This is a genomic window from Bacillus sp. 103mf, from assembly GCF_900116295.1.
Classification (GTDB): domain Bacteria; phylum Bacillota; class Bacilli; order Bacillales; family Bacillaceae_G; genus Bacillus_A; species Bacillus_A bruguierae.
This window is the reverse complement of the sequence record NZ_FPAF01000001.1, coordinates 1-57,671: the sequence shown is the minus strand read 5'-3', so window position 1 is coordinate 57,671 and position 57,671 is coordinate 1. Positions and strand designations below refer to the sequence as shown.

67 protein-coding genes and 1 pseudogene are annotated in these 57,671 nt (G+C 35.2%); 60 read left to right on the top strand and 8 right to left on the bottom strand.

The genetic code is table 11. From position 1 onward, the window contains the following. Nucleotides 1-305 precede the first annotated feature (305 nt). The 11 genes from BM350_RS00345 (at nt 306) to tlp (ending at nt 7,851) form a co-directional block, all read left to right on the top strand. Nucleotides 306-866, top strand: coding sequence for a hypothetical protein (locus tag BM350_RS00345; protein ID WP_090913325.1), 561 nt, complete (start codon nt 306-308; stop codon nt 864-866). A 126-nt stretch (nt 867-992) separates the two neighbouring features. Beyond that, nucleotides 993-1,346 (top strand): SH3 domain-containing protein, encoded by a 354-nt coding sequence (locus tag BM350_RS00340; RefSeq protein ID WP_090913327.1) that lies wholly within the window; start codon nt 993-995, stop codon nt 1,344-1,346. Nucleotides 1,347-1,586: 240 nt separating this feature from the next. Then, nucleotides 1,587-2,258 carry an HAD family hydrolase gene (locus BM350_RS00335; protein ID WP_090913329.1) on the top strand — a complete coding sequence of 224 codons (672 nt, stop codon included), beginning with the start codon at nt 1,587-1,589 and terminating at the stop codon, nt 2,256-2,258. Nucleotides 2,259-2,343: 85 nt separating this feature from the next. After that, nucleotides 2,344-2,853 (top strand): GNAT family N-acetyltransferase, encoded by a 510-nt coding sequence (locus BM350_RS00330; RefSeq protein WP_139207599.1) that lies wholly within the window; start codon nt 2,344-2,346, stop codon nt 2,851-2,853. 207 nt (nt 2,854-3,060) lie between these two features. Continuing rightward, entirely contained in the window at nt 3,061-4,434 is a 1,374-nt protein-coding gene (gene murF, locus BM350_RS00325; protein ID WP_090913331.1) for a UDP-N-acetylmuramoyl-tripeptide--D-alanyl-D-alanine ligase, read from the top strand. Between the two features lie 147 nt (nt 4,435-4,581). Next, nucleotides 4,582-5,010, top strand: a complete 429-nt coding sequence (locus tag BM350_RS00320; RefSeq protein ID WP_170857623.1) for a YkvA family protein — start codon at nt 4,582-4,584, stop codon at nt 5,008-5,010. A 328-nt stretch (nt 5,011-5,338) separates the two neighbouring features. Next, nucleotides 5,339-5,914, top strand: coding sequence for a peroxiredoxin family protein (locus BM350_RS00315; protein ID WP_090913333.1), 576 nt, complete (start codon nt 5,339-5,341; stop codon nt 5,912-5,914). 293 nt (nt 5,915-6,207) lie between these two features. After that, entirely contained in the window at nt 6,208-7,089 is an 882-nt protein-coding gene (locus tag BM350_RS00310; protein ID WP_090913334.1) for a 3'-5' exonuclease, read from the top strand. 108 nt (nt 7,090-7,197) lie between these two features. Beyond that, entirely contained in the window at nt 7,198-7,341 is a 144-nt protein-coding gene (locus BM350_RS00305; protein ID WP_090913336.1) for an FbpB family small basic protein, read from the top strand. A gap of 42 nt (nt 7,342-7,383) precedes the next feature. Then, entirely contained in the window at nt 7,384-7,518 is a 135-nt protein-coding gene (locus BM350_RS00300; protein WP_020061953.1) for an acid-soluble spore protein N, read from the top strand. 105 nt (nt 7,519-7,623) lie between these two features. Then, nucleotides 7,624-7,851, top strand: coding sequence for a small acid-soluble spore protein Tlp (tlp, locus tag BM350_RS00295; protein ID WP_090913338.1), 228 nt, complete (start codon nt 7,624-7,626; stop codon nt 7,849-7,851). A gap of 17 nt (nt 7,852-7,868) precedes the next feature. On the opposite strand, the gene BM350_RS00290 is transcribed toward tlp, so the two are convergent. Next, a complete protein-coding gene (locus tag BM350_RS00290) occupies nt 7,869-9,158 on the bottom strand; it encodes a glycoside hydrolase family 18 protein (protein WP_090913340.1) in 1,290 nt (429 codons plus the stop codon). Between the two features lie 109 nt (nt 9,159-9,267). Here BM350_RS00290 and BM350_RS00285 point away from each other — a divergent pair, with 109 nt between their 5' ends. Next, nucleotides 9,268-9,687 carry an acyl-CoA thioesterase gene (locus BM350_RS00285; RefSeq protein WP_090913342.1) on the top strand — a complete coding sequence of 140 codons (420 nt, stop codon included), beginning with the start codon at nt 9,268-9,270 and terminating at the stop codon, nt 9,685-9,687. 24 nt (nt 9,688-9,711) lie between these two features. Here BM350_RS00285 and BM350_RS00280 read toward each other — a convergent pair whose 3' ends face one another. Next, nucleotides 9,712-10,002: a HesB/YadR/YfhF family protein gene (locus BM350_RS00280; RefSeq protein ID WP_090913344.1), complete on the bottom strand. Its 291-nt coding sequence runs from the start codon at nt 10,000-10,002 to the stop codon at nt 9,712-9,714. A gap of 108 nt (nt 10,003-10,110) precedes the next feature. Further along, the gene (plsY, locus tag BM350_RS00275; RefSeq protein ID WP_090913346.1) at nt 10,111-10,704 is read right to left on the bottom strand and encodes a glycerol-3-phosphate 1-O-acyltransferase PlsY; all 594 of its coding nucleotides are present in this window, start codon (nt 10,702-10,704) and stop codon (nt 10,111-10,113) included. Between the two features lie 264 nt (nt 10,705-10,968). On the opposite strand from plsY, the gene BM350_RS00270 reads away from it, so the two are divergent. From BM350_RS00270 to BM350_RS00195, 14 genes and pseudogenes are all read left to right on the top strand, one after another. Then, nucleotides 10,969-12,825, top strand: a complete 1,857-nt coding sequence (locus tag BM350_RS00270; protein ID WP_090913701.1) for an anaerobic ribonucleoside triphosphate reductase — start codon at nt 10,969-10,971, stop codon at nt 12,823-12,825. Continuing rightward, a complete protein-coding gene (gene nrdG, locus BM350_RS00265; protein WP_090913349.1) occupies nt 12,822-13,274 on the top strand; it encodes an anaerobic ribonucleoside-triphosphate reductase activating protein in 453 nt (150 codons plus the stop codon). The genes BM350_RS00270 and nrdG overlap by 4 nt, the downstream gene beginning before the upstream one ends. Before the next feature lie 15 nt (nt 13,275-13,289). After that, nucleotides 13,290-13,967, top strand: coding sequence for a response regulator transcription factor (locus BM350_RS00260; RefSeq protein WP_090913351.1), 678 nt, complete (start codon nt 13,290-13,292; stop codon nt 13,965-13,967). Between the two features lie 177 nt (nt 13,968-14,144). Further along, entirely contained in the window at nt 14,145-15,353 is a 1,209-nt protein-coding gene (locus BM350_RS00255) for a S1C family serine protease (protein ID WP_090913353.1), read from the top strand. Nucleotides 15,354-15,425: 72 nt separating this feature from the next. Further along, nucleotides 15,426-15,839 carry a CoA-binding protein gene (locus BM350_RS00250; protein ID WP_090913355.1) on the top strand — a complete coding sequence of 138 codons (414 nt, stop codon included), beginning with the start codon at nt 15,426-15,428 and terminating at the stop codon, nt 15,837-15,839. A 526-nt stretch (nt 15,840-16,365) separates the two neighbouring features. Further along, nucleotides 16,366-18,330 carry a DNA topoisomerase IV subunit B gene (gene parE / locus BM350_RS00240; protein WP_090913359.1) on the top strand — a complete coding sequence of 655 codons (1,965 nt, stop codon included), beginning with the start codon at nt 16,366-16,368 and terminating at the stop codon, nt 18,328-18,330. 1 nt (nt 18,331) lies between these two features. Then, on the top strand, nt 18,332-20,755 hold the full coding sequence (gene parC, locus BM350_RS00235) for a DNA topoisomerase IV subunit A (RefSeq protein WP_090913360.1): 2,424 nt from the start codon (nt 18,332-18,334) through the stop codon (nt 20,753-20,755). Between the two features lie 139 nt (nt 20,756-20,894). Then, the gene (locus BM350_RS00230; RefSeq protein ID WP_090913362.1) at nt 20,895-22,103 is read left to right on the top strand and encodes a branched-chain amino acid ABC transporter substrate-binding protein; all 1,209 of its coding nucleotides are present in this window, start codon (nt 20,895-20,897) and stop codon (nt 22,101-22,103) included. Between the two features lie 66 nt (nt 22,104-22,169). Beyond that, a complete protein-coding gene (locus BM350_RS00225; RefSeq protein ID WP_090913363.1) occupies nt 22,170-23,156 on the top strand; it encodes a branched-chain amino acid ABC transporter permease in 987 nt (328 codons plus the stop codon). A 9-nt stretch (nt 23,157-23,165) separates the two neighbouring features. Beyond that, nucleotides 23,166-24,449: a branched-chain amino acid ABC transporter permease gene (locus tag BM350_RS00220; RefSeq protein WP_090913365.1), complete on the top strand. Its 1,284-nt coding sequence runs from the start codon at nt 23,166-23,168 to the stop codon at nt 24,447-24,449. A gap of 10 nt (nt 24,450-24,459) precedes the next feature. Beyond that, nucleotides 24,460-25,236, top strand: a complete 777-nt coding sequence (locus tag BM350_RS00215) for an ABC transporter ATP-binding protein (protein WP_090913368.1) — start codon at nt 24,460-24,462, stop codon at nt 25,234-25,236. Between the two features lie 63 nt (nt 25,237-25,299). Further along, complete coding sequence (locus tag BM350_RS00210; RefSeq protein ID WP_090913370.1) at nt 25,300-26,001, top strand: ABC transporter ATP-binding protein; 702 nt, start codon at nt 25,300-25,302, stop codon at nt 25,999-26,001. A 141-nt stretch (nt 26,002-26,142) separates the two neighbouring features. After that, the gene (locus BM350_RS00205; RefSeq protein ID WP_090913372.1) at nt 26,143-27,171 is read left to right on the top strand and encodes an oxidoreductase; all 1,029 of its coding nucleotides are present in this window, start codon (nt 26,143-26,145) and stop codon (nt 27,169-27,171) included. Between the two features lie 388 nt (nt 27,172-27,559). Beyond that, a pseudogene (locus BM350_RS00195) lies at nt 27,560-28,249 on the top strand (branched-chain amino acid ABC transporter substrate-binding protein); the annotation flags it as partial. A 36-nt stretch (nt 28,250-28,285) separates the two neighbouring features. On the opposite strand, the gene BM350_RS00190 reads toward BM350_RS00195, so the two are convergent. Genes BM350_RS00190 through BM350_RS00175 form a run of 4 tightly spaced genes read right to left on the bottom strand, consistent with a single transcriptional unit; the run spans nt 28,286 to nt 30,738 of the window. Beyond that, nucleotides 28,286-29,704, bottom strand: coding sequence for a recombinase family protein (locus BM350_RS00190; protein ID WP_090913376.1), 1,419 nt, complete (start codon nt 29,702-29,704; stop codon nt 28,286-28,288). Between the two features lie 3 nt (nt 29,705-29,707). After that, nucleotides 29,708-29,863, bottom strand: a complete 156-nt coding sequence (locus tag BM350_RS26650; protein WP_090913378.1) for a hypothetical protein — start codon at nt 29,861-29,863, stop codon at nt 29,708-29,710. 16 nt (nt 29,864-29,879) lie between these two features. After that, nucleotides 29,880-30,308: an ImmA/IrrE family metallo-endopeptidase gene (locus tag BM350_RS00180; protein ID WP_090913379.1), complete on the bottom strand. Its 429-nt coding sequence runs from the start codon at nt 30,306-30,308 to the stop codon at nt 29,880-29,882. 22 nt (nt 30,309-30,330) lie between these two features. Next, complete coding sequence (locus tag BM350_RS00175; protein ID WP_090913381.1) at nt 30,331-30,738, bottom strand: helix-turn-helix domain-containing protein; 408 nt, start codon at nt 30,736-30,738, stop codon at nt 30,331-30,333. 271 nt (nt 30,739-31,009) lie between these two features. Between BM350_RS00175 and BM350_RS00170 the strand changes: the two genes are divergently transcribed. The 16 genes from BM350_RS00170 (at nt 31,010) to BM350_RS27310 (ending at nt 40,271) form a co-directional block, all read left to right on the top strand. After that, nucleotides 31,010-31,195 (top strand): helix-turn-helix domain-containing protein, encoded by a 186-nt coding sequence (locus BM350_RS00170; RefSeq protein ID WP_090913383.1) that lies wholly within the window; start codon nt 31,010-31,012, stop codon nt 31,193-31,195. Nucleotides 31,196-31,226: 31 nt separating this feature from the next. Then, entirely contained in the window at nt 31,227-31,937 is a 711-nt protein-coding gene (locus BM350_RS00165; protein ID WP_090913385.1) for a Rha family transcriptional regulator, read from the top strand. 134 nt (nt 31,938-32,071) lie between these two features. Beyond that, the gene (locus BM350_RS26645) at nt 32,072-32,233 is read left to right on the top strand and encodes a hypothetical protein (protein WP_090913388.1); all 162 of its coding nucleotides are present in this window, start codon (nt 32,072-32,074) and stop codon (nt 32,231-32,233) included. Next, the gene (locus BM350_RS00155; RefSeq protein WP_139207606.1) at nt 32,223-32,540 is read left to right on the top strand and encodes a hypothetical protein; all 318 of its coding nucleotides are present in this window, start codon (nt 32,223-32,225) and stop codon (nt 32,538-32,540) included. The genes BM350_RS26645 and BM350_RS00155 overlap by 11 nt, the downstream gene beginning before the upstream one ends. Before the next feature lie 72 nt (nt 32,541-32,612). After that, nucleotides 32,613-32,777, top strand: coding sequence for a hypothetical protein (locus tag BM350_RS26640; RefSeq protein WP_170857622.1), 165 nt, complete (start codon nt 32,613-32,615; stop codon nt 32,775-32,777). A 14-nt stretch (nt 32,778-32,791) separates the two neighbouring features. After that, the gene (locus BM350_RS00150; RefSeq protein ID WP_090913391.1) at nt 32,792-33,274 is read left to right on the top strand and encodes a siphovirus Gp157 family protein; all 483 of its coding nucleotides are present in this window, start codon (nt 32,792-32,794) and stop codon (nt 33,272-33,274) included. Continuing rightward, nucleotides 33,271-33,942 carry a Sak single strand annealing protein gene (locus BM350_RS00145; protein WP_090913392.1) on the top strand — a complete coding sequence of 224 codons (672 nt, stop codon included), beginning with the start codon at nt 33,271-33,273 and terminating at the stop codon, nt 33,940-33,942. The genes BM350_RS00150 and BM350_RS00145 overlap by 4 nt, the downstream gene beginning before the upstream one ends. 17 nt (nt 33,943-33,959) lie before the next feature. Next, a complete protein-coding gene (locus BM350_RS00140; protein WP_090913393.1) occupies nt 33,960-34,847 on the top strand; it encodes a conserved phage C-terminal domain-containing protein in 888 nt (295 codons plus the stop codon). Then, nucleotides 34,747-35,649: an ATP-binding protein gene (locus BM350_RS00135; RefSeq protein ID WP_244547940.1), complete on the top strand. Its 903-nt coding sequence runs from the start codon at nt 34,747-34,749 to the stop codon at nt 35,647-35,649. Before BM350_RS00140 ends, BM350_RS00135 begins: the two co-directional genes overlap by 101 nt. Nucleotides 35,650-35,659: 10 nt before the next feature. Continuing rightward, a complete protein-coding gene (locus BM350_RS26635; protein ID WP_090913397.1) occupies nt 35,660-35,833 on the top strand; it encodes a hypothetical protein in 174 nt (57 codons plus the stop codon). A gap of 33 nt (nt 35,834-35,866) precedes the next feature. Further along, entirely contained in the window at nt 35,867-36,331 is a 465-nt protein-coding gene (locus BM350_RS00125) for a hypothetical protein (RefSeq protein WP_090913399.1), read from the top strand. Between the two features lie 26 nt (nt 36,332-36,357). Next, the gene (locus BM350_RS00120; protein WP_090913402.1) at nt 36,358-36,558 is read left to right on the top strand and encodes an XtrA/YqaO family protein; all 201 of its coding nucleotides are present in this window, start codon (nt 36,358-36,360) and stop codon (nt 36,556-36,558) included. Further along, nucleotides 36,555-37,166, top strand: a complete 612-nt coding sequence (locus tag BM350_RS00115) for a hypothetical protein (RefSeq protein ID WP_090913404.1) — start codon at nt 36,555-36,557, stop codon at nt 37,164-37,166. The genes BM350_RS00120 and BM350_RS00115 overlap by 4 nt, the downstream gene beginning before the upstream one ends. A 217-nt stretch (nt 37,167-37,383) precedes the next feature. Then, complete coding sequence (locus tag BM350_RS00110; RefSeq protein WP_090913406.1) at nt 37,384-37,881, top strand: ArpU family phage packaging/lysis transcriptional regulator; 498 nt, start codon at nt 37,384-37,386, stop codon at nt 37,879-37,881. Between the two features lie 325 nt (nt 37,882-38,206). Then, nucleotides 38,207-39,049, top strand: a complete 843-nt coding sequence (locus BM350_RS00105; RefSeq protein WP_090913408.1) for a hypothetical protein — start codon at nt 38,207-38,209, stop codon at nt 39,047-39,049. Nucleotides 39,050-39,803: 754 nt separating this feature from the next. After that, the gene (locus BM350_RS27310) at nt 39,804-40,271 is read left to right on the top strand and encodes a hypothetical protein (protein WP_244547919.1); all 468 of its coding nucleotides are present in this window, start codon (nt 39,804-39,806) and stop codon (nt 40,269-40,271) included. A 59-nt stretch (nt 40,272-40,330) separates the two neighbouring features. Here BM350_RS27310 and BM350_RS27305 read toward each other — a convergent pair whose 3' ends face one another. Further along, a complete protein-coding gene (locus tag BM350_RS27305) occupies nt 40,331-40,510 on the bottom strand; it encodes a DUF8096 family protein (RefSeq protein ID WP_090913410.1) in 180 nt (59 codons plus the stop codon). 233 nt (nt 40,511-40,743) lie between these two features. Here BM350_RS27305 and BM350_RS00090 point away from each other — a divergent pair, with 233 nt between their 5' ends. From BM350_RS00090 to BM350_RS00005, 18 genes are all read left to right on the top strand, one after another. After that, nucleotides 40,744-41,040 (top strand): HNH endonuclease, encoded by a 297-nt coding sequence (locus BM350_RS00090; RefSeq protein ID WP_090913412.1) that lies wholly within the window; start codon nt 40,744-40,746, stop codon nt 41,038-41,040. Nucleotide 41,041: 1 nt separating this feature from the next. Further along, nucleotides 41,042-41,398: a hypothetical protein gene (locus BM350_RS27205; protein ID WP_175483367.1), complete on the top strand. Its 357-nt coding sequence runs from the start codon at nt 41,042-41,044 to the stop codon at nt 41,396-41,398. An 85-nt stretch (nt 41,399-41,483) separates the two neighbouring features. Continuing rightward, nucleotides 41,484-41,846 (top strand): hypothetical protein, encoded by a 363-nt coding sequence (locus BM350_RS00080; RefSeq protein WP_090913414.1) that lies wholly within the window; start codon nt 41,484-41,486, stop codon nt 41,844-41,846. Further along, nucleotides 41,843-43,543 (top strand): terminase large subunit, encoded by a 1,701-nt coding sequence (locus BM350_RS00075; RefSeq protein ID WP_090913416.1) that lies wholly within the window; start codon nt 41,843-41,845, stop codon nt 43,541-43,543. The genes BM350_RS00080 and BM350_RS00075 overlap by 4 nt, the downstream gene beginning before the upstream one ends. Nucleotides 43,544-43,558: 15 nt before the next feature. Continuing rightward, nucleotides 43,559-44,773 (top strand): phage portal protein, encoded by a 1,215-nt coding sequence (locus BM350_RS00070; RefSeq protein WP_090913418.1) that lies wholly within the window; start codon nt 43,559-43,561, stop codon nt 44,771-44,773. Then, nucleotides 44,739-45,305, top strand: a complete 567-nt coding sequence (locus BM350_RS00065; RefSeq protein WP_090913420.1) for an HK97 family phage prohead protease — start codon at nt 44,739-44,741, stop codon at nt 45,303-45,305. The genes BM350_RS00070 and BM350_RS00065 overlap by 35 nt, the downstream gene beginning before the upstream one ends. Nucleotides 45,306-45,317: 12 nt before the next feature. Beyond that, a complete protein-coding gene (locus BM350_RS00060; RefSeq protein ID WP_090913422.1) occupies nt 45,318-46,493 on the top strand; it encodes a phage major capsid protein in 1,176 nt (391 codons plus the stop codon). Between the two features lie 14 nt (nt 46,494-46,507). Continuing rightward, nucleotides 46,508-46,765: a hypothetical protein gene (locus BM350_RS00055; RefSeq protein WP_090913424.1), complete on the top strand. Its 258-nt coding sequence runs from the start codon at nt 46,508-46,510 to the stop codon at nt 46,763-46,765. After that, nucleotides 46,762-47,034 carry a head-tail connector protein gene (locus BM350_RS00050; RefSeq protein WP_090913425.1) on the top strand — a complete coding sequence of 91 codons (273 nt, stop codon included), beginning with the start codon at nt 46,762-46,764 and terminating at the stop codon, nt 47,032-47,034. Before BM350_RS00055 ends, BM350_RS00050 begins: the two co-directional genes overlap by 4 nt. Then, the gene (locus BM350_RS00045) at nt 47,031-47,336 is read left to right on the top strand and encodes a phage head closure protein (RefSeq protein ID WP_090913427.1); all 306 of its coding nucleotides are present in this window, start codon (nt 47,031-47,033) and stop codon (nt 47,334-47,336) included. The genes BM350_RS00050 and BM350_RS00045 overlap by 4 nt, the downstream gene beginning before the upstream one ends. Then, a complete protein-coding gene (locus BM350_RS00040; protein ID WP_090913429.1) occupies nt 47,323-47,679 on the top strand; it encodes an HK97 gp10 family phage protein in 357 nt (118 codons plus the stop codon). Before BM350_RS00045 ends, BM350_RS00040 begins: the two co-directional genes overlap by 14 nt. Beyond that, complete coding sequence (locus BM350_RS00035) at nt 47,676-48,005, top strand: hypothetical protein (RefSeq protein WP_090913431.1); 330 nt, start codon at nt 47,676-47,678, stop codon at nt 48,003-48,005. Before BM350_RS00040 ends, BM350_RS00035 begins: the two co-directional genes overlap by 4 nt. Beyond that, entirely contained in the window at nt 48,006-48,581 is a 576-nt protein-coding gene (locus BM350_RS00030) for a major tail protein (protein ID WP_090913432.1), read from the top strand. Between the two features lie 5 nt (nt 48,582-48,586). Beyond that, nucleotides 48,587-48,931: a hypothetical protein gene (locus tag BM350_RS00025; protein WP_090913434.1), complete on the top strand. Its 345-nt coding sequence runs from the start codon at nt 48,587-48,589 to the stop codon at nt 48,929-48,931. Between the two features lie 257 nt (nt 48,932-49,188). Further along, the gene (locus BM350_RS00020) at nt 49,189-52,023 is read left to right on the top strand and encodes a replication protein (protein ID WP_090913436.1); all 2,835 of its coding nucleotides are present in this window, start codon (nt 49,189-49,191) and stop codon (nt 52,021-52,023) included. Nucleotides 52,024-52,028: 5 nt separating this feature from the next. Next, nucleotides 52,029-52,856, top strand: coding sequence for a phage tail domain-containing protein (locus BM350_RS00015; protein ID WP_170857621.1), 828 nt, complete (start codon nt 52,029-52,031; stop codon nt 52,854-52,856). An 11-nt stretch (nt 52,857-52,867) separates the two neighbouring features. Beyond that, nucleotides 52,868-54,832 (top strand): pyocin knob domain-containing protein, encoded by a 1,965-nt coding sequence (locus BM350_RS00010; RefSeq protein ID WP_090913440.1) that lies wholly within the window; start codon nt 52,868-52,870, stop codon nt 54,830-54,832. A gap of 1 nt (nt 54,833) precedes the next feature. Next, a partial coding sequence (locus BM350_RS00005; protein ID WP_170857620.1) for a prophage endopeptidase tail family protein occupies nt 54,834-57,671 on the top strand: 2,838 nt, incomplete at its 3' end.

The window sequence follows — 57,671 nt, the reverse complement described above, 5'->3', positions numbered from 1 at the left end:
GATTTGTTTAGTATAAAAAATGAAACAAATATAAAATTACAAGGAGACAATTTTATGGGAAATAATAAAAATGTAATACTCGCTTTGATTGTTTTTGCTTTAGGTTTAGCATTTTTTGTTGGTGGCATGGTTCATTCATTATGGGGATTATTTTGAATACTTAAATGCTTACATTGTCGGTTTGAAACAAAGATGCATCGTTTTAAAGAAAGTCGTATCGTTTATAAAAAAGATGAACTGAAATAACTTATCTGAGTGGCGAAGGGATTTCAGTTCATCTTTTTTATATCAAAGGAGGGAATCGTATGTATATTTTGATTGGGATTGGAATTTTAATTGTCGTTCTTATCTTTTTATTAGCAGAAAAAATTACTCCAAATTCAGCGATGACGGTAAGTTTTCAAGGGAAACAATTTAAAAAGTTTCTTTTAGGATTAACAGCAATTGGTGTTCTTTGTACTGCTTACGGTATATATCATAAAATGACATATAAACTTCCCTATATGGATATTACGGTAAGTAATGATAAATATACTGTCTTTGGAAACATTGGGGAGTTAGGTTATTATTCCGATGAATTGATTAAAAAAGGAAAAGAAACGCACATGTATATAACACTTTGGGAAGAGATTCGTCAAACGGATGCTCGAATGATTATCGCTTATCCATCTGGAAAAGTGGAAGTTTGGGAGCCGCAAATGTCTTTGCTTACGGATACAATGAAACAAAATGTGAATAAGCAGTTTAAAATTAAAGAAATTTATGAGATGTCTTCTTACACGTTTAAAGAATCGGGAAATGTAAAAGTAACCTTAAAAAATGGAGTGGATACAATTGGGAGCATGTTAGTGAAAGTGCAAGAATGATTTTTGAAGTGTGTACATTTTGCTTTTTATACAAAAGGATTCACTAGACTTTTTGTCGAATTTACAGGGAATAGGTGAATTTATAGGATTACTAATAAAGTGTAGATAAGAAAGAAGGGATTCGTAGTGAATTATGTAGTTATAAAAAGTCATAGGACGAATTATCCGAATCCTATTAGCTTAGTTCAGGGACAGTCATTTATTATTGGGGAAAAATATAAAGGGCCGGAGCATTGGGATAATTGGTACTTTTGTACAACAGTAGATAAAAACAGTTCAGGTTGGGTTCCAGCGCAACTTATCCAATGGAAAGGAACAGAAGGTATTGCGAAGGAAGATTATACTGCAAAAGAGTTGAATGTTGATGAAGGTGAACAGCTAGTGGGGTTAAAAGAACTTAACGGATGGATTTGGTGTCAAAGAGTTCTTATTCTTGAAGAAGGATGGGTACCAAAAGAAAATGTGAAGCTTACCATATAAATATATTTTAATTTTCCGACATATAAGTCGCTGCTATGTAGAATACAGCATGACCTGCACTTGCTTGCTCCCTTTGTTTAAACCTCGCATGTGGAAGGAAAAGGCCCTGGCCGCTTCTATGCACGACCAGATGCTCTCGTCCTCTCCTAAAAAGAAAGGGGTTTTTCTGTTTGTATTTATATAGTAGGAAAGTATATAACTTCAAATAAACGCAAAAATTTTGATAGAAGGGGAAAATATATGATTAAAGCTATTATTTTCGATTTAGATGGAACGCTATTAGACAGAGATCATTCTCTTAAACTCTTTATTAGAGACCAATATAAAAGGTATATCAATGAATTTAAGCATATACCCGAAGAGCAATATGTAACTAGGTTCATTGAATTAGATAATAAGGGTTATGTTTGGAAGGATAAAGTATATGAGCAATTGCTTAGAGAATATGCTATTTCCAATTTAACTTGGGGGCAATTATTAGAGGATTATATAAACAACTTTCAACATCACTGTACACCTTTTCCTCATATGGAATACGTTTTACAAGAGCTTAAAAATAGCGGGCTATTATTAGGCATGATTACAAATGGATTTACTGAATTTCAATTACTGAATATTCGTGCTCTTGGGATTGAGAAGTATATGGATACTATATTAGTGTCCGAGCAAGAGGGGATAAAAAAGCCAGAAGCTGAAATCTTCTTAAGAGCTTTAGAAAGATTAGGTGTTAGTCCTGAAGAAAGTGTATACATAGGCGATCATCCAGAGAATGATGTAATAGGAGCTAGGAATGTGGGGATGCATGCAATATGGAAGAAGGATACATTTTGGGGACAGCCTTTTATGGATGAACATGTTATTGAGGATTTAGAAGAATTGTTGGATGTAGTGAATATAGTTCAAAAAGTTTAAGTGCAGAAGAGGTTGCTAAATTCATTCAAGAAAAGTTTCAATTATAAATTAGTATTGCTAATGTACTACATACAAGGGGTGTTTTATGTTGTATATAAGAGAGGCAACAGAAAGTGATGCAGCGGAAATTTTATGTATTCGAAAGAGCATTATTTCTCAAAATGAGTTTTTTATTCCTACAAACGAAGAATTTCATGTTGATGTTGAAACGCAGAGAGAGAAAACAATTACAAATAGTCAGCAGGGCGGTGTAACATTTGTTGCAGAAGACGGTGAACGGATTGTTGGGTTTTTAGTGTTTACAAGAAACTCAATGAAGCGCTTAAATCATACTGGCTTATTTGGAATGGGGATTTTAGAAGACTATCGTAATCAAGGTGTAGGAACAAAATTGCTTTTACAATTAATAGACTGGTCAAAAACACAAGAAGGCATAGAAAAAATTTGTTTAGGTGTTTTCTCAACAAACGAAAGAGCGATAAAAGTATATGAAAAAATCGGTTTTAAAGAAGAAGGTCGGGAGAGAGGACAGATTAAATTTGAGGATGGACGGTATGCAGATAATGTTCTGATGGCATTGCATATACAGCAATAACTCAAAGATATAATTTTGAAATATATGATTTTATGTATTATTTACGATTCAGACAGCTATGATTCTAAAGTTTGTTGTTTCATTAAAAAATATTTCAGACTGAGCATCTTTAATCTAATTAGATTTCTTTATTCTTATTTGTTTAATTTAATGAAATAAATGAGTAGACGAGATAGTAGGAATAATTATAAATGGAGAGTGACTATTTTGATTCAAAGAAGATTGCTCGAAATAGAACAAATGGTAATCGGAGAAGGTTTACAGACGAAGTATCATAGTCATCTTATTGCAGGTGTTTCTATTAATTCAAAAGTGATAAGCCCTGGCAATTTATTTATCCCAATTGTTAGGTTAAAGAACGGTCATGATTATGTGGAAGAGGCTATACAGCAAGGTGCTGTTGCTTCTCTGTGGGAGAAATCTCAGCCAAACCCGCCTAAAGGTATTCCATTAATTTTTGTAGATGATACGTTGATAGCTTTGCAACACTTAGCACGTTCTTACAGAAATCAACTGTCTGTCAATGTAATTGGTGTTACAGGAAGTAACGGAAAGACAACAACAAAAGATTTAATTAACTCTGTACTCAGCACAACTTACAAGGTTCATAAAACAAAAGGAAATTTGAATAGTCAAATTGGTTTACCGTTAACAATCCTAGAGATTGAAGAGGATTGCGAAATAGCAGTATTAGAAATGGGGATGAGTGAACACGGGCAAATTCAACGTTTATCAGAAATTGCTGAGCCAAATGTAGCTGTCATCACAATGATTGGACAATCGCACATATTAACATTGGGTTCAAGGGAAGCAATAGCAGATGCAAAGCTAGAAATAGTAATGAACTTAAAGGAACAAAGTTTACTTATTTACAATGGGGATGAACCTCTCTTAAATGAAAAAGTTCAAACATTGCCTAACACTAATCAAATTAAATGTATCAAATTTGGTGAATCTTCTTTAAATGATGCATATCCTGTGTCCATTAAAGAACATTCAGAAGGGATCGATTTTACATTAAACGATGAATCAACTTATTTTATACCTCTCCATGGAAAACATAATGTTTACAACGCTATAATTGCTATAAAAGTTGGTCAACACTTCAATTTAAATCAACAGAGAATGAAGCAAGGATTAAAACAAGTAGAAATAACAGAAATGCGATTTGAAATGTTAAAAGCAAAATCAGGAATTACGATTATTAATGATGCGTGGAATGCTAGTCCTTCTTCCGTTAAAGCAGCAATCGAAACATTTGAACAACTCGTAGGATACAAACAGAAAATTATTGTGTTAGGCGACATGTTGGAGTTAGGGCAAGAAGAAGAAAAGTATCACCGGAACATTGGTCAAATATTAAATCCAAATATAATAGATTACATTTTCACAATTGGAGAACGTGCCAAAATGATTGCACAAGAAGCAAAACTTAAATATAAAAAAGGTAAAGTGAAAGCATTTCTTACAAAAGACGAAGCTATTATAGAAATTCTGTCTGTATGTAATCCAGGTGATGTAGTCTTGGTAAAAGGTTCGAGAGGAATGGCATTAGAAGAAGTAGTCCAAAAATTAATATAACCATACAAGGTAATCATTTAACTCCACTGGCACAAGTTAGGAGAACAAAAAGTGTTTTCACATAAGGAAACACTTTTTCAGTCTACAACAATTTTTTAATAGTTTAATATTGAATATAAAATTACAAGAAAATGAAGGGGATCTGTTTTGAGTCAAAATAAACGGATACAAACGGAAAAAGGTTTATCAATTATACAGAAAATAAAAAAATGGGCTAGGGATTTAAAGAAACAACTTCTTGTGCTGTATTTAGCATATCGAGATGAAAGGGTCCCTTGGTATGCTAAGTTATTTACAATGCTTGTTGTTACTTATGCTTTCAGTCCTATTGACCTAATTCCAGATTTCATTCCAATCTTAGGGTATCTTGACGATCTTATTCTTGTTCCTTTAGGTGTTTACTTGGCGTTAAAGCTTATCCCTAAAGAAGTATTAGAGGATTGTAAAAGGGAAATGGAAAAGAAATTGCTTATAAATAAACCTAAGAATTGGATAACAGCATTTTTTATCATTTGTATTTGGCTAATTGTTTTTATATGGATTGGAAAACTTGCTTTATCATATATGAGTCATTAACGGGTTATGTTCACTTTAAAAATGGTGGGAATTAAAAATACCATTTAATGTGTAATTCCGTGTATGAAAGATGTCATTCATTAATGTGTATGACATTGTTTTAGAAATAAGTATTCGTATGTACTGAAAAGTGGTATTTGATTGAGCTGAACTAGAAAACATCTATTTTCTCTTATTGTGAGGGGTGTATGTAATCTTAATTTTTTCTATTATATACTTTCTTTTCTATAGAGAATATTTCCATCTTTCTCCGTATAAGCTAAAATAAAGTAAAACTTTCATTTTTGAGAATCTAGGAGACAAAGATAAAACATAAGGAATGGTGTATATGTGGCGGAAAATAGCAATTGTTGTTGTGTTATTAGGTTTAGCTGGTTATGCAATATATGAGCAGTTTGGGAAAGAGAAAGTAGAAGTAGCAGATAATCAAAAGCAAAGTACAGAGGATGAAAAAGAAGTAATTGCGCAAAATGGCATTGAAATTGGAAAAATAGCACCTGATTTTGAATTGTCCAAGCTTGACGGTACTAAGGTAAAGCTCTCTGATTTAAAGGGTAAGAAGGTTATTGTGAACTTTTGGGCAACATGGTGCGGTCCATGTCAGCAAGAAATGCCAGATATGCAGGAGTTTTATAGTAAATATCAGAAGGATGTAGAAATATTAGCGGTAAATTATACAGTGTCAGAGGGAACTGAAGGGAAAGAGAAGGTTCGAAAATTTGCAGAAGCGAAAGGGATTACCTTCCCGGTTCTTCTTGATACAGATATAAAGGTAACAACTACTTATAAAGTTATTACAATTCCAACGTCATATTTTGTTGATACAAAAGGTGTTATCCAGGATAAATTTATTGGACCGATGACGGTGAAGGAAATGGAGAAAAGAGTTGCGAATTTAAAGTAAAAGATGAGAGTAGGAATGGGATGTGTACCATTCCTATTTTCTATTTAAAAGCTATATATAAGGGAGTTAAAAAATGACATAAAAGCTCCTTTCTTTTTAGATGGGCGAGAGCATCTGGCTGTGTATAGAAGCGGTCAGGGCCTTTTTCTACCACACGCAAGGTTTAAAACAAAAGGAGTAAGTCAGTAGCGGTCATATTGTATTCTGCATAGCAGCGACTTAGATGGAGAAAAATATATAATTGAGTTTCTTATATTAAGTTATAATATAAATAAAAAGCTGAGGAGAAGGTTATGGAAACATTTACAGGAGATTATGTTGTAATTGATTTTGAAACAACTGGGTTCAATCCTTATCAAGATAGCATTATTCAAATGGCTGCGATTCGATATCGAAATCATATATGTACAGATCAATTTGTTTCGTATGTGAACCCAGAGAAAATGATTCCAAGTCGCATTACGATGTTGACGGGGATTCGAAATTTTGATGTTGCAGCTGCGCCGACAATTGATATTGTATTACCAGAGTTCGTTTCATTTCTTAGAGAAGACACAATTATTGCTCATAATGCTTCTTTTGATATGAGATTTTTAAAGAGTAATATGGAACGATTAAGACTTGGTACACCGAAAAATGTCGTGCTTGATACACTTAGTTTAGCAAAACGATATATAAAACATACACCAAACCATAAATTGGAAACTCTCAAGCGATTGTTACAAATTGAGGTAGCCTCTCATAATGCATTAGATGACTGTTTCACTTGTGCAGCTGTATATCAAAAGTGTGTAGAGATAAAGGTTGGAGAAGAAAAAAAGAAAGGTATAACAAAGGAAGAAGAAAGAGCATATGAGATTGTAAAAGAAATATTGGAAAAGCATAATAAAGATACAACAGCCATTCGTTCCGCCAGTGTTGGGAATTATTTGGACATTAAAGCAATGCATTCATTTGTAAGAATTAAGCTAAAGGGCAGAAAAAAATATGTATTAACAAATAAAGGACAAGATGAAATAGCAACATTGTATCCGAACGTTATATGTGAAGCTGCTACGAAAAGTGAATGGGGTCTTACAAGAATGAGGATTGATGGACCTGAAGATATAGTTGCTTTTGAAGGTATGATTCTTGAAGCGTATGAGGAAGTAAATCAAATATTGCAGCATTCTTAAAGTGAAGTTAGTTGAATTGTATGTCCGGAAAATAAAATTTTCTCACAAATCTGATTAGAGTGTTTTTTTGCTGTTCATACTAGTAATACGAAAGAGAGGGTGAACAGTATGAGAAGAACTCGGCGAAAATCGTTTGAAGAGCTTGTGAAAGAAAATAAACGGCAACTACTTAATGATCGGGATGCGATTGAACGGATTGAAGAAAAATTAGAAAAACGATATGAAATACGTATTTTTAAACAGGCTGAATAATTCTTGCAACTAGAATGATACTAGTTGTAAGGAGGCGATATGATGGGTAATCCAAAGAAAAAACCACAAGATTTTGCACCAAATCAGATTGGGATGCAATCAAGAACAGCAGGCGGTAATAAAGGAAAGCAAATGCAAGATAAATCAGGGAAACAACCGATTGTTGATAACGGTTAGAAAGAGGGAGAATGGAATCATTCTCCTTCTTTTTTTACATACATAATTACATGCGTTTTTTACAAACTAATGTCGTATGTATTTTTAATAAAGGAGGAAGACAGGATGCCCGAACAATATAAAGCAAATCCGGATGATCGTAGTGATAACGTTGAGAAATTGCAAGAGGCGGTATATAACACAATTGAAAATATGAACGAAGCAAGGGAAGCTGCGGAGTTTTCAAATGAGAAAGACCGTGCTGCAATTGAAGCGAAAAATGAGCGCCGTATGGAAAGTATCGAAGGAATGCGAAAAGAGATTAAAGAGGAAGCTGCATATCGCAATCAGTAAGAGAAGGCTGACAATTGTCAGCCTTTTTTTGTAATAGAAAAGTTTTCAGTAAGGAGACGCCAATTTTGCGGGAAAGGTAAGCCGATTTTCCAATAACTGATACCGCGAATTCCTTGTTCCTTTATTAAATTAAACTTACTTTGAACAGACCTAGCATCTTCAAACCATACTTCATGTTTTACTCCATTTGCATCGTAATAATTGAAATGAGGAGCTTGAGAAGTGAAATCGTATTGAATTGGGACATTGTGTTTTCGGGCAAGCGCAACGGCAGCAATAGAACTAACTGCTTTTGCAGGAGGATTCCCTTGTTTAAACGGAACAATCCAATCAAATCCGTATAAGTTTTGCCCCATCATAATTTTCCGCGGCGGCATTTGTGATTTTGCATATTGAATGACTTGTTTTACAGGACCAATTGGAGATACTGCAAGAGGCGGTCCACCTTGCCATCCCCAGTCGTATGTCATAATGACAACGAAATCAACAATTTCACCTTGTGCTTTATAATCATGAGCTGCAGCTGGACCTTTTTGAGTTGAACTTGTTTTTGGAACGACAGTTGTACTAAGTGTATATCCTTTTGGTAGACGTGTTTTTACTTTGCGTAAAAATTGATTATATGCTTCGCGGTCTGCCGGTGCAAAGTTCTCGAAATCGAAGTGGACATCACGCATTCCGTATTTTTGAGCGGTTTGTAAAATGTTTGTAATAAACGTATTTTGAATGGTTTCATTGCGTAAAATAATGCTTGCTAATTCAGAGCTAAAACTTCCATTTTCAAGATTTGTAATAACAAGCATTGGAATCGTCTGCCCTTGTTTTGCAATTGAGACGATTTCAGATGTTTGGGTAGGTTCTTTCAGTGTTCCATCACGTTTTGCTTCAAAGCTAAAGTAGGCCAAATAGGTTAAATATGAATTGATCGCTTTGGTGGAAGCAATTAAGCTTTCTTTAATTGGAATTGTAGATGGTTGTAAATAGGCAATGGATTCAATAATTTTTTTTGTTCCTTTTGGTACATATAGTTGCTGTCCGACTTGGAGTGCGGATTTTAATGATAAATGATTTACTTTTGCTAGGCTGGCAAGAGGTACGTTGTAGGTTAAGGCTATTTTATATAAGCTATCGCCAGGTTGTACATAGTAGGTATTTCCCTGTGTATTCACAATTAATGCTTGCCCGACGACGAGTGTTTCAGCTGGATTTAACCCATTGTCTTTCACAATTGTTTCAGCTGTTGTTCCGTACTGCTTAGCTAATTTATACACGTTATCGCCGCTTCGTACAGTTATGATTTGTAGCATATGCTCACTCCTTTAAGGAAAAAGATCCGCCGCTTCTATTTTATTTTCAGATTCTCTGTATTATGATTAAAGGTGTAGAAAGAAATGCAAGCGAGAAGGAGTTAAAATGATGTTTATAGCAGAACAGGAGATTGAGATCCGTTATGCAGAGACAGATCAAATGGGTGTCGTGTACCACGCAAATTATTTAGTATGGTTAGAACTTGGCCGTACGAAATTAATTCAAGATTTAGGGTTTTCGTATGTTGAAATGGAGAATGATGGGATTATATCTCCTGTACTTGATTTGCAAATTACATACCGAAAAGCAATGCGTTACGGAGAAAAGGCTATTGTGAAAACATGGGTGGAGTCTGTGAGCCCACTACGTGTTGTATATGGCTATGAAATTTATAATGGAAACGGTGAGCGTTGTATTACAGCATTTACAACAAATATTTGTGCCAAAAAAGAGGGCTTTCGTCCGGTGTCATTTAAAAAATTGTACCCAGAATGGTATGAGGCATACGAGAAAATTAAAAAGCAATAAAAAACGTGGCGTAGGCCACGTTTTTTATTTTACATAATGAAATTGCGGGAACTCGTCATCAGCGTTAAATGTAACAGACAAATCATGCCCATCAAAGAACCATTCATCATCGCCTTCAATAAAGAAAGTAATACCATCTTCTTGAAATTGTACAACAGGAGTAGCTGGATCATCTTTACGAATTCCTAATGAAAGACCTTTTTGAACAGTACTACATCCACCATATTGTACGAAAAAGCGAAGAGTATCGCCTGTTTGTAAACCAAGCTCGTTTTTATACCAGTTTAGTGCTTCTTTTGATACTGAAATGTTCATTTAGTATTCCTCCAACATAATCGCTTTTTCTTTTAGTATAAAAAATAACGCAAAAAGACGCCATTTATATGCTTTGCGTTTCCTTTTTGCGTTATGTGGGTCACAATCTTATTTTTGTTTTTTTGTTAATTTTGCTTTTGGTTCTGTTTTATTTATAATTCGTCCAATATTTGCACGGTGTCTATAAATAACCATACCAGCTAATAAACACATGGCAACAATGAAGATTTTATCCCCGTTTATAATTGATGCAATAACAGCGGCGATAGCTGTTATCATAGAAGAAAGTGAAACGTATCTCGTTGTAAATAGTAGGGTGAAAAAGACCACAGCTAATATTAAAAAGGTAAGTGGTGCGTAGCATAATAGTACACCAGCAGAAGTAGCAACTGCTTTTCCGCCGCGGAACTTCGCGAAGATTGGGTATACATGCCCTAGTACCGCAGCTAATCCAAACCATAAGGGATGGATATTTAATCCGAAAATGATCGGTAGCGCTGTAGCCAATGTCCCTTTTAAAATATCAGCAATTGTAACAATAAAACCTGCTTTTTTCCCTAGCGTACGAAATGTATTCGTTCCTCCTAAATTTCCGCTGCCGTGTTCCCGAATATCGATTCCATAACCAATTTTTCCAACAACAAGTGCAGATGGAATCGAGCCAAGTAAATAGGCAACGATAAATAAAAGATATGTAAGCATAAGTTCAGTCTCCTTTATTCAAATGTGTTGATAAAGGGTAAAAAGAGTTTTTCCCGTATATTGTACCACACATTTGTAAAGATCACATTTATTTTTTGTAAGATGAAATTTCGATTTGGAAATATGAGAAAAAAGATTCAATAGATCTTAAAAAAACTTTCACAAGAATGTTACATTTATCACAGATTTACTCTTACTATATGTTGTATCATTTTGATGGTAAATGAACTAGATGTTGTTGGGGGTTAAGGAATGAATCAAGAAATGAAAAAAAACAGTGAATATGATGAGAATCTAAAGGGGATTTTTGCGAAAATTGTTCATGCAAATGAACAAGATTTAATGCAAGAAAATGCGAATGTTGATGGTCGATCTCCAATGGGAATGATGGGGAAATTTGCTTCTGAGAGTGCAAGATATTATGCGATAGAACAATTGCTTTCTGAGCCAGTGAAACAAGCAATTGATCAAAATATTTTATATCCACATGATTTAGACTTTTATGCAACGGGTACAACAACTTGTTCGCAAATTCCGTTAGCGCAGATGCTTCAAAACGGGTTTCATACAGGTCATGGACATATGCGACAGCCGCAAGATATTAAAAGTGCTTTGGCGCTTTCTTCAATTATTTTTCAAGCAAATCAAAATATGCAGCATGGCGGACAATCATTTGCGCTGTTTGACGTGGATTTGGCGCCATATGTGAGAAAAACGTTTGAACGGCATAAAAAGCGTTTAGCAACATATCCATTAACTGCTGAGCAAATGGAAGAGTTTGCGTGGAAAGAAACAGAAAACGATACGTATCAAGCATGTGAGGCGTTTATTCATAATTCGAATAGCATGCATAGCAGAGGTGGGGGGCAAGTTCCGTTTATTTCAATTAATTACGGAACAGATACATCAAAAGAAGGAAGATTACTAATTAAACAATTATTAAGAGCGACTCAAGCTGGATTAGGAAAAGGAGAAACACCAATTTTTCCGATTCAAATTTTTAAGTTAAAAAAGGGAGTCAATTTTGAAGAGAAAGATCCAAATTATGACTTGTTTCAATTGGCAGTAGAAACGACAGCGAAACGATTGTTCCCTAATTTTTCATTTTTAGATGCACCATTTAATGCGGCATATTATGATGGGCGTCCTCAAAGCGAAGTGTGTTACATGGGGTGTCGTACGCGTGTAATGTCTAATATTCATGGGGAAGAAACTGCGATTGGAAGAGGGAATTTATCATTTACATCTATTAACTTAGTGAAATTAGCATGTATTAGTGGATCAAAAGAAGCTTTTTTTGAAGCTTTAAATTATTATGTTGATTTAGGTATTTGTCAATTATTGGAAAGACTTTCCTATCAATCAACGAAAAAATCAAGAGATTTTCAATTTTTATATTCCCAAGGAGTATGGCGCGGCGGTGAAAAACTGCAATCGGAAGATACTGTTGCTGAAATTTTAAAACAAGGTACATTAAGTATAGGTTTTATTGGCCTTGCGGAATGTTTAGTTGCTTTAACAGGAAAACATCATGGAGAAGACGTAGAATCATGGAAGCTTGGTTATGAAATTATCGAATATATGAGAAAGAAAATGGATCAAGCAACAGAGGAACATCAATTGAATTTCTCATTAATTGCAACTCCGGCAGAAGGATTATCTGGGAAATTTGTCAAAAAAGATCGAGCTGAATTTGGAACAGTTACAGGTGTAACAGATCATAATTATTATACAAATTCATTCCATATTCCTGTTTATTATCCTATTCAAGCAATTGATAAAATTCGTTTAGAAGGACCGTTTCACGCGCTTTGTAATGGTGGTCATATTACGTATATTGAATTGGACGGAGCGGCTATTCATAATCAAAAAGCATTACAGCAAATTGTGAAGGCAATGGCCCAGTATGGCGTAGGATATGGATCTATTAATCACCCGGTTGATCGCTGTAAATGTTGCGGTTATCACGGGATAATTAGTAATGAATGTCCAAGCTGTGGGAATGAAAATGAATATGATTTTGAAAGAATTCGCCGCATTACAGGATACCTTGTAGGAGATATGTCAAAGTGGAACAGTGCGAAGCGTAGTGAAGAAAAGGAACGGGTGAAACATTCATGAGAGTAATGAACATCATTCATGATAGTGTGGTAGATGGAGAAGGATTGCGGACAGTCGTATTTTTTGCAGGCTGTCCGCATCGTTGTTTTGGCTGTCATAATCCACAGTCTTGGAATATTGGTAATGGAACTGAGATGACAAAAGAGGAAATAATAAAAGAGATTGAAAAAAATCCCCTTACAGATGTAACATTTTCAGGTGGGGATCCCTTTTTTCAAGCCAGTGAAATAAAAGAGTTAGCAAAAAACGTGAAAGATTTACAAAAAAATTTATGGATTTACACAGGTTATACGTTTGAAGAGATACAGAATTCACAAAATAATGATATGATAGAGTTGTTGCACTATGCTGATGTGCTAGTAGATGGAAGGTTTGAGCTAGAGATGCGAGATCTCACCCTGCCGTTTCGTGGGAGCTCGAATCAACGTATTATTCGATTGAAAGAGTAAAAGGACGGGATAGGATTGAATAAAACAGTTTTACTTGTTGAAGATGAAAGAAGATTACGAGAAATTGTTTGTGATTATTTTCGTAATGAAGGCTTTGAAGTGATCGAAGCGGAAGATGGCAAGCAAGCATTAGAACTGTTTGCAGACCACACTGTGGATTTAATTATATTAGATATAATGCTACCAGAAATTGACGGTTGGTCTGTATGTAGACGTGTAAGAAAAGAATCAGCTGTACCAATCATTATGCTGACAGCTCGTTCAGATGAAGATGATACTTTACTTGGTTTTGAATTAGGAGCAGATGAATATGTAACAAAACCGTTTAGTCCGAAGATTTTAGTTGCTCGTGCCAAGACATTGCTAAAACGTGCAGACGGTGCAGTAGGCCAAGCGGAAGAAAACATGCTCTCGCTTGCTGGTATCGATGTGAATCGTTTGTCGCGTACGGTAACGGTAGATGGAGAAGAAGTAATATTAACACATAAAGAATTTGAGCTACTTGTTTATTTGATGGAGAATAAAGGAATTGTATTATCTCGCCAGCATTTATTAGATCAACTTTGGGGATATGATTATTTCGGAGATGATCGTACAGTAGACACACATATTAAAAAACTTCGTAATAAGTTAGGCGATAAGGCAACACATATTAGTACAGTTATCCGTGTAGGATATAAATTCGAAGAGTAAAATATCGGTTCCCATGTAAGCAACTTTATATTCATTGCATGTACAATTTTTTGTATATGTGTCTACAATGAATATGGTAGTATTTTTTTGTTTGGATTTCACGATGAGTTCACAGAAAGGACACACATCGTGTTTATACTAAAAATACGATTTCAGCAGAGAGGGGATAAGGAAATTATGGGATACTATGATCAAACAGAAACGAATGAAACTCGTACGGAAATTGGAAAATCACGCAGTAAAAAAGGATATTTTTTCACAGGGGTTGTTGGTGCTGTGATCGGTGCTGTTACAATCAGCGTTGCAGCTCCATATATGCCTTGGACAAATAACAGTGTCGTTTCACAATCTAAAATAGAGGGAACAGCGGTTCCAGTTGTGAATAAAACAAAAGGTGAAACGGACCTTCCTGGTATGATTGAAGGAGCAAAAGAAGTAGTTGTCGGTGTAATTAACTTTCAAAAAAGTGTAGATCCATTTTCTGCTGATCCACAAGGGCAAGAATCTGAGGCTGGATCAGGATCAGGTGTGATTTATAAAAAAGTTGGAAATAAAGCACTGATTGTAACGAATAACCATGTTGTAGATGGTGCGAATAAATTAGAAGTAAAGTTAAGCAATGGAACAAAGGTTGAAGCGAAGTTAGTAGGGAAAGATCCATGGTTAGATCTAGCTGTCGTTGAGATTGATGGAAAAAATATTAATAAAGTTGCAACTTTAGGAAATTCAGATAAAATCCGTGCGGGAGAATCTGCAATTGCGATTGGTAATCCGCTTGGCTTCGATGGAAGTGTAACAGAAGGGATTATCAGTAGTAAAGACCGTGAAATTCCAGTTGATATTAACGGGGACAAACGTCCTGATTGGCAAGCGCAAGTAATTCAAACGGATGCAGCGATTAACCCAGGGAATAGCGGCGGTGCACTATTTAATCAAAATGGTGAAGTAATCGGTATTAACTCTAGTAAAATTGCACAGCAAGAAGTAGAAGGAATTGGCTTTGCAATTCCAATCAATGTGGCAAAACCAGTTATTGATTCCCTTGAAAAATTTGGTGAAGTAAAACGACCTGTAATGGGTGTTGGAGTAAGGGGTCTTGAGGAAATTCCAAGCTATGCATTAAGTCAATTAAAATTACCGAAAGATGTAACAGGTGGGGTTCTGTTAGCACAGGTTGATCCAGCATCACCAGCAGAAAAAGCAGGATTGCAAAAATATGATATTGTTGTTGGCTTTGATGATCAAAAAATAGAAAATGCAGTACAATTCCGTAAATACTTATATGAGAAGAAAAAAGTTGGCGATAAAATCGAAGTAACAGCGTACCGAAATGGTGAGAAAATAAAGAAAACAGTTACATTAGCTGATAATGCTAATAAGAATTAATAAAGAAAGTCTCTTTCATGTTGAAAGAGACTTTCTTTATCGGCTATACTAAATGAACAGGAGGGATTACATATGACAATTGAAAATCCAACTCGTACGGAAATTAGAGAGATTTTAAAAAATAGTAAGACGATTGCAGTTGTCGGATTATCCGATAATCCAGAACGTACTTCTTATATGGTGTCAAAAGCGATGCAAGATGCAGGATACCGGATTATTCCTGTTAACCCAACGGTAGATACTGTATTGGGAGAAAAGGCGGTTAAATCGCTAACGGAAATAAAAGAACGTGTTGATATCGTCAATGTATTTCGTCGTTCTGAATTTTTAATGGATGTTGCAAAAGAGTTTGTGCAGATTGAAGCGCGCACATTTTGGGCACAATTAGATTTACAAGACGAAGAAACATATTATTTTTTGAAAGAAAAAGGCTATACTGTCATTATGGATCGCTGCATTAAAGTTGAACATGCAATGACAAGATAAAGTGAAACTTTAATCAGTGGGGGGGCTTTATCCCCCGCTGATTATTAGTTGAACCAATCGGGCTTTTACGGGCAGTTTATCTCCCACCTAACTTTTTTTGCTTTCGCTGAATCTTGAGGTGGGAGTATTACTGCCCACGAATAGCGGGATAAGGTTTATTTGTGAAGTGTATTGAATTCCTATTCATAATAATAGGGAAAAGCAGATGAACGAGGTGTTCATCATGAAGTTTTTTAAAGGTTGTTTGTGGGGATTGCTGCTTGTCACTCCATTTTGGATAATTATCATTTTGTTGATTATAAAATGGTGGAGTATGTAGTTATTTTGGAATACATATCCATGTTTCGTTGACAAACGATTACTTTTCTGAAATAGTAGCGTAGAGGAATCCTTGTGACAAACAAGGATTTTTCTTATGAAAATAGTATATAAAAGACATAACGTGACTTGCCAAAAGTAAGGGAAAGGCGTTATTCTATAATAAAGAACATATGTTCTGATTTTTAGATAGGAAGGGGCAAGGAGTTTGGCTAAGCGTCAGTTTCAATATGATGAAGATGCAATTCAAGTGCTAGAGGGGCTTGAAGCCGTTCGGAAACGCCCGGGTATGTATATCGGGAGTACGGATAGCCGTGGATTACATCATTTAGTATATGAGATCGTAGATAATTCCGTTGATGAAGCATTAGCGGGATTTGGCGATGAAATTAAAGTGATCATACATAAAGATAATAGTATAAGTGTAGTAGATAAAGGGCGCGGTATGCCGACAGGAATGCATAAGCTTGGAAAACCAACACCAGAAGTTATTTTAACTGTACTTCATGCTGGGGGTAAATTTGGGCAAGGCGGTTATAAAACGAGCGGTGGCTTGCACGGTGTTGGTGCCTCAGTTGTAAATGCACTGTCTGAATGGCTTATTGTTACAATTAAACGAGATGGCTACGTATATGAACAACGCTTTGAAAATGGAGGTGTTCCAGTTACAACGCTTGAGAAAATTGGAAAAGCGAAAGATACCGGAACAACAATTCATTTTAAACCAGATCGAACAATTTTTAGCACAACGAATTATAACTATGAAACGTTATGTGAAAGATTACGTGAATCAGCATTTTTATTAAAAGGTATGAAAATTGTACTTCAGGACAAACGTAACGATTTGGAAGATGTTTTTCATTATGAAACGGGAATAGAAGCGTTTGTTTCATATTTAAATGAAGAGAAAGACTCTTTACACCCAGTTGTATATTTTACTGGAGAGCAAAACGGAATAGAAGCAGAATTAGCTTTTCAATTTAATGATGGGTATTCTGAAAACATTCTTTCCTTTGTGAATAATGTGCGTACGAAAGATGGCGGTACGCACGAAGCCGGGTTTAAAACAGCGATGACTCGTGTCTTTAACGAATATGCACGTAAAGTTTCTTTGTTAAAAGAAAAAGATAAAAATTTAGAAGGAACAGATATTCGTGAAGGATTAGCTGCAATTGTTTCTATTCGTGTTCCAGAAGAATTGCTTCAATTTGAAGGGCAAACGAAAGGAAAACTTGGAACAAGTGAAGGCCGTTCAGCAGTTGATGCTGTTGTATCAGAGCACTTAGCGTATTTTTTAGAAGAAAATCCAGATGTGGCAACGCTTCTTGTGAAAAAAGCAATCAAAGCAGCGCAAGCACGCGAGGCAGCACGAAAGGCGCGTGAAGAAGCACGAAGCGGTAAGAAGAAAAAACGTTCAGAAGGCACATTAAGTGGTAAGCTGACACCAGCACAATCACGTAATCCGCAAAAGAACGAGCTATATTTAGTAGAGGGCGATTCTGCAGGTGGTTCTGCAAAGCAAGGTCGTGATCGTCGTTTCCAAGCTGTTCTGCCACTTCGCGGTAAAGTAATTAATACAGAGAAAGCAAAACTAGCGGATATTTTCAAAAATGAAGAGATTAACACGATTATTTATGCGATTGGCGGCGGTGTTGGATCAGAATTTTCAGTTGAAGATATCAATTATGACAAAATTGTTATTATGACCGATGCTGATACAGATGGAGCACACATTCAAGTGCTGCTATTAACATTCTTCTATCGTTATATGAAACCACTTATTGAAGCTGGGAAAGTATTCATTGCACTTCCTCCTTTATATAAAGTAAGTAAAGGAACAGGAAAGAAAGAAGTCATTGAATATGCTTGGTCAGATGAAGAGTTAGATGGCGTTATAAAGAAGGTTGGTAAAGGTTATACAATTCAGCGTTATAAAGGTCTTGGTGAAATGAATGCAGATCAATTATGGGAAACAACGATGAATCCAGAGACGCGCACATTAATCCGCGTGAAAATTGATGATGCTGCGAGAGCGGAACGCCGCGTGACAACATTGATGGGGGATAAAGTAGAGCCCCGCCGCAAATGGATTGAACGCAATGTTCAGTTTGGTATGCAAGAAGAAGGTAATATTCTAGAAAATGAAATGATTATGGCAACGGAGGTGGAATAACATGCAGGCAGAGAAGTTTCATGACCTCCCGCTTGAAGATGTGCTCGGCGACCGCTTTGCACGTTATAGCAAATATATTATTCAAGATCGTGCGCTTCCAGATGCGCGCGACGGTTTAAAACCAGTACAACGCCGTATTTTATATTCCATGTATGTGGAAGGAAACGTGCACGATAAACCATTTCGTAAATCTGCAAAAACAGTTGGTAACGTAATTGGTAATTATCATCCTCACGGTGATTCTTCCGTGTATGAAGCAATGGTACGTTTAAGCCAAGATTGGAAAGTACGAAACGTATTAGTTGAAATGCATGGAAATAATGGTAGTGTCGACGGTGATCCGGCAGCAGCAATGCGTTATACAGAGGCTCGTTTATCACCGATTGCTTCTGAGTTATTGCGTGATATTGATAAAGAAACAGTGGAATTTGTTTCAAACTTTGATGATACAAGTGAAGAGCCAGTTGTATTACCAGCTATGTTTCCCAACCTTTTAGTGAACGGATCTACGGGAATTTCAGCTGGTTATGCAACTGAAATTCCACCGCATCATCTTGGAGAAGTTATTGATGCGACGATGCTGCGCATTGATAAACCAAACTGTAATGTTGATGATTTATTAACAGTCATCAAAGGGCCAGATTTTCCAACAGGCGGAATTATTCAAGGCCTTGATGGTATTAAGAAGGCGTATGAAACAGGAAAAGGAAAAATCATCATTCGCGGAAAAGCAGAAGTGGAAACAATTCGCGGTGGAAAACAGCAAATTGTTATTACAGAAATTCCTTATGAAGTAAATAAAGCGAATCTTGTCAAGAAGATGGATGAACTTCGTTTAGATAAGAAATTGGATGGAATTGCTGAAGTACGTGATGAAACAGATCGTACAGGTCTTCGAATTGTCATTGAATTGAAAAAAGATGCAAATGCAGAAGGTATTTTAAATTATTTATATAAAAATACAGAACTACAAATACCATACAATTTCAATATGGTAGCGATTTATACTCGCCGTCCAACCTTGATGACACTTCCTAAAATTTTAGATTCTTATATTGGACATCAGAAGGAAGTCGTAACACGACGCTCACAGTACGAATTAAGAAAAGCAGAGACACGTCAACACGTTGTTGAAGGTTTAATGAAAGCTCTCTCTATTTTAGATGAAGTCATTGCGACAATTCGTGCTTCAAAAGATAAGCGTGATGCGAAAGATAACTTAATTGCAAAATTCTCATTTACAGAAGTACAAGCAGAAGCAATTGTGTCGCTTCAATTGTACCGTTTAACAAATACAGATATTACAGCTCTGGAAAAAGAAGCTGATGAATTACAGAAAAAAATTACAGAATTGCAAGCCATTCTACAAAGTGAGAAGAAGCTTCTTCAGGTCATTAAAACAGATTTGAAGAGGGTTAAGAAAACGTATAGTAACGATCGCCGTTCTGTTATTGAAGAAGAAATTGAAGAGATTAAAATTGACGTTGAAGTCATGATTCCACAAGAAGATGTGATTGTGACAGTAACGAAGGAAGGGTATGTAAAGCGCACAAGTTGGCGTTCTCATAATGCTTCCAATGGAAAAGATTTTGGTATGAAAGAAGGCGATTTATTATTAGATCGCTTTGATACGAATACGACGGAAACAATTCTCTTATTTACAAACAAAGGGAATTATATTTATCTTCCAGTTTACGAAATGCCAGATATTCGTTGGAAAGACTTAGGACAGCACGTTGCGAATATTGTCTCGCTTGACCGTGATGAAACGCTCGTCTTTGCAACTGTTGTTCCAAATTTTGAGGAAGAGAAGCGATTTATTACGTTTGTCACTAGAAATGGCATGATTAAGAAAACAGAATTGAATCAATATAAAGTGCAGCGTTATTCACGTGCATTTGTTGCGGTTAATGTAAAGAAAGATGATGAAGTCGTCGATGTTTTTGTTACAGATGGAACGCAAGATATTCTTCTTGCTACGTACGGTGCATATGCACTTGTTTTCAATGAAGAAGAAGTGAGTCCAGTTGGTGTACGGGCAGCTGGTGTAAAAGGAATGAATGTGAAAGAAGATGACTATGTTGTATGCAGTCTTCCTATAAATCATGAGAAAGATCAGCTCGTTCTTGTTACACAACGAGGCGCAGTAAAACGATTAAAAGCAGCAGAAATTGAAAAATCGACAAGAGCAAAACGAGGTCTTGTTATCTTTAAAGAATTGAAAAAGAATCCATATCGCATTGTCGGTGTGGAAGTCGTTCGAGATGATGAAATAGTTTGTATGCGGACAGAAAAACAAATGATAGAAGAAATTAATCCGCAAACACTTCGGAATAAAGATCGTTATAGTAACGGAAGTTTATTAATAGATGTAAGCGATGTTGGTCTTGTTGTGGAAACGTGGCCGCAGAAAAAAGAACAATAAGAAAACGCCCGATTCATTTGAGTCGGGCGTTTTTGTCTAAATTTGTCTGAGGAATAGTAGTTGTATAAATAAGACACTTCCATTATCATTTAACTAAATATTTTAAATGTTCAGAAAAAAATAAAATGGGGGTATATGGGTGATAAAACAGAAGAATCTTGCTTTTGTTCTTTCGGCAGTGTGTATGTTTGGTTTATTAACAGGATGCAGTGGTAAAACAAATGGTAATGCCGATACAGCAAGTACGGGAGGTGGTGGTGGAAAGGTCATAAAAATTGCGACGCAATCACCGCTCTCTGGTGGTTCTGCAACGCAAGGAGAAGCAATTAAACTTGGTGCACAATTGAAAATAGAAGAACAAAAAGAAGAGTTTAAAAAATTAGGGTATGAATTAAAGCTTGTGCCATATGATGATCAAGCTGATCCGAAAAAAGGTGTTGCGAACGCGCAGATTATTGGTGCTGATAAAGAAATACTCGGTGTCGTTGGACATATGAATTCAGGAGTTGCAATTCCATCTTCTGAAGTGTATGAAAAAAACAATGTTGTTATGGTATCACCTACAAATACTGCTGTTGAAGTAACGGATCGTAATTTAAAAGTAGTAAATCGTATATGCACAAGAGATGATTTTCAAGGTCCTGCCGGGGCCGAGTTTGCATTGAAAACACTGAAGGCAAAAAGCGTTTTTATTATTGATGATAAAACAGCTTATGGAACAGGTTTAGCTAAAGCATTTAAAACAGAAGTTGAAGAATTAGGTGGAACAATTGCAGGTTATGAATCTATTACGGTCGGGGAGAAAGATTTTAATGGTGTGTTAAATAAAGTACTCGCGAAAAAACCGGATTTAATTTATTTTGGTGGTCTATATGCAGAAGGTGGACTGCTAGTAAAGCAAGCGCGTGAAAAAGGCCTTACGATTCCGTTTATGGGCGGTGATGGCATGGATTCAGCAACGATGGTAGAAATTGCAGGTAATTCTATTGAGAATACGTATTACACTTCTATCGCTGCTGATCCGAAAACAACGGAAAAAGGAAAGAAGTTTGCAGGTGATTATAAGAGCAAATTTAATAAAGAGGTAGAAGGATATTCGGCTTATGGATATGACGCTGCGGGTGTACTACTGCAAGGAGTGAAAGATGCAATTAAAGCAAATAACAATAAAATGCCAACAAGGGAACAAGTGCGTGACACTGTTCGGAAAACAAATAATTTTGGAGGAGCGGTAACAAACGTAGGTTTTGATAGCAAGGGTGATAATAAATTTGCAAAAGTATATATTTATAAATTTGCAGAGCAAAAATATCCAGGAAGACAAGAAGGAGAAGTAGAGAAAAAGTAAGGTGATAGGGGTACGGTGCTTATGTTCCGTACCTTTTTTAGAGAAAAATAAAGGGGAGGAATTTCTATGTTCGGAGAAATAATGCATACACTTCCTCAAGTGCTAATTGACGGATTAACACTTGGTGCAGTGTATGCGGTTGTCGCATTAGGATATACGATGGTATATGGAATATTAGAACTTATCAATTTTGCTCATGGAGAAATTTTTATGACGGGTGCTTTTATTGGTACAACAATTTTCCTTGTTTTTATGGGGTTTGGCCTAATGACAGCTATGCCGGCTTTGCTAGCATTGTTACTTGTTTTAGTTGCAACATCTCTTATAACAGGTTTTCTTGGGATGGGCATTGAAAGGGTTGCGTATCGACCGCTTCGGAAAGCACCGAAACTTATTACGTTAATCACAGCAATTGGTGTTTCTTTTCTACTGCAAGATATCGTTCGCTTTATCGCTGAATTAAAAAAAGGAAATTACATTATAACAGGTCCTACTTTATTCAATGATCAAATTACGGTACAGGCTTCAGCAATCATCTCTTCTTTTAATAACGCTAAGCTTAAAACATCTTCACTTATTCTACTCGTTCTTGCGGTTATTATGATGTTCTCTTTAGACTTTTTCATCAATAAAACAAAGTGGGGTATGGCAATGCGTGCTGTTGCACAAGATCGTGATACTGCTTCATTAATGTCAGTAAATGTGAATAAGGTGATTTCTCTTACGTTTTTTATCGGTTCCGCACTTGGCGGAGCAACAGGCGTACTGTTTGCTGTGCAATATGGAACAATAGATCCGTACATTGGCTTTATTTTAGGATTAAAAGCTTTTACGGCAGCTGTTTTGGGGGGAATTGGGAATATTCGAGGTGCGATGGTTGGCGGTATATTGCTTGGATTATTAGAAATGTTCGCCGCTGCAAATTTATCCATTTTATCTTCTGGAATATTGGGAGCTGAATATAAGGATGTTTTTGCCTTTGGAATTTTAATTCTCGTTTTAATTTTTAAACCAGAAGGCATTTTCGGCAAAGCAGTTGCCGAGAAAGTGTAGGTGATGATAATGAAAAAATGGTTAGAAATGATAAGGAAAAACACGAAGATGCAACTTATACTATTAGTCCTTTATATGGGGATAACTGCTGCAAGTTTATATTTTGCACAAAAGTCAGTAACGGCATTTCTACTACTATTATTGTCTCTTTTATTATTGTGTTATACAAATTTACACAGTAAATGGAAATGGTTAGTAGGGTTATTTGTGTTAGTTATATTACTCCCATTCACAGCAAGCGGTGGTCCTGCTTATCAGTCTTATATGGAAGTGGCGACATTAGTTGGAATTTATATAGCAATGGCGCTAGGGTTAAATATCGTTGTTGGGTTTGCAGGATTGCTAGATTTAGGATTTGTCGCTTTTTTTGCAATAGGAGCTTACACATACGGTATTTTTGCAACAGCTCAAGCAAATAACTTTATGCCATTTGGTCACTACCCATTGTCAGGAGAAAGCTTTTGGATGTTTATTTTACTAGGTGGTTTGATTACAGCGGTATTTGGAGTTTTGCTTGGCATCCCGGTGTTGCGTGTGAAAGGTGATTACTTAGCGATTGTGACACTTGGATTTGGGGAGATTATCCGTATTATTTTTAATAATCTAGATAAACCGGTTAATATTACGAACGGTGCAATGGGCTTATCTTCCGTAAAACCACCTTCCCTATTTGGGTTTACATTTTTGCAATCGAGTCAAGTGTATTACATTGTACTCGGTATTTTATTACTCGTAATTTTTATTGTAAAACGACTAGAATTTTCGAAAATAGGCCGTTCTTGGAAGGCAGTTCGTGAAAATGAAATTGCAGCCCAAGCGATGGGAATTCCGCTTGTGAAAACAAAGTTGCTAGCGTTTGCAATTGGTGCTTCATTTTCTGGAATGATGGGCGTTGTCTTTGCTGCAAAACAAACTTTTGTCGATCCAACAAGTTTTACATTACTAGAGTCAATTACCATTCTTGTTATGGTATTGCTTGGTGGTATGGGGAGTGTGCCTGGGGTTATTTTAGGAGCAGCTGTTATGACCATTTTAAATTTACAAGTACTTACTGAATTAACAAACTGGCTAAACCAATTAAATTTAAGTGGAACGGTTACGATCCCAGATGCACTTTCTCCAGCTAAAATGCAACGTTTCATCTTTGGAGGAATTCTAATTTTATTTGCCTTGTATCGACCACAAGGACTCATACCTGCGAAAAATCGAAAATTTAATGAAGAGCAGTTGAAAAAAGATAGGATAAAACAAATCGAGTCACAAACACAAAAAGAGAAAGTATTTGAAGCCTAGGGGGAAGAATATGGCGATTTTAACAGTTCAAAATATTACGAAGCGGTTTGATGGACTCGTTGCAGTAAAAAGTGTTGATATGAAAGTAAAAAAAGGATCCATTACAGCTGTAATTGGACCGAACGGAGCAGGAAAAACGACGTTTTTTAATATGGTAACAGGTGTATATAAGCCAGATGAAGGTGACATTCTGCTTGGAGAAGAAAAGATAACTGGTTTGAAGCCGCATGATATTTCAAAGCATGGCATTGCTCGTACGTTTCAAAATATTCGTCTTTTTAACAATATGACGGTACTTGAAAATGTAATGGTAGGACTTCACAATCATTTAAAAAGTAATCTTTTGGGGATTTTGTTACATTTTCCAGGGGTAAAGAGAGAAGAAGAACGAGCGCAGCAAAAAGCATATGGGCTTCTAGAATATGTTGGTTTAGCTCACTTATTAAATGAAGAAGCGCAAAATTTATCGTACGGGGCACAGCGTCGCCTTGAAATTGCTAGAGCGCTCGCGGCGAAACCGCAAGTATTATTATTGGATGAGCCAGCAGCCGGAATGAATCCAAAAGAAACGAAGGAATTAACAGCTCTTATTTATCGAATGCGCGAAGAGCTAGACATAACAATTGTATTAATTGAACATGATATGAAACTTGTCATGGAGATTTCTGAGCATATCATTGTATTAGATCACGGTGAAAAAATTGCAGAAGGAAGCCCGGAAGATATTCGTAACAATCCAAAAGTTATTGAAGCGTATTTAGGGAAAAGTGCCGTGTTAGAGAAGTAATACGGAATAAAATAAAAAATTGATAAAAAATCGTTCGAAAAAGATAAAAAAGGGGGGAGTATATTGCTAGAGCTTACTAATATAAATGCGTATTATGGTGGGATTCACGCGTTAAAAGGCGTTAATATTTCTGTAGGAAAAGGCGAAATTGTAACACTTATCGGATGCAATGGAGCTGGAAAATCAACAACATTAAAGTCGATTAGTGGCCTTGTTATACCGAAGTCAGGAGAAATTTCGTTTGAGGGTAAACAAATTACGAAACAATCTCCGCACGTAACAGCTTTATCCGGAATTGCTCATGTACCAGAGGGAAGACGTATTTTTTCACGCCTAACAGTAAAAGAGAATTTGGAGATGGGAGCATTTTCAGTAAAGGATAAGAGAATAGTGAAGGAACGGATGGAGCGTACCTTTCACTATTTTCCAAAGTTAAAAGAACGACTAGAGCAAAAGGGCGGTACGATGAGTGGTGGTGAACAGCAAATGCTTGCAATTGGACGTGCGCTCATGAGCGGGCCGCATTTACTTATGTTAGATGAGCCTTCAATGGGGCTGGCGCCAATTATTGTTGAGCAAATCTTTGAAATTATTTCAGAGCTGAATAAAGAAGGAATGACGATTCTACTTGTTGAACAAAATGCGTATCAAGCATTGCAAATTGCACATCGTGGCTATGTGATTCAGACAGGAGAAATTAAAATGGTAGGAGAAGGGAAATCATTGCTGCATAATGAATTTGTGAAAGAAGCGTATTTAGCGTAATATGAGGGCTACCCTAGGTAGGGTAGCTTTTTGGCATGTTCATCTATGTTGCCATTTTAAAAAGCAAAACATTATGTAGAAATAAGATAAGTTGATATAATAAAAATTCATTATAGTCTATACATAATTTGGAGGGGTTTTATGAACAAAATAGGTGTTGGGATTGTAGGTTACGGGTTTTCTAGTACAACCTTCCATATTCCTCTGTTGCAAACAATCGAAGACTACGAAGTCCGTGCGATTGTATCTTCACAAGAAGAGAAAGTAAAAGCATCATTTCCACATGTAGAAGTTGTGACAACAATCGATGAGCTTGTTATGCAAGAAAACATTGATCTTATCATCATTACATCACCTAACACAACGCATTTTGAATTTACAAAAAACGCAATATTGCATGGTAAACATGTTGTCGTTGAAAAACCTTTTGTTGTTTCTGTTGAAGAAGGAGAAGAATTGATAGAATTAGCGAAGCAGCATGGCGTTGTGTTAAGTGTATATCATAACCGCCGCTTTGATAACGATTTCAGAACGATTCAAAAACTATTACAAGATAATAAAATTGGTAAAATTTATACGTATGAAGCTCATTTTGATAGATTTCGTCCGCATGTTCGTGATCGTTGGCGAGAGCATAAATTGCCAGGATCAGGAATGTTGTTTGATTTAGGTTCGCATCTCATTGATCAAGCGTTACATTTATTTGGGATGCCGGAAGCTGTTTATGCAGATGTTGTCAATCAACGTCCAGGGTCGCAAATAGATGATTATTTTCATATTATTCTTCATTATGAAGAAATGCGTGTTATTCTTCATAGCGGTAGTCACGTTAAATATGCAGGGCCACATTTTAGCATTCATGGTGAAAAAGGATCGATTGTTAAATATGGAATGGATTCTCAAGAAGAACAGCTGAAGGCAGGAAAGAAACCTGGTGATGAAGGATATGGAGAAGATGCTATGCATATGTATACTGTTCTTTCTACAGAGGAACAAGAAATTCATACTCCAACAGAAATAGGGTGTTATGAGAATTATTATAAAGGTGTCCGAGACGCGATAATGAAACGAGAAATGCCACCTGTTACAGCTGAGGAAGCTCTAAATGTGATTCGTGTTATTACAGCTTGTTTACAAAGTAGTCAGCAAGGAATGATAGTAAAATGGTAGAGTCAGTGTATACGCTGACTCTTTTTGTATGTTATATAAATCTAAATTAAAAAACCGACATAAAACCATTCTTTTTCGGTGGACGAGAGCATCTGGCCAAGCATAGAAGCGGTCAGTGCCCTTTCCTGCCACATGCGTAGTGAAAACCAGAGATAGCAAACGAGTGAAGCTTCTTTTTTTCTGCATAGCAGCAATCTATATGTAGAAAAATTAAAATGAATTTATATAGCAAATCATGTCAGAATTTTACGAGAAAACGCTAACGATTTTTATTGTGCAACCCTTATGTATAGATTAATATTTTAAATATTAAAAATATTGCGAATTTAGGGGGAGTACGGTGAAGAAAAAGATATCGCTTTTGTTATCGGGTGTTTTATTAGCGGGAATGATGGCAGGATGTACGAGTAAAGGAAATGATAATTCAGCTACTACGAAAAATGAAGCAAGGACAAATAAAGTAATTAAAATTGCTTCTGAATCGCCTCTTTCTGGTGGATCAGCTGCGTTTGGAGAATCCATTAAGCTTGGAACGCAAATTGCAGTAGATAAACAAAAAGAAGAGTTTAAAAAACTAGGTTTTGAATTGCAATTTGTGCCGCAAGATGATCAAGGTGACCCGAAAAAAGGGGTTGCTAATGCTCAGTCTGTCGCAGCTGATAAAGAGGTATTAGGCGTTGTCGGACATTTAATGTCCGGTGTATCTATTGCCGCTTCTGAAACATATGAGAAAGCAAATCTTGTTATGGTATCACCATCAAGTACGGCAGTTGAATTAACAGAACGTGGATTAAAAACTGTTGCACGCCTTGTTGCAAGAGATGATTTCCAAGGTCCAGCAGCGGCGAAATATGCGCTTGAAACAGTAAAGGCAAAAAATATTTTTGTAATTCAAGATAAAACCGCATATGGTACAGGGTTAGCCGACGCATTTAAAAAAGAAGCAGAAAAGCTAGGCGCAAAAATTGTTGGCTATGAAGGGATTACAGTTGGTGAGAAAGATTTTAGTGGTGTGTTAAACCAAGTTATCGCGAAAAAGCCAGACCTTGTGTATTTTGGTGGTATGTATTCAGATGGTAATGTACCTATACATTGAAATAAAGATAGTATGAAACTATCTCAATTTATACCCAGTTATCTCAATTGCAGCTTTCTTCCATCTTCCGTTTGCCTTGTTAATTTCTTTAAATTCTATGCTGTCAAAAATACTTCGAATAGCATACATTTTTGTTTCATCAGAAATGATCTTCCAATTATAGATTAAGTTTTCAAGTGTTTCTTTTACAACTTCTACAGAAATGGTTTCTTCTTCTTGTGATAGAAGAGTGTACAATTCCTTTTCTTTTTCATTTATAATGTCTATTTTTTCTTTCATTTCATCACGATCTATAACATTATCGAGATATAGATTTTTTACTCTTTCTTTCTTTTTTGCTAAATTATCTAATTCTTTTTTTATTGAATCAAGGTCTATTTTATCGGAAATATTAATTTCTATGTTATCTAACGTTAGGTTAAGAGTTTTTAAAAATGCTGTTTCCAGTGTTTCTAAGCTGACGTTATAACCCATACAAAATCCTTGTGCTTTTTTAGCACACTTGTAATACTTGTATTTTTTACCTTTAATCATGTATGTAACGGCTGATAGTCTTTGACCACAGTTAGGACAAACGAAAATTCCAGAAAAATAATTATATTCACCATATCGTGGTTTTGGTGCATTAGTCTTTCTATTTTCAAATATCTTTTGACATTCATCAAACATTTCTTTAGATATTATTGGTTTAAAATCTTTTGCATTGAATTTTGATATAACAACTTCTTTAGAATCATTACCTTGAACTCCATAACGTCTATAACCACAATAAATAGGGTTTGTTAAGATACGTTTAACAGCTTCCTTATGCCATTTATGACCACTTTTCGTCTTGTAACCTCTCTCGTTTAACTTTAAAGAGACAGCTAAAAAACCATTTGAAAGAGCTAGTTCAAACATTTCTTTGATAATCACACTCTCATCTTCATTAACGATGATACTATCATTATTTTTAGTATAACCGAATGGAATTACTCCACCATTAAATAAACCAAGTTCAGCGCGTTTGTACATATTTTCTGTAACTCGCTCGGCAGTCTGTTCCCGTTCCCATTGTGCTAATGTTCCAATCATATTAATCATCATACGACCTGTTGCGGTTGTTGTATCTAATGCCTCGGTTGAACTCTTAAATTTTATGTGATATTTTTCGAAATCCTCAATCATATCGTTCAGATCACGTACTGAACGACACAGACGATCTAATTTATAAACGAGTATTACATCGAATCGTTGTTCTTTCATATCAGTTAATAATCGTTGGAGCTCGGGGCGGTTCATGTCTTTAGCGCTGTAACCATCATCCATGTAATCACCAATAATATCCCATCCTTGTGATTGTGCATATGCTTCTAATCGCATTTTTTGAGCTTCTAAAGAGAAGCCTTTTTCAGCTTGTATATCCGTTGATACACGTCTATAAATTGCACATTTCATTATTTATTCCCCCTTAATCCACTCTTTTGGAGTATCGATATAACCATCGATTTCGTATTTCGTTTCGCCATCTTCCTCGTAAATACGTGTAACGATAGGTATTTTTATCATTTCTTTTTGTTTCCTTTTTTCTCTTTCAATAGCTAAGTCAATAATCAAAAATCATCACCTCCTTCTAATAAAACTTATAAAACTCTAATAATTCCACTGGGATGTTATTTTTATATGCTATACATGCTTTTGTATCTCCCGGAGTAATAGTTTTTTCGTCTATTAACAAAAGCGCAGCAAAGATATTTGCTTCAATTTCTAATTTATCAACAGATAAAAACGTGTTTTTTCGTAAGAAAGGGGTATTTGCTTGAGGATGCAAAATAGCATGTCCTAATTCATGTGCGCAAACCGCCCTTTGCATAGTTGAAGATAAGTTACTATTAATAGCAATAAATTTATTTCTTTTTTCATACTTGTAGAATCCATTAATTTCTTCATGTAAGTCATGGTGAAAAACATTTATATTTAGAGAATTAGCAAGTTCAAAAGGGTCTTTGGTGTTATATTTTTTGCAAAGTTGATTGACTGTGTTGTTTATTACGAATTTCAATATGATCACTCCTGAACTTACATTAATTATCTTTACGATGTTTTTTAGGAATGTATTTTTTATTGATAATCTTTGTTTGTCGAACAATGTACTCCATTGCATCTAATAAAGAATCTACAGCTTCTTCACTCATTGGTTCACCAGAGAACATAAGTCCTTGTGAATCCTTTAGATCACGTTTTATTTCTTCCATTCGTTTTTCGATATCTTTTTCATCTTTAGGAGTTGAAAGCATTTGAGATGTTCTTCCTAATAGGAAGTCTATTGAAACATCGAAATAGTCAGCTACTTTTTGTATCTTGTCAGCTGAAGGGCTCAGTGTTTTCCATCTGTATAATGAGTTTTTACCGAAATTCAAATCTTCTTCTAACTTAGATATTGATATACCTCTACTTTGGCAAAGTTCTTTGATTCTATCCAATATAGTCATTTGATCACCTTTTTTAACGCTTAAAACAAACTCTATCAGATATGGTAGAAATATGTTGACTTCTATCATATGTGGTAGTATTATATGTTCATAAGCTACTTATTTAGCTTTTAAACCAATACAAATTAAAACCTAAAGACCACGTTCCCCAACGTATATAGGCTATAAGTGTAGGTTTATTTAGCTATGTTTTTATTCTATCTTATATGTTAGAACGCGTCAACAAAAAGCTGAAAAATTAGCTTATTTAATAAATTAAGGAGTGTAGTGTATGGATACATTATTCGGTAAAAAAGTAAAAACATGGTTAATTATCAACGATATGAGACAAAAGGAATTAGCGGAAATGCTAGATATTTCCAATGCTTACCTATCCGATATCCTTTTAGGAAAAAGGAAAGGTAAGAAAGTAAGAGAGAAGATCGAGAAAATATTAGATGTTAAGGAAGTTTCGTAACGACATCAATTAATTATAAGGAGGAAATGAAATGACAGGTCAGTTAACAGTAGTAAATGAAGTTACGCAGCAAGTTTTGGTTTTTGAAAATAACGGTGATGTAGTAACAGACAGTTTAACAGTCGCTGAAATGTTTGGCAAAGAGCATAAACATGTTGTACGTGATATAGAAGTACAGTTAGAAAAATTAAAGGAAGCTGGAGAGCTAATTTGGGGTGAGTCCAACTTTGGGCAGACCCAATACCAACATTTTCAAAACAAACAGTGGTATAAAAAATATCTCTTAACAGAAGATGCATTTACAATTGTCGCTATGTCTTATGTAACTCCAGAGGCGATGAAGATGAAAATAAAGTTCTTGCAAGAGTTCAAGCGTATGAAAGAGTACATTCAAAAGCAATCAAAAGTACCTAATGATCCATTTGGACAAATTGAACTTCTTGCAGCTGGTACAAGTAATTTAAACAAACGAGTTTCTACATTAGAGCAAGTTGTTGAAAAACAATTAACAATTGATTATGGTCAGCAACGAGTAATTGATAAAGCGAAGGCAAGACGAATTTATTTCCTTTTGGAAAACGGTCATGTAAATGAAGCTGTACATGATTCAACACGTAAATTATTCGGATTGTTAGGGCGTAACTTAAAAGATGCATTCAATGTAAATAGTTATCGGGACATTTTGAAGAAAGATTTCAATGAAGCATTAAACTTTATTAACGGCTGGAGACCGATGATTTAGGGGGAGAGTAATCTTGAAAATTGTATTAAATGCAGAGCAAACAAAAAGATTTTGTGCACCTATTATTAAAGAAATATTAGCGAATCCAGCTAAATTCAAGAAATTAGCAGCTGAGCGCAAGGAGGCGAAGCACAATGAAACTCTCAATCAACTACAACAACGTAAAAGTAGCTGACTATCTTAAGTTATTGGCTCATTACAAGCTACCGAACAAGAAGCAGCACCGTCTTATTGAAAATCGTTTTGTGTGTATCAATGCTCTTGTTAAGAATGGTGGTGAACAACATAGCAATTGAAAACCTTGTTTTACCAGAAGATGTAGAGGTAGCAAAATCATTACGCAACAAGAAAGAGAGCTACATAAAAAATCAGTTTTTGTTATCTCGTATCGCAAGTCAGAAAAATGCAGAGGGTAATACAAAAGAATTCTATGAAGCTTGTAAAGAGTATGAAGAGTGGGGAAACAAAGCGAAAGAATGCGATGGGCAACTAGCAAAGCTTTTTTTCAAGAAGAAAGAACGTGACCGCGTGGAAATGGTTGCAAATCGAATGCGTGAAGTAAACATTCCATCCCACATTATTGAGTATGTGTTAAATGCATAAAAAGACCCCTGTTGCAGCAGGAGTCGCTTGTAAAAACATTTTCGCAGTCAGTATACCATATGAGGTGATTATGTGAAAGAGTCATATGAAAATCAAGTGTTCAAAAAGCAAGTAGAAATCGCGGTAAACAACTTAAAACGCATGTCTAGCAATGAAACAGATCAGTCAAAAAAGCTAGATATCGATTATGTCATTACCGTACTAACAGATAAACCATATGGCAGCATGCCATTTTAGGAGGATATAAAACTATGAAACTTTACGAACTGACAAGCAACTTTAACCAGTTGCAACAAATAATTGAGGATGGAGCAGGCCAAGAAGCCATTCACGATACATTGCAGGCAATTGATGAAGCAATCGATGATAAGGTACAAGGCGCAGCGTTATTAATTCGCAACATCGAAGCACAAGCGGAAGCTATTAAGGTAGAAGAAAAGCGTTTGGCTGATCGTCGTAAATTTTTTGAGAACAACTGTAAAAGTATTAAGGATTACCTGTATCAACAAATGGTTACTGTGGATAAAAGACGAATTAAGGGGGCATTGGTAACAGTAGGTATTCAAAAGAATCCAGTAAGTTTAGATATTGCAGCTGATGCAGTTATCCCACCGGAATACATGATTCCGCAAGAACCAAAAGTTGATAAAAAAGCATTACTTGCAGCGGTTAAAGATGGGATGCAATGGGATGGTATCACGTTAAAACAGAGTGAGAGCGTGAGAATCCGATGAGTGAACAAAAAAATTATTTTGCAGAATTAGCATCTATTGATGTCAGCAAACATGTTGAAAAGAAAGGGCGTTTCAGTTATTTGAGTTGGTCCTGGGCAGTAGATCAACTGTTAAAAAAATGTCCTAATGCGACTTGGCAAGTTGTTAGATTTGATGGGTTACCTTATCTAAAAACAGAGGTCGGCTACTTTGTAGAAGTTGAAGTGACGGTTAATAACATTACACGTTCGCAGATTCATCCAGTATTAGATAACTATAATAAACCAATTGCAACGCCTACTTCATTTCAAATTAATACATCTATTCAGAGATGTTTAGCAAAGGCGATTGCATTACATGGGTTAGGATTATACATCTATTCTGGTGAAGATATTCCACAAGATGATGAGCCGAAACAAACTAGCAAACAACAAAGTATTGTTCCAGAAAAGGAGCAAGAAAGACAGGCACAAGTTGCTAATGAGCAACGAATACAAGCGATTCATGCACAAATTAGGGAATTATCTGAAGTATACGATATGCCGTTTGAAGAAACGAAAGCAACTGTAAAACAGTCATTAGGTATCCAAACATTTAAAGGAATTACAGTGCAGCAAGCATCAAATGTCCAAAGAACAATTACATCATGGCTGAATGATGCCAAAGCAAACCAGCAAAAAGCACAATAGGTAGGTGATAGATAGAAATGGCTATTTTTAGACCTGTACAGACAGAATTTTGGACAGACGTGAAAGTTTCGGAGGATATGACGCCAGAAGATAAGTTATTTATGGTTTATCTTCTGACCAATCCTCACACTACACAGTTAGGTGTATATGAAATTACTCCTAAAATAATAGCTTTTGAGATTGGTTTTTCGGTTGAATCAGCAAGGGCATTACTTGATCGCTTTGAAAACCATCATAAATTAATCAAGTACAACAAGGAAACACGTGAAATAGCTATTAAAAATTGGGGGAAATACAACCTAACAAGAGGCGGAAAACCGATTGAGGATTGTTTGAAAAAAGAGATTGATAAGGTAAAAGACTTGACACTTGTTAAGTTTATTCTAGAGAGAACGGAAAATGAAAAATTAGTTGAGAAAATCAGTTTTTATGCGGGGTTTGACGATACGTCGACGATACGTGGTACGTCACGTGGACAAAAAGAAGAAGAAAAAGAAAAAGAAAAAGAAGAAAAAGAAAAAAAAGAAGAAAAAGAATATATTGTCGAGATAGTAAACTATCTCAACGATACGTGCGGTAGTAGTTACAGATCATCAACAAAGAAGACTCAATCATTTATTAAAACTAGATTAAATGAAAAGTTTACTATAGATGATTTTAAAAAGGTTATTGATGTAAAACACGCTGAATGGACTGGAACGTCACAAGCTAAATACTTAAGACCTGAAACATTATTCGGTACTAAGTTTGAAGGTTATTTACAGCAATGGGAGTTGTGGAAGAATGGAAAAACTCGGGGACGTAATGAAAGGCCTTATGAAGAAAGCGGAAGCTATGTACCAGAAGAAGCTAGAAGAGGAATCCAACCAACCGATAACAGAGGATTCGCAAAAACAATCGGTTGAGTGTGAAAAGTGTGAAGACAGAGGTTATACATTCGAAAAACAGCCATCAGAATTTTTGAAAGGTAAACACGTTGATGTTGCTATTGAGTGTGAATGTTTGGAGCGTAAAAGCTTAATGGCTCGTTTTAAAAATGCGATGATTCCATCAGAGTTTGAGAACGCTCGGTTTGATAACTATATAAGAGAAACAGCAGTACAGAAAACCTTGTACGGTGCAATGATTGAATATTTAAAAACCTTTAATGATATACAAGATTCAAAGGTAAATAGTATTGGATTTATAGCTGAGGTTGGTGAGGCGAAATTAAAGGGTCTACCACCAGGAGAACGAAACAGGGTTCGACAGGCGAATAATTCATATGGATTAGGTAAGACACATTTACAAGTAGCAGCAGCTAAATATGCATTAAAACATTTTAAGGTCGTAGACAAGCATACAGGGCGTTTGCGTGGCATCCGAGTGTTATGTATCCAAGATGTAAATATCATGGCTGAGATTCAAAATGCATCGTTCTTAAATGACAATAAGAAACGGCTGAATGAAATACTTCATGATTTATGTACATGCGACATTCTTATATGGGATGACATAGCGAAATCGAAGTACAGCGAGTTTAAAGAGGATATGTACTACAAGATTATAAATGAGCGTTATTTGCGGAATCTACCCATCTGGTACACCAGCAATGAAGATTTAGACACGCTTGAAGACAAGATTGGATTTGCGGCAGCTGATCGATTGTTCGGAATGAGTAAGAATTATTTGTATCAAGTTAAGGGAGCAAGTTATAGAACGGCATGAGGTGAAACAGATGAATGTAACTTTAGAAAGTTCAAACGTTCACGTAACAAGCGTTAGTAGTTGGGGCATGGTATTTACACCATCCCCTTCACAAAATGCTCGTACACGTGAGGATTATGTAAATACAACCGGTAAGTGGATTGAGGAACAGTTAAGAAAGGCGGAAACGAAAGCGACGGGATAGCGGTTATTAAAAAGTAGATGGTAGGTGATGACAGTGAAAGCGGTATGTATAAATGCTGATGCTTCTACAGAGTTGCAATTAGAAAAAGAGTATTTCGTCTTTCCAGTTAAATGGAATCACTATTATGTTAGTCAATTTAATAATATAGACGCTCATTTTGGTTGTTATCCAAAAGAGAGATTTCAATTAATAGAAAAAGATGTTTGGTCATCAGAACCCGATGTACAAGTTCCTGATTTAGATCAAGACACATTTTACAGAGCGCAGCTTATTTGGAGGGCAAAGGGACATAGAAGTAAGCCACTTAAAGATTATGTGATTAAACCTAAAAAGACCCATTGCTTTTTCTGGCATGATCGGAAAAGAGAACAGTTTTGTGGTTGTTTTCCATTACATTGGTTCGCTAATTTTGAGCCAATTGTGGAACAGCAAGAAGAGGTAAAAGAGAATCATATTGTGTTAATAGAAAGGTTCGGTGGGCAGCTAGCATTCTTTTAAAATAATATGTAATTGGAGGGATATTTTTGAGACTACAAGATGTAGAAATAAATCCTAGTACAATGAAACTAGAAGTTGATATAATTGGTAAAAAGGGAATCTTTGCTATTGTGGTGTGTGACGGAAGAGCTAAGATTACAGAGTTGCCTGATTATGGTGAAACTAAAATTGTGACTCATCAAGGCAAAGTAAAAAGGGTTAAGTTTGATGAGGGGGAAGAATTTTGAAAGCTAATTTGACGTTATTAAGTGCTGTAATACCAGTTTTAGGAACTCTCTTTGGTGCAATGCTTGGTGCATCATTAACTATTTTTGGAACAAGAAAAATCAATAAAGATAAAGATAAAAAATATAATTGTCAAGTTGAGTCCATATCTAAAGAGACATTGGATAGAGCGAATGTATATCTGTCTCATATGGTAATGGAAGAATATGAAGAATTTCTAGCAAACTTAGAGGCACGTGTTAGTGGATTAAAAGTTATTGAAAATTTATTAAGTGAATTTCCTTTGGGAACTATTTCAACAGATCAAGTGTTTGCAGTATATAGAATAAGAGAATTTTTGCAGGAAATAATTTTTGATATATCTTTGTTTCAAAGCAATAACATTAGGGTCAAGCAATTTGTAGCTAACATACAATTTCAAATATCTCATGGCATAAATAGGGATGCACAGGAACTTCTTGATAAAGAAGTTGAACAGGCAAAAAAAGATTTAAAGAATGAATATGACTTAAGATTATACAAAAATTTAAATGAATACATTGACCAAATAAACACTTTAAAAACTCATTATCATACAATCGCACAAAAAATTTCTGAAAAAAATAAATAGAAGTTCTACCAGTCAACTGGAGGACACTGAGTGAACGTATTAAGCGTTTGTTTGGTGTCCTTTTTGTTTTGTAAAAGGGAGTACAAGGAATGGATGTTTTAAAATATTCATTACGTGAATGAAAAAAGTAATTAAAGTACGTAAAAGCATAAATGAAAAGAGAATCTTAACAGACACGGTGTATTAAGACAAAAGCAATAAAGAGGAGAGATCTTACATGACTAGACAATTAACTTTCTTACCAGAAATTGATCGTGGAGCAACGCAGGAAAAACTTGAAGGTATTCTTGAAAGCGTACGTATATATAGACAATTTGGAATGATTCGTAAAGAAATGAAAGTCACTCCTTCTTATGAAGTTAAGTACCATAGTTATACTAATGAGGTTGGCAAACCCTTAGAAGATGTAGTTATAAATAATCTAGAACTTGAAAAACGTGAAAAATATATTGAAAATATCTCTTTTCGTATCGACCAAGCGTTATGTCGTTTTGGTAATAGTCGTGCAGGAAATATTCAAAGAGATATTATTAATAAACGTTACTTAGAGGAAGAAGATGTATGTGATTATATGGTTTTTAACGAAATTGGTATGTCTGAACGTACTTATCGTCGTTGGAAATCTAGAGCATTTTATAAGCTTGCTTTTGCTCTTGGGGTAGAAGTGTATAAGCAAAGAGAGCGAGCTGGAAGTGATGGAAAAAGTGATGACTAGGTTTAAAATCTAGTCATCACTTTTTTCTTTTTTATTTTTAATAGTTAACCATTTTTATTGTGTTGTGTAACTCAAAATAGAAAGTGTTATAAAGCTATGAATATCAAGGGATATAGCTATTAGGTCAGTTACACAAAATATAAGATATGGGTAAGTTAAGAGAAATAGCGTTTTTAATTATTCTCTTAAAAGGTTATAGAAATTTCTTGGAGAGTGTAGTGTGATTGTAAAAAAGTTTCTCAACAAGAAATGTGTAAAAAAATGAAGGTTGATGGATATTTTTGGGGAATATTATTATGATTTTGTAAAAAAAGGAGGAATTTAATTGGACTTTAATGGAATTATGGGAAATCTTGTTGCAAGTGCAATTTATACTTTACTATGCTTTCTTGTAGCATGGATTTTTCAAACACGCCAAAACAAGAATGAAGTAGCCGCTTCCACAGTTAATCCTACTCAGTATATTCAAATCATTAATTTTCCACCACAAAAACACACACATATAAGAACAAGTAGTAATGGAACACCGAGTGAATGGGGAATTCTCCTTATAATAGCTTTTATGCTTTTAACCTACTTATCTTTGGTTTATAAAAGCCAGATAATAAATTTTGGTTATATAACATTCTCCTTCGGCGTTATAATATCAATCTTAATAATTTATGGGGTACAAAAAGTAGTAAAAATACCTGAATTACCTATAAAAGATAAAATAGGATTGTTCTTTCCAGTTATTTATTGGTGTATTTTCCTTGTTATTAATATTAATTTAGGCTCTCCAATAATAAGTGATTCTAATATTAAAAATGTAGAACAGGTTATTGTAAATGGAGGATGGGATGGCTTAGGTATTAGATTTTTTAATATTTCGAGTACTGCTAATAAAGAATTTCTTACAATCATTCTTAAGTTTTTGGGACTTGGATTGCTCTATATAAGTTGGGTGTACATGATTAGGTTTCAATTATTTTTTATATTAAATTGGGTTGTTAATATAAAAAATAGGGGACAAGTTAATAGTTTTATAATGTGGTTTTATAGAAGAACATTTATCTATAATGTTACCGGATATATTTTTCAAATTATTTTTATATTATTGTTTTCTTTTGTTTTTGTAAATGGATTTGTATATTTGATATTACCAAATATACAGGAATTTACACCATAATAATCAGAGAGAGTTAAAAGTGGCAGAATCGTGGCAGTTTTTTGACCGTAAATGTGCCGGTTGTTTTTGATTCAACGTGATATATTTGTATTGTGAGAAATGGCGGAAATAACATGACTCACAAGGTTTCTTTTATAAATTAAACGGCCCTTTTGTATTACGGTTTTGAATTTGGTTTCCGACAGCTTCGATGTTGCAGATTGAATGAACATTGAAGTATTGAAGAGCTTTTGCTCTTCTTTGAACTGATGGCAGCAGTGCTGTATATCATATATCATCAGTTGAAAGAGGCGTGAAAACTCCTTAACCAAAATTAATGAAATATGAAGCACACATGACTTGTCTATTTTTGAAAGACCGTTATCCAATCGAGGTAGCGGTTTTTTACTTTATTTGATTGAGAGTAAAAACTTCATTTACCGTATTTATAGTAATAGTAGAGTTTTGATGAAAGGGCAACTGATGCATGGTTGCTCTTTCTTAATAGAAATTGGAATCATTCAAAGAGAAATGCCCTGCAACGTTTCTGATAGAAGGGTTTTAATATATAAATGGGATAGTTTGTGAAACGTAGGCCGTTACTTTGTGTAGCGGTTTTTTCTTAGTTACTCTGAAGGTTTAAGTGTCATTTGAGATATTAGTAGGGGGTGTGGTTCTTTTTTTAAAAATTACTAAATTTTAGTATACAATCGTAATTCTGGATAGTATAATATTTAGGACATATAATTTATTTTGGGGAGAGGATTTAGTTATTATGAAAAAAATTGTTGTATCGTTATTGTCTATTTTTATTTTTTTCTCAGCTTTTAGTACAAACGCCTTTGCGGCAACTCCGAAATATGTAGCCGGTCATCACGGTTATTGGGAGTTTGAACCGACTGGTGGATCTTGTGGAGGATATTGGAATTTTAGGCTTGGTGATGGGAAGTTAGTACACGATGCTTGGGTGCAAAGTGAAAATGAAGTAGATTGGTATTATGTTTATGGTGGTATGATGTTTGCAGGGAATGGATGTTTTGGTAACTCTCCTTGGTTGGTTATAGATGGAAGATGGTATTTATTTGCTGCAGATGGAAAACTAGTTCGAAAAGAAGGTTGGGAAAAAACTTCTAGCGGAAAATGGATATACTGGATTCCAGGAAATTATGGACTTGCGACAAATGAATCAAAGGTAATTAACGGGGTAACATATTACTTCGATAGTAATGGTTATATGAAATAAAAATGAAAGCATCCATTCGGGTGCTTTTTATTATGCAAAGAAAAAAGCCCTGAATAGGACTATATGCTTTTCTTCATACCACATTGACGACATTCTCTTATGAAGATGAAATCTTTAACGGAACTCTTGAATAAAGTGTTGCCGCAATTATCACAGCGACCGCTAACTTTATCAGGGAACTCTTTGTATTCGTATATTTTGCTTAGATCGTATTCTTGTTTAGGTTCTTTATTTTCCATTTGTTTCACCTACATATCAATCTGAATTAATGTAACTTAATCATAATAACATGAAGTATTCACATAGTGGATGCTTTTTATTTTAGAGAAGGAAGTGATGGGATGACGTGGTTAAGCTTCTTCATTGGTTATAGTATAGGTACGATTACTTGTTTAATTATTATGATTCAGTTTCTTAAGGCAAAAGAAGTAGACAGACAGGATATAAACTTTTAGATGCTGGGTGAGTAGATATGGCAAAGGAATATGCAAAGAAGTTTTATAAGTCGTCAACATGGAAGAAGTGTAGGGATTCATACTTTGCTTATCGACATGGATTATGTGAGCGTTGTTCTAATCCTGGTAAGATAGTTCACCATAAAGAGTACATAACACCAGAGACTATTAATGATCCAGATGTAACACTAAGCTTTAGTAATCTAGAACTATTGTGCCAAGATTGTCATAACCGTGAGCATCATGAGAAGAATAGTCCTGTTGTTGAAGGTGTAATGTTTGATAGTAATGGAGACTTGATTAGGAGGGATTAAGATGGATAGCATTGATATAGATTTACAAAGGAAGATAGATGTGCTTGCTCTTCATCCTGTGGATGATTCAATCTATGACAAGTATCTTAATGCTTGGGGGAATATAGGAATTGGCGATATACATTATGAGTATTACAAAATGTATGGCAAACAATTCATGCCTTACTCAAAAGAATATCTAATTAGAACACCAATTGAACAACTATTAAAGAGGGATAAAGAGAATTATAAACAATTCTGTCCTTCTTTTTTTATGCGATTAAAAGATAAATATTTTAAGTGGAAATTCAAACGCTGGGTAAAGAAGCTAAGGAATAATTATCAGAAAGGAATCCCCCCTATAAAAAATAAAATTTAAAGTCTGATAGGGACCGAGGAGGGAGTTTCACGTAACGCATGGGTCGCACGCGTGAGGGGTGTAGTCAGAAAAAGAGGTGATATTTATGGCGAAAGAGAAGAAAATGTCCTTCGATGAAAGAAGAAAGCAGGAAGAACAGAAGTTATGGGAAGCTTTAGCCGAACTTAGCGACAATAAGAAAAAGGTCGTTGAGAAAACAGTAATTGATGCAGCGTTCAAATCGGTTCAGCTTGAAGATTTGCATGCTGTTATTGAAGCAGAGGGAGTTGTGGAAGAATATCAAAACGGAAGCAACCAAAGTGGCCGGAAAGTATCATCGAATGTCCAAGTATATAACTCAATGGATAAAAGCTATCAATCGCAAGTTAAAATATTGTTAGATGCCCTACCGAAAGATGTTATTAAAGATGATGATGACGGATTCGATGATTTTGTGGCTGATAAATGAGTAAGCAAACAAAGAAGCAGTACCCTTTAACTTATAATCCAATTATTGAGTATTACAATAAAATCGAATCTGATGAAGAGGTTGTATCTAACAAGGTTAGACGTGTATATAAGAAACTTATTGATGATGTTTATGATACTTCTTCAGTGTATGAGTATGATTCTAAAAAAGCTAACCATGTTATTGAATTCATTGAGAATTTTTGCAAACATTCGAAAGGTAAATGGGGTGGTAAACCGATTGAATTAGAGTTATGGCAAAAAGCATTTTTAGCAGCATCATTTGGTTTTGTTCATAAAATTGACGGTACAAGAAAGTATAGAGAAGTACTATTAATTGTGGCTCGGAAAAATGGAAAGTCAACAATTGCTTCTGGTATTGGTTTGTATTTACAAGTAGCTGATGGAGAACCTGGGGCAGAAATTTATGCTGTAGCTACTAAGTTAGACCAAGCGAAATTAGTGTGGTTAGATGCAAAAAGAATGGTTAAAAAATCACCAGTGTTATTGAAACGAATTAAACCACTTGTTCGTGAGTTAAATGCAGACTTTAATGATAGTACATTTAAACCATTAGGGAGCGATTCAGAAACCCTTGATGGTCTTAACGTTCACGGAGCGATGATGGATGAAATTCATGCTTGGAAAGACAAAAATTTATACGATGTTATAGTAGATGGTACATCAGCAAGGGAACAGCCAATGATTTTTATGATTACAACAGCTGGGACCATTCGTGAATCTGTGTATGATATGAAATATGAAGAAGCTGAAATGCTTTTGAATGGTTTTGATGATCCAGATGGCTATAAAGACGATAGATTTTTACCTATCATTTATGAGTTAGACAAGCGAGAAGAGTGGACAGATGAAAAGGCTTGGAAGAAAGCTAATCCAGGTCTTGGAACCATTAAAAAAGTTGACCAATTAGAAACCAAAGTTAATAAAGCAAAAGCTAATCCACTACTTGTTAAAAACTTATTAACTAAAGATTTTAATATACGTGAGACAAGTACAGAAGCCTGGTTAACGTTTGAACAATTAAATAATAAAGCCATTTTTGATATAGCGAAATTAAAACCTTCTTATGGTATTGGTGGTTGTGACTTATCTTCAACAACCGATTTAACCGCAGCGAAGGTTATTTTTATGATTCAAAACGATCCGCATATTTATGTTAAACAAATGTATTGGCTCCCAGAAGATTTGCTTGAACAAAGAAGTAAAGAGGATAAAATACCTTATGATTTATGGTGTGAACAAGGATTATTAAGAACAACACCAGGAAATTCTGTTCATTATAAATTCGTGACAGAATGGTTCTTAGAAATCCGAGATGAATTTGGTATCTATATACCTTGGATTGGTTATGATAGATGGTCCGCAAAATATTGGGTTGAGGAAATGGAAGGATATTTTGGTAAAGAAGCGATGGTTCCAGTTGCACAAGGAAAACAAACTTTATCTAGCCCTATGAAGCTGTTAGGTGCTGATTTAGAAGCAAAACTAGTGAACTATAATAACAATCCAATAGATAAATGGTGTCTTTCTAATACAGCGATTGATATTGATAAGAATTTGAATATACAACCAAACAAAACAAATAATCAGCGAAGACGTATTGATGGTACAGCAGCACTTCTTAATGCTTATGTTGTTCTTCAAGAAAAACGTAATGATTATCTTAACATGATTTAAGAGGGAGGTGAGAATTTGGGATTATTTGATAAGATGTTTGGCAGAAAGAAATCAGAAAACATGACAACACGCTTTGAAATGGTAAACGATGAAGGTGGAGGGTTTTACTCTTGGAATGGAAACCTATATCAAAGTGATATTGTTCGTTCGTGTATTCGACCAAAATCAAAAGCGGTTGGAAAATTAATTGCAAAGCATATTAGGGATAATTCAATTGAGTTTAAAGTTAATCCGGACCCATATTTACGATTTATTTTAGAAGAACCAAATCCTTTAATGACTGGACAAGTAATGCAAGAAAAATTAGCAACTCAATTAGAGTTAAATAACAATGCATTTGCTTATATTAAACGCGATGAATTAGGATTCGCATCAGAAATATATCCTATTCCATGTGTATCGATTGAAGTTGTGGAAAACAGTTTAGGAGATATATTTTTAAAGTTTTATTTTAAAACAGGGAAACGTATGACAATTCCTTATACAGATATTATTCATCTCAGAAAAGATTTTAATGATGATGATTTCTTTGGAGATCATCCTGGTAAATCTTTATCATCATTAATGGAGATTGTTAATACAACAGATCAAGGTATTGTGAAAGCAATAAAGAATAGTGCTGTAGTTAAATGGATTTTGAAATTTAAATCAGTATTAAAGCAAGAAGATATTGATACGCAAGTTCAAAATTTCGTTAAAAACTACTTAAGTATAGATAATGTAAATGGCGGAGCGGCTTCTTCTGATCCACGTTATGACTTAGAACAAGTAAAACCGGAAGCGTTTGTACCAGATTCAAAACAAATGCAAGAAACTATCCAAAGAATTTATAACTTCTTTAATACAAACGACAAGATTATTCAGAGTAAGTACACAGAGGATGAATGGAACGCTTACTATGAATCTGAAATAGAACCATTAGCGATGCAGCTTGCTGGAGAATACACCAGGAAGCTTTTTTCACGTCGTGAAAGGGGATTTGGTAACAAGATTATCTTTGAAGCATCAAGTCTTCAATACGCTTCTATGTCAACTAAGATGAATTTAGTTCAAATGGTTGATAGAGGAGCAATGACACCGAATGAATGGCGCTCGATTCTTTCATTGGGCCCGATTGAAGGTGGGGATAAACCAATTCGGAGACTAGATACAGCGCTAGTTAAAGATGGGAATACAACAAAAGGGGGTGATAACAATGAACAAGATGGAAACGCGGGAGTTGGAAAGTGATGCAATAGAGATAAGGGAAGAAAACAATACACGTACACTTCAAGGGTATGCTGTGAAATGGGGGAAAAACTCTCACAAAATTGGCGGTAGATTTACAGAACGATTTCAAAAAGGTGCATTTGCTGATTCGTTACGTTCTGATGACCAATTAGCCTTGTGGAGTCACGATATTTCCAAAGTATTAGGTCGCACAAAGAACAATACTTTAAGACTTGAAGAAGATGACATTGGATTACGCTTTGAATTGGATTTACCTAATACAACATTAGGTAATGACACATATGAAAGTGTAAAAAGGTCTGACATTGACGGTGTATCTTTTGGCTTTAGAGCAGAACAACAAGATTGGGAAAATAGAAACACCGACAACATTATAAGAAATGTAACCAAAGCTAAATTGACGGAAATCAGCCTTGTTGGACGTCCTGCATATCCAGATAGCCAAGTATCAACAAGGGGATATAGTCCTTTTGATGAATATGCAAAACAGCAAGAACTAAGAAAAAAATTAATTTTAAAAACCTACTTATAAGGAGAGATTTGAATGAATTTAGAACAAATTTTAGCACGTATGACAGAAATTCGTAGTTTATTAGAAAGCGATCAAGAAGTAGATATGGTAGCATTAGATACAGAGATTCGTGAATTGAATGATAAAAAGAGTCAAATTGAAACACGTCAACGACTTTTAGAAGAAGCTCGTTCTATTAATGATGGAACAGCAACTGGAACTCGTACAATTGAAACTTTTAACGGTAATGAAGGTGAAGAACGCGAAGCAGGAACAGATTCTCTTGAATATCGTAATGCTTTCATGAATTATGTTTTACGTGGAGAAGCAATCCCTGCTGAGCTCCGTGCCAATGCAGTTACTAAAACTGGTGATGTAGGTTCTGTTATTCCACAAACAGTGCTGAATCAAATTATTGAAAAAATTGAAGCTGTTGGTATGATTTTGCCACTCGTTACTCGCACGGCGATTAAAGGTGGCGTAAGCGTTCCGATTTCTTCTGTTAAACCAGTAGCGACATGGGTAGCTGAAAGTGCAGGAAGTGATAAGCAAAAGAAAACAACAGGTGCTATTACATTTAGCTATAATAAACTTCGTTGTGCAGTAGCAGTATCATTAGAAGTTGATACTATGGCGTTACCTATCTTTGAATCTACTTTAATTAATAATGTTGTGGAAGCAATGACAAAAGCAATTGAACAATCAATTATTAATGGTACTGGGGTAGGACAACCAAAAGGTATCTTGACTGAAACGCCTGTTGCAGGGCAAGCGCTAGACATTGCTAAAGTTGAGTATAAAACATTGGTTGACGCAGAAGCAGCATTACCACTTGAATATGAAGACGGTGCCGTTTGGTGTATGACAAAGAAAACGTTTATGGCGTATGCTGGGATGGTAGATTCAAACGGTCAACCTATCGCAAGAGTAAACTATGGTATTAATGGAAAACCAGAACGATTTCTATTAGGCCGTTCAGTTGTACTTTGCAACTATATTGATAGCTTTTCCACAGCAGCAACTGGAAAACCGTTTGCTTTCTTATTCAATTTCAGCGATTACCTTCTTAACACGAACTACCAAATGGGTGTTAAGAAGTATGAGGACAACGAAACTGATGACATGGTCACAAAAGCAATTATGGTTGTGGATGGTAAAGCGGTTAATGTTAACTCATTAGTTGTTCTTAAGAAAGCAGCCTCAGCTTAAGGAGCTGATAGTAAATGAGGAATTTAGTGATTAAACCGTTTATTGATAAAGATACACAAATAGGGTATTCAAAAGGTGATATGTATGAATCTACTGATTCTAAACGTATCGCCTTTTTAATTGAAAATGGTTTTTTGAAACAAGAAGAATACAAAACAGTTTTTCCTAAACATATTGGTGGCGGTTGGTATGAGTTATCCAATGGTAAAAAAGTACAAGGGAAAGATGAAGCACTGGAAACTGAGGAATCACTAAGAGGTGAGAAATCATAATGCTTGAAGCTGTGAAAAAGGCGTTGCGTATTTCGCATAATGCTCTTGATGATGAAATTTTGGATTTAATTGAAGCGGCCCGGCACGACTTAATGTTGTCGGGCGTTTCTTCTATAAAAGTGAATGTAGACACTGATCCACTTATTAAGCGGGTGATTATTACCTATGTAAAAGCTAATTTTATTCCAGATGCAAAAGAAGCGGAACGCTTCCAATTATCTTATAACATGCTTAAAAACCACCTCACTCTAGCAGGTGATTACAAGTGAACGATATTTTATGGTTTCCTATTGTAACTACTATTGAAGATGAATTAGGTCAAAAAGAGGAAATTGCAACATTCAGTAGACAGGTATTTTGCAGAAAAAAATCTATTCCTCAATCAGAATTCTTTCAAGCTGGACAAAGCGGTATTAAAGCCAGTTGTATATTAATTGTTCATTATTTGGATTATCAAGAAGAAACTAAAGTGAAATATGGTAATAAAACATATAGCATTTACCGAATTTATGAGCGAGATGATGAAAAAATCGAACTTTATTGTGAGGTGAAGGCTAGTGACCGATATTAGTAATTTAGCTAATGAAATTGCTAGACAAGTAGAGTTATATACACGTGATGTAGCTGAAAAAGTCGATGAAATAAAGGTTGAAGTTGCGAAAAACGCTGTTAATGAGTTGAAAGAAAAAAGTCCTAAGTTGTCGGGAAAGTATCGTAAAGGGTGGCGAGTTAAGAAAGTTAGCAATGATGTTGTTGTTCATAATGCAACTGACTATCAACTTACTCATTTACTTGAATATGGGCATGTTAAAAAGAATGGTGGCCGTGTTTCTGGTAAACCTCATATAAGACCAGTTGAGCAGGCAGCGATAGAAGAATTTACAACGAAGGTAGAAGGAGCAATAAGAGTATGACACTAGCTGAATTAAAAAAGATACTTAATACTGTTGGATATCCTATTGAATATTCGCATTTTGAAGATACAAAAACAAACCCTGTTCCTAAACCGCCTTATATTACTTATTTAGTTTCTTATTCATCTAACATTATCGCTGATAACAATGTATACAAGAAAATAGATAATGTTCAAGTTGAACTAAATACAGTCAAAAAAGACTTAACAGCTGAAAGTAAACTTGAAACTGTTTTAGAACAAAATGAGATTGCTTGGCAGTCAACGGAAGCATTTATCGAAAGTGAAAATTTATTCCAGAAAATATATGAAGTGAGGTTGATATAAATGGCTGAAAATAAAGTAGCGTTTGGCTTAAAAAATGTACATTATGCAGTTATTACAGAGGATAATGCAGGTAAGTATTCATATGGAACACCTGCTAAACTACCAGGTGCGACAGAGTTGAAATTAGATAAAAAGGGTGACCAATCAGACTTCTATGCTGATGATATCATCTATTACACAGAATCTAGTAACCTTGGATATGATGGAACTTTAACAATTGCTAATCTTACTGAAGCGTTTCGTACAGATGTGTTAGGAGAAACGTTAGATGAAACAGATAAAGTAATTACGGAAAATGCCAATGCTAAAATTAAGAAAATTGCTCTTATGTTTGAATTTGATGGTGATGTAAAAGCAACACGTCATGTTCTGTACAATGTAGCAGTATCTCGTCCTGGTCATGCATCATCTACAAAGAGTGATAAAACTGAACCAGGTACACAAGAATTATCATTTGTAGCAGCTCCTCATCCGATTTCTGGTGATGTTAAAAGATCAACAACTGTTGGTACACCATCTGCTGTTTATGATGCTTGGTATACAAAAGTTTATGAAAAAGTAGCACAAGGAGCGTAATTTAGATGGAAAAAACAATTATTATTGATAATAAAGAAGTTAGATTGAAAAGTACGGGTGCTACACCAATTCGATATAAGTCCCAATTTGGTAAGGACTTTTTCTCTGAAATTATGAAATTGAATCATTTAACAAAAATCGATACAGAAAATCTAGAAGCTTCTGATTTTAGTATGTTGGAAATGGATATCTTCTACAACTTCGTGTACGTGTTAGCAAAAACAGTAGATCGTACACTTCCAGATCCGATTAGTTGGTTGGATTCGTTTGATGAGTTTCCTATTTTAGAAATCATTCCAGAAATTCAAGATATATTAATGTCTTCTATGCAATCTAAAAAAAAGATGTAAATGATAATCAAGAAAGTGATAGTGGTGAAGAATTTACGACCGAAACATTTCTTGCTTTATGTTATTCTTGCAAACTGACAAGGCAAGATTTGAATGATTTCACTATTGGAATGTGTTTAGATTACATTTCAGAATACATGGCATTGAAGAATCCGAAAAAAGGAAATGTTAAGAAGGCTTCTCAAAGTGATTTCGATTCATTTTAGAGCGTTGCACTTATGTGTAGCGTTCTTTTTTATGTAAAAGGTGGTGGATAAATGGATAAATCAATTCGTGGGATTACAATTTCTCTAGGAGCTGATACCACAAAGCTAGGAAATGCCCTTAAAGATGTGACAAAACAATCTGTTTCTTTATCTCAAGAGTTAAAGCAAGTTGAGAGAGGATTGAAGTTTAATCCTGGTAACACTGAATTACTTGCACAAAAGCAGCAAATATTAGCTGAACAAGTTACTGTAACTACTGAAAAGTTAGACAAACTAAAAGAAGCGCAAACACAGATCAATCAGAAATTTGCAGAAGGAAAGATATCTGGCGAACAATATCGTGCGTTCAACCGTGAAATAATTGCAACTGAAAATCATCTAAAAGGCTTACAAAACTCTATGAAAGAGATGGAAGCTGAAGAAGGTCGTATAGCTACTTCCACAAGACAACTAGAAACATTATTTCAAGCTACAGGAACGAGCGTAGATAACTTTTCTAGTGTTTTAGGTGGTAGACTAGTTAACGCGATTAAAAGCGGAACAGCATCATCTAAACAGCTTGACGATGCAATTAATAAAATCGGTGTGGAAGCATTAGGGACAACAACTGATTTAGAAAAAATGAAACAGGCATTAGCATCAATTGATGATGGTAATTCAATTGCTAATGTAAAAAAAGAGTTACAAAGTTTAGCAAATGAAGCTGAAAATACTCAAAAGTCTCTAAAAGATTTAGACGTTGATTTAGAGAATATGCTTGGTGCAGCAGTTGCTGGTGGAGGTATTTCCGGAGCTATTGAAACAGCATTAGATACATCTAAACTAAAAACTAAAATAGATATATCCTTCAACGTTCCAGAGGAATCTAAAAAATCGGTAGAAGAGGCTGTAAGAGGTATTGAAGCGTACGGAGTAGATGGTGAAGCGGCACTTGAGGGTGTAAGACGACAATGGGCATTAAACAAAACGGCTTCTGATGAAGCAAACACAGCTATTGTTAAACAAGCTGCTACTATTGCTAATTCATATGCTGGAATCGACTTCAATGAATTAATTCAAGAAACAAACGAGATTGCTAGTGAATTAGGAATTTCACAAGAAGGGGCAATGGGATTAACTGATGCTCTTTTAAGAGTAGGTTTCCCACCAGAACAACTTGATATTATCTCTGAATATGGAGCACAACTTACACGAGCTGGCTACAATGCCGAAGAGGTTCAAGCTATTATGGAAGCTGGTGTTGAAACCGGAACTTGGAATATAGATAATCTTTTGGACGGACTTAAAGAAGGTCGAATTAAAGCAGCTGAATTCGGTCAAGGTGTCGATAAAGCTATGCAAGAAGCTCTTCAAGGAACTAATATTTCAGCTGAACAATTACAAAAATGGGGGCAATCTGTAGCTAAAGGTGGAAAAGAAGGTTCGGCAGCTATGGCAGAGATTGCTAAAGCATTATCTAACGTTGGAGATGAGACGAAACGAAATGAGTTAGGCGTAAAACTCTTTGGTACAATGTGGGAAGACCAAGGAATGAACATAACATACGCATTACTTGGGGCACAAAGTAAGGTAGTAGATTTTAAGAAGAATCAAGATCAGTTGAATGAGTCTGTCAAAAAAATGGATTCGTCTCCTGCTGTTCAAATGGAACAAGCTGCTGCTAATATGAAAATTGCTTTAGAACCGGTATTAACATTAATAACAAATGTTATATCTGCTTTTTCTACATGGGCAGCAAATAATCCAATATTAGCATCATCTCTTTTAGTTATAGTCACATTAATTGGAATTATTTCTGGTTTATTTATGGCAATGGCTCCTTTCTTAGCATTAATAACAGCAGAACTGTTAACATTCGCTGGTATAATGGCTGTTTTGACAAGTCCTATAACAATAGTTATTGCCGCAGTAGCTGCTCTTATAGCAATATTTGTATTATTTGGTGATGAAATAAAGCGTATTTACAATGAATATTTTAAACCAACAATTGATCAGATTATATCAATAGTTGTGGATGCATTAGGTCCAGCATTTGAGCAAGGTTTTACAGTAATAAAAGGTATCGTACAAGATGCATTCCAAATTATACAACGACTTTGGAATGAAATACTATCTCCTGTATTTTCTTTTATGATGACTGTAATTAAATCACAACTTTTACCAACTTTCCAATTTGTTTTTGGAGCAATTGGTAGTGTTGTATCTGATATATTTAGAGGAATTGGTTCTGTGTGGAATAGCGTTTTGAAACCAATTTTAAATGGAATTATTGATTTTATAAGTGGGGTATTTAGTGGTAATTGGAGTAAAGCATGGAATGGTATTGTATCGATTTTTGAAGGTGTTTTTAATGGTTTAAAAGCAGCTGCGAAAGCTCCAATTAATGCTGTGATTTCTATGATAAACGGAATGATTAAAGGAATTAACAATATATCTGTTCCAGATTGGATTCCTGGAATTGGTGGGAAATCAGCAAGTATTCCAACGGTTCCAATGCTTGCTACAGGTGGTTCTGTATCTGGAGATGGATCGTTCATTGTTGGTGAAGCAGGACCGGAATTATTTACAAAATCCGGTTCATCTGTGAAAGTAACTCCTCTTTCTTCAAGGGAGAAATCACTTGGAATAACAGGTCAAATTACTAAATTAATCAGTGATATGAGACGTATTATGGATGATAATATAAAGTCACTTAATGAAAACGCAACACTTAATGTTTCATATGCCAATGCAGGAATGAACAGTATGGATTCAATTACAAAAGATGTAGTTATACAACTTACTGTCGATCAACCTATTGTTGTTGATGGACGTACAGTACAACGCGTAGTCCGAAAAGAAAATTTAAGAGAAGATAACATTAACTTTCTAAAGAGGGGGCAATGATAAGTATGCCAGATACAATTCTTTTATTTAAAAATGGGCAAACTTGCTCCCTTAAAAAAAATTATAATGTAGAAACTTTAGAATTAACAGTAGATCCACCTCGAATAGAGTCGGACAAGATGAAAATGAAAGGGCAGTTCGGTGTTCGTTATTACAATAAAAGCTATACAGAACGAGGCTGCCAATTAAGAGTTCTTGTGAATACAGGAGATATTGAGGGTGTATATGAAAAGAGAAATGAGCTGTACGCCCTATTTGGTAGATTAGAAGATTTCTATATTATTTATTCAAGAGAACCAGCTATAAGAAGACGTGTTGAGTATCAAGACATGAAAATCAACCGTCCACCTGGTTCTTTATTATTTGAAATCATTATTGGTTTTTCAATCCCTGATGGTTTTGGCGAAAGTATCTTTAGATCATTGGATGCAAAAGAGTGGGATACAAATAAATTTGCATGGGGAATGGGTTTGGAATGGGATGATGATTATAACTATACCTTCAAAGATAAAATATTTAATTTCAAAAACATTGGATCTATGGAAATTAATCCATCACAGCATGATATAACATGGCGAATTAAATGCGATCCACGTTATTTAAAGATTACTAATTTTACTACTAATGATTCATTAACAATATATAATCCATCATCTGTTTCACAGGGAATCATTGTGATAAAGGGCCTACACATAGAAGACGAATATGGCCGTAATTTGGTACGTCATGCTGATGCTGGTGAGATACACCTTGTACCTGGTATAAACCAAATTAAAATCGAATCTTCTACATTTAATTGGTGTGAAGTGAATACAAGATTCTATTACTTGTAAGGGGTGAAAAAATGCAAAGAAAACACTATATTAATAGTCCTATAAACGCCGACGAACGAATGCTACTGAATGAAGAAGTAGATTTAATTTATGGCGGGATAACTCAAAATGAAATTAATCATAGCAAGTTAGTGGATGATTTTAATAGTTTCTTAAATAAATACGGTATCGATAAATCAACATTAGAAAAAGCAATTCAAAATGGTGATGCGAACGTTTTAACTGTTGTCAAAAATATGATATCGGATTTCCTGATTGCAAATCCTTCTAATTTTGATGAAGTAGTTGCAGCGCGTTTAGGAGAAAATACTTTATATGATTTTAATCAGAAAACCAAAGTGAAACTTGATAATACAGATAAGTTTCAACAAGTAAAGTTAACTGCTGATACAGGTAACAATATTGCACTTCCAGATGCAAGTGATCTTAATACAATAACTAAAGGTGGATTTTATAAAGGGTCCAATCTCAAAAACGCTCCTAAAGAGCAAGGATGGTGGTATATTCAAGTCTATTCTCACGATGATAGTAATTATGCTTGTATGCAAATTGCATATAGTTTGAATAGCACATCTGAAAACAGTTTGTATATTAGAAAAAAGGCCGTTGGTGTTTGGGCGGATTGGAAGCAATTAGCTTTATTTGGTGCCTATGACGATATCAAACAAGAAGTTTTAAATGTAAAAGCAGCCCATCCGTCATTAAATGCTGCAATTCGCGCCATGATTCCTTATAACAGTGTTAATTATTACTCGGATTTTCAAAAAGCGTTAAGTGAATCGGCAGGAAAAACGTTAGATATTCCAGCAGGTACGTACACAATTGGTGATATAGAAATTCCAAGTAATATTAATATCCGCGCTGATCCAAATGCTGTTTTTGTTTTAAAAACAGGAAGTACAACGTTCTTTACTAATAAAGATGTTGTTAACATTGGCGGATATGATAAAACGAGTGGAATTGTTTTTAGAGGTGGAGTATTTGACATAAAAAATCTAAAAGATGCAAAAGCATTTGTATTATCGCATTGCCAGAACGTTGTGATTGATACAAAAATTATTAATGGCGGTGAGTCACAAACATATGTCGCTTTGAATGCTGTAAAAGATTCAGAGATAGACATAGAAGCTTTAGATTGCACCGCTACAACGTCCACAGGAGCTATGGTAGGTATTTATGTATTCAATGATAAAAACACGCTCACAAATCAAAATACGAAGCCCTATGACCTTACGCCATGTGACAATGTATCAATTACTCTTAAATTGAAAAATGTTAAAAAAGGCTTAGTAGAAATTGCGCCCGTTGACAAAGTAATTCATAAAAATATCACTTATAACGTACAAGCTGAAAATGTATTAGAAGAACTTGGATTGTTTAATAATATGTCTTACTTCAGAACAGAAAAAGTAGTTGGAAATGATATTGGTCACGGTTTGGTATTTCAAATCATGAATGACACATGTGGAGATTTCACGATTGAAGGAGTAAATATACGTAATGGTAAAAGCAAAGAAACATCCCGTGGTGTTTGGTTCAAATCAAAAGAGGGAGATAATGCTCCACAATATCAGAATGTAAGAATCTCTAATCCTGTTATTCGAGCGTTTTCTAAAGGAATTACAACTGATTATGGATTTGGTGCTAAAATCAACAATCCAGATATTCAAGAATGCTGGGAAGATGGGGTTTGGAATTACTTCACTCTTGATTGGGCCCTAATTGGTGGAATGGTCAAATATAACAACAAAAATGGTTGGGGATCTCGTGCGGATATTCATATCGGGGAGTTAGCTATTGAAAATGGTAACAAAAAAGTATTTAGATCCATTCTTGCAAATGTACAAGCTCGAACTGTACGAGTAGAAAATTTACAAGATAGCATTATTAATAATGTGATCATTAAAGGTGGAGGGTTTTCTAAAGTTGGTTCTGACTTTAATAATAAAATCGATTATTTAGAAGTAGGTTGGTAATATGAAGCGAGTAGAAAGAGCGAAAATTGAACAGTTATCAACGGGTGACCAATTTCATTTAGTTGATATGCAACAATTTGAAGTAATAGAGGGCAAGAATGAACCGTCCTCTATTCGCTTTGTTGTTCCCGACACAGAGATGAATAAGCGTGTTTATCCGTATGTGGAAGATAGAAATTTATTGATCTTTGAGGGGCAATATTACATTATTCTAGTTACTCATCAAGATGAATTAGGATTTAAAGATTGTGATGCAATTCAAATTTCTGCGGAGTTAACAAGACAAATACAATCTAGAAAGATTACAGAGTATTTATCAATTGATGAGGCTCTTTCTCATACATTTGATGGAAGTAATTTTAAGTTTATCAATCGTTGTTCCGAACAAAATCAATTGCATTTTGAAAACTTTGGTGGCGAAGGCCGAATGAAGATGATTCGTAAAATACTAGATCGGTTTGATATTGAATGTATTTTCGATAATATGACTGTTATCTTTGCAGATAGAATTGGCAAAACAACAGACAAGTTGTATAAGTTCGGCTATAACGTAAATGCCATTAAGAAAACGACTGACGATAATAATTGTTCCTTCTCTGTTTTATTGCTGGGCCATACTCCTTCTGAAGAGGAAGGTGGTGGACCACAATTTACGTATTACTATGAATCACCATTAAAATATAAAGTTCCAGAATTTCTTCGCCACCGGCAAGCTGACAATATCGAAGATGACAAAATTAAAGATAACGGAACCGCATTAGAACGTTGTAAAGCAGAAGTGAATGATATTCCTGTTATTTCTATCACTGTGGATCATAAAGAAGCCAATTTTGATGATTCAAACGAGCCAAAGGTTGGAGATAAAGCGATTCTACAACATCATAAATACAATATGGATTTTGATGTACGTGTTGTAAAACGGACTCGTTATCCATTTGAGCAAACACCAAATGTATATGAGTTTAGTAATAAACGTGATGAACTTGTTGATAGAACAGAGGAACAAAAGAAATGGACTGCTGATATACTTTCTATTGTAAAAGAATTGGATCAAAGATTATTGGATGAATCTAATAACTATACGGACCGAATCAATGCAATAACAGAAGAAAAAGCTGTTAAAGCAAAGGAAGAAAGTGAAGCGGCAAAGAAACTTGCTGAACTTGTGAAAGAAAACCAAAAGAATTTCCAAACTGCTATTATCGAGAGTGATACAGAACCGACTCAAAACCTAGAGCCTGGAAAATCTTTATGGCTCAATACAAGTGAAGAACCCAATATGCTCTATCTATGGACTGGGACAGAATGGTCTAAGATTGGTGTGAATGCACCAGAGGAAATTGGTGCTGTTACGAAAGTTAATTTTGAAGAAACAATGAACAGCATTAAACAAAGTGTTGAAACTGTAGAAAAAACACAGACTGCACAGGGGGAGCAACTCAAACAGGCACAGTCTACACTTGAAACCCAGGCGGAAGCTATTAAAGCTAAAGTAACTATCACCGAAGTAGGCAACTATGTGAGTAGTATTGGTATGAGTAACTTAATTAGAAACTCATTATTAAAAACTGATTCAAGTCATTGGTCTTTAGCTCCTAATGTTTCACGAGATACATTTGTTACGTATAACGGTGCTTATACGATTAAAACAGATCAAATCGGTTTAACTGCTGATAGTTGGCGTGGCGCCATTAGTGAAAAGGTTCCAGCTGTAGCCGGTGAAGATTTTGTTGTATCTGGTTGGTTTATGACTGATGACAAAAGTAAAATTGATAAAGGATTAAGATTAGAAGTAGAGTTTTTTAATGCTTCTGGTACAAGAATAGCAGCTCCTAATGTGGATTTTCTCCCTTTAGAAAATAATGTTTGGAAATTTGTGTTTGGAACATTTAAGGCACCAGTAGGAACGGTATTTGTTGATGCACGTTTCTATGTAATTAGAAATGGTCGACTTTGGGCATCTAAAATGATGCTGCAGCGTGGAACAAAACCATCTGAATTTACTGAGAATGCAGCTGATATAGCTGGAAAAGATGAGTTACTAAGTCAAATTGCTGAAAAGGTAGCAACAGCTGATTATAACAAGAAAATAGAACAAATTGACCGCGACATAACAGCTAATAAAGAAGGTATCACCCTTGCGGCCAAAAAAACAGAAGTATACACAAGGGTAGAATCTGATGGTAAATATGCAGCTGATGCGTATGTGAAAGAAATGGAAGCGCGTATCAGTGTGAATGAACAAAGTATTTTGCAAACTGTTAAAGTTGGTAATGTTATCTCAAGTATTAATCAAACAGCTGAAGCAATTCAAATTGAAGCCAAAAAAATCAATTTAAAAGGTGCTGTTACAGCCGATAGTATTGCTGGTAAATTGCTCGAAGGTATCACTATTAGAGCAAGGGATCCAAACGATAATAATAACTTTACAGAGATGTCGAATGGCAGAATCTTTACACAAGGTTTTCAAACTCCAGCTCAATGGAATCAGTGGTCAAAGAAAGTTGTTACAGGTTTAGAAAAGGGGCTTTTTTATAGTAGAGGTTATAAAGAAGACGGTTCGCAAGCAAATTATGTAGAAATTGCAGCATGGGGCGCTTCGTTTAATACAGGTAATGACGGAGCAACATATGGATCGCAGACATTTACTATATTGGATAAAGGTCAACGTAAATCTATTACAGCTAAGTCATACGATGAATCTATGGGATGGAAACCAACATTCACCATTGATAACCCTCAAAGCGCAGAACTTGTAAAGATAACGTCAAATGCAATTTATTTTTATAACATGAATAAAAACTATAAGAATGAATTGGTTACTGAGGATGGTGGTTCA

Bases quoted from the DNA above. Each gene is read 5' to 3' on its own strand.
- BM350_RS00330 (WP_139207599.1), top strand. From the start codon at position 2,344: ATGTTGTATATAAGAGAGGCAACAGAAAGTGATGCAGCGGAAATTTTA.
- BM350_RS00030 (WP_090913432.1), top strand. From the start codon at position 48,006: ATGGCTGAAAATAAAGTAGCGTTTGGCTTAAAAAATGTACATTATGCA.
- BM350_RS00165 (WP_090913385.1), top strand. From the start codon at position 31,227: ATGACAGGTCAGTTAACAGTAGTAAATGAAGTTACGCAGCAAGTTTTG.
- BM350_RS00055 (WP_090913424.1), top strand. From the start codon at position 46,508: ATGAGGAATTTAGTGATTAAACCGTTTATTGATAAAGATACACAAATA.
- BM350_RS00280 (WP_090913344.1), bottom strand. From the start codon at position 10,002: ATGAACATTTCAGTATCAAAAGAAGCACTAAACTGGTATAAAAACGAG.
- BM350_RS00255 (WP_090913353.1), top strand. From the start codon at position 14,145: ATGGGATACTATGATCAAACAGAAACGAATGAAACTCGTACGGAAATT.
- BM350_RS00135 (WP_244547940.1), top strand. From the start codon at position 34,747: ATGAAAGGCCTTATGAAGAAAGCGGAAGCTATGTACCAGAAGAAGCTA.
- BM350_RS00205 (WP_090913372.1), top strand. From the start codon at position 26,143: ATGAACAAAATAGGTGTTGGGATTGTAGGTTACGGGTTTTCTAGTACA.
- BM350_RS00145 (WP_090913392.1), top strand. From the start codon at position 33,271: ATGAGTGAACAAAAAAATTATTTTGCAGAATTAGCATCTATTGATGTC.
- BM350_RS00110 (WP_090913406.1), top strand. From the start codon at position 37,384: ATGACTAGACAATTAACTTTCTTACCAGAAATTGATCGTGGAGCAACG.
- BM350_RS00090 (WP_090913412.1), top strand. From the start codon at position 40,744: ATGGCAAAGGAATATGCAAAGAAGTTTTATAAGTCGTCAACATGGAAG.
- BM350_RS00225 (WP_090913363.1), top strand. From the start codon at position 22,170: ATGTTCGGAGAAATAATGCATACACTTCCTCAAGTGCTAATTGACGGA.
- BM350_RS26635 (WP_090913397.1), top strand. From the start codon at position 35,660: ATGAATGTAACTTTAGAAAGTTCAAACGTTCACGTAACAAGCGTTAGT.
- BM350_RS00015 (WP_170857621.1), top strand. From the start codon at position 52,029: ATGCCAGATACAATTCTTTTATTTAAAAATGGGCAAACTTGCTCCCTT.
- BM350_RS00170 (WP_090913383.1), top strand. From the start codon at position 31,010: ATGGATACATTATTCGGTAAAAAAGTAAAAACATGGTTAATTATCAAC.
- BM350_RS00150 (WP_090913391.1), top strand. From the start codon at position 32,792: ATGAAACTTTACGAACTGACAAGCAACTTTAACCAGTTGCAACAAATA.
- BM350_RS00310 (WP_090913334.1), top strand. From the start codon at position 6,208: ATGGAAACATTTACAGGAGATTATGTTGTAATTGATTTTGAAACAACT.
- BM350_RS00175 (WP_090913381.1), bottom strand. From the start codon at position 30,738: ATGACTATATTGGATAGAATCAAAGAACTTTGCCAAAGTAGAGGTATA.
- BM350_RS00290 (WP_090913340.1), bottom strand. From the start codon at position 9,158: ATGCTACAAATCATAACTGTACGAAGCGGCGATAACGTGTATAAATTA.
- BM350_RS00140 (WP_090913393.1), top strand. From the start codon at position 33,960: ATGGCTATTTTTAGACCTGTACAGACAGAATTTTGGACAGACGTGAAA.
- BM350_RS27310 (WP_244547919.1), top strand. From the start codon at position 39,804: ATGAAAAAAATTGTTGTATCGTTATTGTCTATTTTTATTTTTTTCTCA.
- BM350_RS00335 (WP_090913329.1), top strand. From the start codon at position 1,587: ATGATTAAAGCTATTATTTTCGATTTAGATGGAACGCTATTAGACAGA.
- BM350_RS00065 (WP_090913420.1), top strand. From the start codon at position 44,739: ATGAACAAGATGGAAACGCGGGAGTTGGAAAGTGATGCAATAGAGATA.
- plsY (WP_090913346.1), bottom strand. From the start codon at position 10,704: ATGCTTACATATCTTTTATTTATCGTTGCCTATTTACTTGGCTCGATT.
- BM350_RS00035 (WP_090913431.1), top strand. From the start codon at position 47,676: ATGACACTAGCTGAATTAAAAAAGATACTTAATACTGTTGGATATCCT.
- BM350_RS00250 (WP_090913355.1), top strand. From the start codon at position 15,426: ATGACAATTGAAAATCCAACTCGTACGGAAATTAGAGAGATTTTAAAA.
- BM350_RS00300 (WP_020061953.1), top strand. From the start codon at position 7,384: ATGGGTAATCCAAAGAAAAAACCACAAGATTTTGCACCAAATCAGATT.
- BM350_RS00025 (WP_090913434.1), top strand. From the start codon at position 48,587: ATGGAAAAAACAATTATTATTGATAATAAAGAAGTTAGATTGAAAAGT.
- BM350_RS27205 (WP_175483367.1), top strand. From the start codon at position 41,042: ATGGATAGCATTGATATAGATTTACAAAGGAAGATAGATGTGCTTGCT.
- BM350_RS00060 (WP_090913422.1), top strand. From the start codon at position 45,318: ATGAATTTAGAACAAATTTTAGCACGTATGACAGAAATTCGTAGTTTA.
- nrdG (WP_090913349.1), top strand. From the start codon at position 12,822: ATGAGAGTAATGAACATCATTCATGATAGTGTGGTAGATGGAGAAGGA.
- parC (WP_090913360.1), top strand. From the start codon at position 18,332: ATGCAGGCAGAGAAGTTTCATGACCTCCCGCTTGAAGATGTGCTCGGC.
- BM350_RS00315 (WP_090913333.1), top strand. From the start codon at position 5,339: ATGTGGCGGAAAATAGCAATTGTTGTTGTGTTATTAGGTTTAGCTGGT.
- BM350_RS00010 (WP_090913440.1), top strand. From the start codon at position 52,868: ATGCAAAGAAAACACTATATTAATAGTCCTATAAACGCCGACGAACGA.
- BM350_RS00020 (WP_090913436.1), top strand. From the start codon at position 49,189: ATGGATAAATCAATTCGTGGGATTACAATTTCTCTAGGAGCTGATACC.
- BM350_RS00215 (WP_090913368.1), top strand. From the start codon at position 24,460: ATGGCGATTTTAACAGTTCAAAATATTACGAAGCGGTTTGATGGACTC.
- BM350_RS27305 (WP_090913410.1), bottom strand. From the start codon at position 40,510: ATGGAAAATAAAGAACCTAAACAAGAATACGATCTAAGCAAAATATAC.
- BM350_RS00305 (WP_090913336.1), top strand. From the start codon at position 7,198: ATGAGAAGAACTCGGCGAAAATCGTTTGAAGAGCTTGTGAAAGAAAAT.
- tlp (WP_090913338.1), top strand. From the start codon at position 7,624: ATGCCCGAACAATATAAAGCAAATCCGGATGATCGTAGTGATAACGTT.
- BM350_RS00285 (WP_090913342.1), top strand. From the start codon at position 9,268: ATGTTTATAGCAGAACAGGAGATTGAGATCCGTTATGCAGAGACAGAT.
- BM350_RS00345 (WP_090913325.1), top strand. From the start codon at position 306: ATGTATATTTTGATTGGGATTGGAATTTTAATTGTCGTTCTTATCTTT.
- BM350_RS00220 (WP_090913365.1), top strand. From the start codon at position 23,166: ATGAAAAAATGGTTAGAAATGATAAGGAAAAACACGAAGATGCAACTT.
- BM350_RS00080 (WP_090913414.1), top strand. From the start codon at position 41,484: ATGGCGAAAGAGAAGAAAATGTCCTTCGATGAAAGAAGAAAGCAGGAA.
- BM350_RS00270 (WP_090913701.1), top strand. From the start codon at position 10,969: ATGAAAAAAAACAGTGAATATGATGAGAATCTAAAGGGGATTTTTGCG.
- BM350_RS00075 (WP_090913416.1), top strand. From the start codon at position 41,843: ATGAGTAAGCAAACAAAGAAGCAGTACCCTTTAACTTATAATCCAATT.
- BM350_RS00190 (WP_090913376.1), bottom strand. From the start codon at position 29,704: ATGAAATGTGCAATTTATAGACGTGTATCAACGGATATACAAGCTGAA.
- BM350_RS26645 (WP_090913388.1), top strand. From the start codon at position 32,072: ATGAAACTCTCAATCAACTACAACAACGTAAAAGTAGCTGACTATCTT.